This is a genomic window from Sphaerisporangium sp. NPDC049002 (genome assembly GCF_040649355.1).
Taxonomy (GTDB): domain Bacteria; phylum Actinomycetota; class Actinomycetes; order Streptosporangiales; family Streptosporangiaceae; genus Sphaerisporangium.
Genome location: NZ_JBEZFH010000003.1, coordinates 1 through 55,447, shown reverse-complemented (window position 1 = coordinate 55,447; position 55,447 = coordinate 1). Strand labels below are relative to the sequence as shown.

Annotated in this window: 55 protein-coding genes and 1 pseudogene; 28 read left to right on the top strand and 28 right to left on the bottom strand. The window is 70.1% G+C overall.

Annotation, left to right across the window (positions count from 1 at the left end; all coding sequences use genetic code 11):
* Window positions 1-309 precede the first annotated feature (309 nt).
* Entirely contained in the window at window positions 310-798 is a 489-nt protein-coding gene (locus AB0B89_RS01420) for a RidA family protein (RefSeq protein WP_358546415.1), read from the bottom strand.
* A 181-nt stretch (window positions 799-979) separates the two neighbouring features.
* Here AB0B89_RS01420 and AB0B89_RS01415 point away from each other — a divergent pair, with 181 nt between their 5' ends.
* A complete protein-coding gene (locus AB0B89_RS01415; RefSeq protein WP_358546412.1) occupies window positions 980-1,390 on the top strand; it encodes a VOC family protein in 411 nt (136 codons plus the stop codon).
* A gap of 119 nt (window positions 1,391-1,509) precedes the next feature.
* On the top strand, window positions 1,510-1,881 hold the full coding sequence (locus AB0B89_RS01410) for an MmcQ/YjbR family DNA-binding protein (RefSeq protein WP_358546410.1): 372 nt from the start codon (window positions 1,510-1,512) through the stop codon (window positions 1,879-1,881).
* A gap of 134 nt (window positions 1,882-2,015) precedes the next feature.
* Here the strand turns inward: AB0B89_RS01410 and AB0B89_RS01405 are convergent, their stop codons facing one another.
* Window positions 2,016-2,312 (bottom strand): hypothetical protein, encoded by a 297-nt coding sequence (locus tag AB0B89_RS01405; protein ID WP_358546407.1) that lies wholly within the window; start codon window positions 2,310-2,312, stop codon window positions 2,016-2,018.
* Window positions 2,313-2,634: 322 nt separating this feature from the next.
* Here AB0B89_RS01405 and AB0B89_RS01400 point away from each other — a divergent pair, with 322 nt between their 5' ends.
* A complete protein-coding gene (locus AB0B89_RS01400) occupies window positions 2,635-3,438 on the top strand; it encodes a DUF3152 domain-containing protein (RefSeq protein WP_358546404.1) in 804 nt (267 codons plus the stop codon).
* Between the two features lie 8 nt (window positions 3,439-3,446).
* On the opposite strand, the gene AB0B89_RS01395 is transcribed toward AB0B89_RS01400, so the two are convergent.
* Window positions 3,447-5,540, bottom strand: a complete 2,094-nt coding sequence (locus tag AB0B89_RS01395) for an AMP-binding protein (RefSeq protein ID WP_358546401.1) — start codon at window positions 5,538-5,540, stop codon at window positions 3,447-3,449.
* 131 nt (window positions 5,541-5,671) lie between these two features.
* Window positions 5,672-6,361 carry a sulfotransferase family protein gene (locus AB0B89_RS01390; RefSeq protein ID WP_358546522.1) on the bottom strand — a complete coding sequence of 230 codons (690 nt, stop codon included), beginning with the start codon at window positions 6,359-6,361 and terminating at the stop codon, window positions 5,672-5,674.
* A 263-nt stretch (window positions 6,362-6,624) separates the two neighbouring features.
* On the opposite strand from AB0B89_RS01390, the gene AB0B89_RS01385 reads away from it, so the two are divergent.
* Together AB0B89_RS01385 and AB0B89_RS01380 are read left to right on the top strand one after the other, a co-directional pair.
* Window positions 6,625-6,771, top strand: coding sequence for a hypothetical protein (locus AB0B89_RS01385; protein WP_358546398.1), 147 nt, complete (start codon window positions 6,625-6,627; stop codon window positions 6,769-6,771).
* Between the two features lie 17 nt (window positions 6,772-6,788).
* A complete protein-coding gene (locus tag AB0B89_RS01380) occupies window positions 6,789-8,732 on the top strand; it encodes an N-acetylmuramoyl-L-alanine amidase (protein WP_358546396.1) in 1,944 nt (647 codons plus the stop codon).
* Window positions 8,733-8,739: 7 nt separating this feature from the next.
* On the opposite strand, the gene AB0B89_RS01375 is transcribed toward AB0B89_RS01380, so the two are convergent.
* The 3 genes from AB0B89_RS01375 to AB0B89_RS01365 all read right to left on the bottom strand — a co-directional run bounded on the left by AB0B89_RS01375 (window position 8,740) and on the right by AB0B89_RS01365 (window position 11,360).
* The gene (locus AB0B89_RS01375; protein WP_358546393.1) at window positions 8,740-9,297 is read right to left on the bottom strand and encodes a DUF6461 domain-containing protein; all 558 of its coding nucleotides are present in this window, start codon (window positions 9,295-9,297) and stop codon (window positions 8,740-8,742) included.
* A 245-nt stretch (window positions 9,298-9,542) separates the two neighbouring features.
* Complete coding sequence (locus AB0B89_RS01370; protein WP_358546391.1) at window positions 9,543-10,931, bottom strand: glycine--tRNA ligase; 1,389 nt, start codon at window positions 10,929-10,931, stop codon at window positions 9,543-9,545.
* A gap of 147 nt (window positions 10,932-11,078) precedes the next feature.
* A complete protein-coding gene (locus tag AB0B89_RS01365; RefSeq protein WP_358546389.1) occupies window positions 11,079-11,360 on the bottom strand; it encodes an antibiotic biosynthesis monooxygenase family protein in 282 nt (93 codons plus the stop codon).
* 64 nt (window positions 11,361-11,424) lie between these two features.
* Here AB0B89_RS01365 and AB0B89_RS01360 point away from each other — a divergent pair, with 64 nt between their 5' ends.
* The 7 genes from AB0B89_RS01360 (at window position 11,425) to AB0B89_RS01330 (ending at window position 17,052) form a co-directional block, all read left to right on the top strand.
* Window positions 11,425-11,880 carry a DUF6703 family protein gene (locus AB0B89_RS01360; protein ID WP_358546387.1) on the top strand — a complete coding sequence of 152 codons (456 nt, stop codon included), beginning with the start codon at window positions 11,425-11,427 and terminating at the stop codon, window positions 11,878-11,880.
* A 61-nt stretch (window positions 11,881-11,941) separates the two neighbouring features.
* Window positions 11,942-12,913, top strand: a complete 972-nt coding sequence (locus tag AB0B89_RS01355; RefSeq protein ID WP_358546520.1) for a metal ABC transporter substrate-binding protein — start codon at window positions 11,942-11,944, stop codon at window positions 12,911-12,913.
* A 68-nt stretch (window positions 12,914-12,981) separates the two neighbouring features.
* Entirely contained in the window at window positions 12,982-13,782 is an 801-nt protein-coding gene (locus tag AB0B89_RS01350) for a metal ABC transporter ATP-binding protein (RefSeq protein WP_358546518.1), read from the top strand.
* Window positions 13,779-14,612, top strand: a complete 834-nt coding sequence (locus AB0B89_RS01345) for a metal ABC transporter permease (RefSeq protein ID WP_358546385.1) — start codon at window positions 13,779-13,781, stop codon at window positions 14,610-14,612. The genes AB0B89_RS01350 and AB0B89_RS01345 overlap by 4 nt, the downstream gene beginning before the upstream one ends.
* Window positions 14,613-14,682: 70 nt before the next feature.
* Window positions 14,683-15,072, top strand: a complete 390-nt coding sequence (locus tag AB0B89_RS01340; protein WP_358546383.1) for a Fur family transcriptional regulator — start codon at window positions 14,683-14,685, stop codon at window positions 15,070-15,072.
* A gap of 221 nt (window positions 15,073-15,293) precedes the next feature.
* Entirely contained in the window at window positions 15,294-15,842 is a 549-nt protein-coding gene (locus AB0B89_RS01335; RefSeq protein ID WP_358546380.1) for a CGNR zinc finger domain-containing protein, read from the top strand.
* A 103-nt stretch (window positions 15,843-15,945) separates the two neighbouring features.
* Complete coding sequence (locus AB0B89_RS01330) at window positions 15,946-17,052, top strand: DUF5685 family protein (RefSeq protein WP_358546377.1); 1,107 nt, start codon at window positions 15,946-15,948, stop codon at window positions 17,050-17,052.
* 17 nt (window positions 17,053-17,069) lie between these two features.
* Here AB0B89_RS01330 and AB0B89_RS01325 read toward each other — a convergent pair whose 3' ends face one another.
* Both AB0B89_RS01325 and recO read right to left on the bottom strand, forming a co-directional pair.
* On the bottom strand, window positions 17,070-17,843 hold the full coding sequence (locus AB0B89_RS01325; RefSeq protein ID WP_358546374.1) for an isoprenyl transferase: 774 nt from the start codon (window positions 17,841-17,843) through the stop codon (window positions 17,070-17,072).
* Window positions 17,844-17,923: 80 nt separating this feature from the next.
* Window positions 17,924-18,652 (bottom strand): DNA repair protein RecO, encoded by a 729-nt coding sequence (gene recO / locus AB0B89_RS01320; RefSeq protein WP_358546372.1) that lies wholly within the window; start codon window positions 18,650-18,652, stop codon window positions 17,924-17,926.
* 277 nt (window positions 18,653-18,929) lie between these two features.
* On the opposite strand from recO, the gene AB0B89_RS01315 reads away from it, so the two are divergent.
* The 5 genes from AB0B89_RS01315 to rocD all read left to right on the top strand — a co-directional run bounded on the left by AB0B89_RS01315 (window position 18,930) and on the right by rocD (window position 24,186).
* A complete protein-coding gene (locus AB0B89_RS01315) occupies window positions 18,930-20,507 on the top strand; it encodes a CDP-alcohol phosphatidyltransferase family protein (protein ID WP_358546369.1) in 1,578 nt (525 codons plus the stop codon).
* Entirely contained in the window at window positions 20,504-21,235 is a 732-nt protein-coding gene (locus tag AB0B89_RS01310; RefSeq protein ID WP_358546366.1) for a DUF5941 domain-containing protein, read from the top strand. The genes AB0B89_RS01315 and AB0B89_RS01310 overlap by 4 nt, the downstream gene beginning before the upstream one ends.
* 215 nt (window positions 21,236-21,450) lie before the next feature.
* A complete protein-coding gene (locus AB0B89_RS01305) occupies window positions 21,451-21,921 on the top strand; it encodes an Lrp/AsnC family transcriptional regulator (protein WP_358546364.1) in 471 nt (156 codons plus the stop codon).
* Window positions 21,922-22,156: 235 nt separating this feature from the next.
* Entirely contained in the window at window positions 22,157-22,957 is an 801-nt protein-coding gene (gene ddaH / locus AB0B89_RS01300; protein ID WP_358546362.1) for a dimethylargininase, read from the top strand.
* Complete coding sequence (gene rocD / locus AB0B89_RS01295) at window positions 22,954-24,186, top strand: ornithine--oxo-acid transaminase (protein ID WP_358546359.1); 1,233 nt, start codon at window positions 22,954-22,956, stop codon at window positions 24,184-24,186. Before ddaH ends, rocD begins: the two co-directional genes overlap by 4 nt.
* A gap of 33 nt (window positions 24,187-24,219) precedes the next feature.
* Here rocD and AB0B89_RS01290 read toward each other — a convergent pair whose 3' ends face one another.
* Together AB0B89_RS01290 and AB0B89_RS01285 are read right to left on the bottom strand one after the other, a co-directional pair.
* A complete protein-coding gene (locus AB0B89_RS01290) occupies window positions 24,220-25,800 on the bottom strand; it encodes an alkaline phosphatase D family protein (protein ID WP_358546356.1) in 1,581 nt (526 codons plus the stop codon).
* A gap of 59 nt (window positions 25,801-25,859) precedes the next feature.
* Complete coding sequence (locus AB0B89_RS01285) at window positions 25,860-26,300, bottom strand: MarR family transcriptional regulator (RefSeq protein WP_358546354.1); 441 nt, start codon at window positions 26,298-26,300, stop codon at window positions 25,860-25,862.
* Window positions 26,301-26,460: 160 nt separating this feature from the next.
* Here AB0B89_RS01285 and AB0B89_RS01280 point away from each other — a divergent pair, with 160 nt between their 5' ends.
* From AB0B89_RS01280 to AB0B89_RS01270, 3 genes are all read left to right on the top strand, one after another.
* Window positions 26,461-27,555: a substrate-binding domain-containing protein gene (locus AB0B89_RS01280; protein WP_358546351.1), complete on the top strand. Its 1,095-nt coding sequence runs from the start codon at window positions 26,461-26,463 to the stop codon at window positions 27,553-27,555.
* 247 nt (window positions 27,556-27,802) lie between these two features.
* The gene (locus AB0B89_RS01275; RefSeq protein WP_358546348.1) at window positions 27,803-29,233 is read left to right on the top strand and encodes an APC family permease; all 1,431 of its coding nucleotides are present in this window, start codon (window positions 27,803-27,805) and stop codon (window positions 29,231-29,233) included.
* Window positions 29,230-30,240 carry an acetamidase/formamidase family protein gene (locus tag AB0B89_RS01270; RefSeq protein WP_358546345.1) on the top strand — a complete coding sequence of 337 codons (1,011 nt, stop codon included), beginning with the start codon at window positions 29,230-29,232 and terminating at the stop codon, window positions 30,238-30,240. The genes AB0B89_RS01275 and AB0B89_RS01270 overlap by 4 nt, the downstream gene beginning before the upstream one ends.
* Window positions 30,241-30,461: 221 nt before the next feature.
* Here the strand turns inward: AB0B89_RS01270 and AB0B89_RS01265 are convergent, their stop codons facing one another.
* The 8 genes from AB0B89_RS01265 to AB0B89_RS01230 form a co-directional block, all read right to left on the bottom strand.
* Window positions 30,462-31,394, bottom strand: a complete 933-nt coding sequence (locus AB0B89_RS01265) for a Gfo/Idh/MocA family oxidoreductase (RefSeq protein WP_358546342.1) — start codon at window positions 31,392-31,394, stop codon at window positions 30,462-30,464.
* Window positions 31,395-31,488: 94 nt separating this feature from the next.
* Window positions 31,489-31,899, bottom strand: a complete 411-nt coding sequence (locus tag AB0B89_RS01260; RefSeq protein ID WP_358546339.1) for a hypothetical protein — start codon at window positions 31,897-31,899, stop codon at window positions 31,489-31,491.
* Between the two features lie 11 nt (window positions 31,900-31,910).
* Complete coding sequence (locus AB0B89_RS01255) at window positions 31,911-32,576, bottom strand: DUF433 domain-containing protein (RefSeq protein WP_358546336.1); 666 nt, start codon at window positions 32,574-32,576, stop codon at window positions 31,911-31,913.
* Window positions 32,577-32,887: 311 nt separating this feature from the next.
* The gene (locus AB0B89_RS01250; RefSeq protein ID WP_358546333.1) at window positions 32,888-33,520 is read right to left on the bottom strand and encodes an NAD-dependent epimerase/dehydratase family protein; all 633 of its coding nucleotides are present in this window, start codon (window positions 33,518-33,520) and stop codon (window positions 32,888-32,890) included.
* A 34-nt stretch (window positions 33,521-33,554) separates the two neighbouring features.
* A complete protein-coding gene (locus AB0B89_RS01245) occupies window positions 33,555-33,899 on the bottom strand; it encodes a YrdB family protein (RefSeq protein WP_358546330.1) in 345 nt (114 codons plus the stop codon).
* Window positions 33,900-34,023: 124 nt separating this feature from the next.
* Window positions 34,024-34,986 (bottom strand): alpha/beta hydrolase, encoded by a 963-nt coding sequence (locus AB0B89_RS01240; RefSeq protein WP_358546327.1) that lies wholly within the window; start codon window positions 34,984-34,986, stop codon window positions 34,024-34,026.
* A 116-nt stretch (window positions 34,987-35,102) separates the two neighbouring features.
* Window positions 35,103-35,783 carry an alpha/beta hydrolase gene (locus tag AB0B89_RS01235; protein ID WP_358546324.1) on the bottom strand — a complete coding sequence of 227 codons (681 nt, stop codon included), beginning with the start codon at window positions 35,781-35,783 and terminating at the stop codon, window positions 35,103-35,105.
* Between the two features lie 125 nt (window positions 35,784-35,908).
* Window positions 35,909-38,140: a helix-turn-helix domain-containing protein gene (locus tag AB0B89_RS01230; RefSeq protein ID WP_358546322.1), complete on the bottom strand. Its 2,232-nt coding sequence runs from the start codon at window positions 38,138-38,140 to the stop codon at window positions 35,909-35,911.
* A 316-nt stretch (window positions 38,141-38,456) separates the two neighbouring features.
* Here AB0B89_RS01230 and AB0B89_RS01225 point away from each other — a divergent pair, with 316 nt between their 5' ends.
* Window positions 38,457-39,179: a TetR/AcrR family transcriptional regulator gene (locus AB0B89_RS01225; protein WP_358546319.1), complete on the top strand. Its 723-nt coding sequence runs from the start codon at window positions 38,457-38,459 to the stop codon at window positions 39,177-39,179.
* Here the strand turns inward: AB0B89_RS01225 and AB0B89_RS01220 are convergent, their stop codons facing one another.
* The 3 genes from AB0B89_RS01220 to AB0B89_RS01210 all read right to left on the bottom strand — a co-directional run bounded on the left by AB0B89_RS01220 (window position 39,180) and on the right by AB0B89_RS01210 (window position 42,338).
* Window positions 39,180-39,929, bottom strand: coding sequence for a PDZ domain-containing protein (locus AB0B89_RS01220; RefSeq protein WP_358546316.1), 750 nt, complete (start codon window positions 39,927-39,929; stop codon window positions 39,180-39,182).
* Window positions 39,930-40,024: 95 nt separating this feature from the next.
* Window positions 40,025-41,236, bottom strand: a complete 1,212-nt coding sequence (locus tag AB0B89_RS01215; protein ID WP_358546313.1) for an ATP-binding protein — start codon at window positions 41,234-41,236, stop codon at window positions 40,025-40,027.
* 292 nt (window positions 41,237-41,528) lie between these two features.
* A complete protein-coding gene (locus AB0B89_RS01210) occupies window positions 41,529-42,338 on the bottom strand; it encodes a nuclear transport factor 2 family protein (RefSeq protein ID WP_358546310.1) in 810 nt (269 codons plus the stop codon).
* Between the two features lie 188 nt (window positions 42,339-42,526).
* Between AB0B89_RS01210 and AB0B89_RS01205 the strand changes: the two genes are divergently transcribed.
* On the top strand, window positions 42,527-43,069 hold the full coding sequence (locus AB0B89_RS01205) for a helix-turn-helix domain-containing protein (protein ID WP_358546308.1): 543 nt from the start codon (window positions 42,527-42,529) through the stop codon (window positions 43,067-43,069).
* A 109-nt stretch (window positions 43,070-43,178) separates the two neighbouring features.
* Here AB0B89_RS01205 and leuA read toward each other — a convergent pair whose 3' ends face one another.
* Window positions 43,179-44,894, bottom strand: a complete 1,716-nt coding sequence (gene leuA / locus AB0B89_RS01200) for a 2-isopropylmalate synthase (protein WP_358546306.1) — start codon at window positions 44,892-44,894, stop codon at window positions 43,179-43,181.
* A gap of 332 nt (window positions 44,895-45,226) precedes the next feature.
* Here leuA and AB0B89_RS01195 point away from each other — a divergent pair, with 332 nt between their 5' ends.
* Complete coding sequence (locus AB0B89_RS01195; RefSeq protein WP_358546304.1) at window positions 45,227-45,472, top strand: DUF2630 family protein; 246 nt, start codon at window positions 45,227-45,229, stop codon at window positions 45,470-45,472.
* A 197-nt stretch (window positions 45,473-45,669) separates the two neighbouring features.
* Window positions 45,670-47,340 carry a cytochrome c oxidase subunit I gene (ctaD, locus tag AB0B89_RS01190; RefSeq protein WP_358546302.1) on the top strand — a complete coding sequence of 557 codons (1,671 nt, stop codon included), beginning with the start codon at window positions 45,670-45,672 and terminating at the stop codon, window positions 47,338-47,340.
* A gap of 4 nt (window positions 47,341-47,344) precedes the next feature.
* Here ctaD and urtE read toward each other — a convergent pair whose 3' ends face one another.
* The 5 genes from urtE to urtA all read right to left on the bottom strand — a co-directional run bounded on the left by urtE (window position 47,345) and on the right by urtA (window position 52,404).
* A complete protein-coding gene (gene urtE / locus AB0B89_RS01185) occupies window positions 47,345-48,037 on the bottom strand; it encodes an urea ABC transporter ATP-binding subunit UrtE (RefSeq protein WP_358546299.1) in 693 nt (230 codons plus the stop codon).
* Window positions 48,037-48,870: an urea ABC transporter ATP-binding protein UrtD gene (urtD, locus tag AB0B89_RS01180; protein WP_358546297.1), complete on the bottom strand. Its 834-nt coding sequence runs from the start codon at window positions 48,868-48,870 to the stop codon at window positions 48,037-48,039. The genes urtE and urtD overlap by 1 nt, the downstream gene beginning before the upstream one ends.
* Window positions 48,867-49,967 (bottom strand): urea ABC transporter permease subunit UrtC, encoded by a 1,101-nt coding sequence (urtC, locus tag AB0B89_RS01175; protein WP_358546295.1) that lies wholly within the window; start codon window positions 49,965-49,967, stop codon window positions 48,867-48,869. The genes urtD and urtC overlap by 4 nt, the downstream gene beginning before the upstream one ends.
* Window positions 49,964-50,830 carry an urea ABC transporter permease subunit UrtB gene (gene urtB, locus AB0B89_RS01170; protein ID WP_358546292.1) on the bottom strand — a complete coding sequence of 289 codons (867 nt, stop codon included), beginning with the start codon at window positions 50,828-50,830 and terminating at the stop codon, window positions 49,964-49,966. Before urtB ends, urtC begins: the two co-directional genes overlap by 4 nt.
* Before the next feature lie 374 nt (window positions 50,831-51,204).
* The gene (gene urtA / locus AB0B89_RS01165; RefSeq protein ID WP_358546289.1) at window positions 51,205-52,404 is read right to left on the bottom strand and encodes an urea ABC transporter substrate-binding protein; all 1,200 of its coding nucleotides are present in this window, start codon (window positions 52,402-52,404) and stop codon (window positions 51,205-51,207) included.
* A 358-nt stretch (window positions 52,405-52,762) separates the two neighbouring features.
* Here urtA and AB0B89_RS01160 point away from each other — a divergent pair, with 358 nt between their 5' ends.
* From AB0B89_RS01160 to AB0B89_RS01145, 4 genes and pseudogenes are all read left to right on the top strand, one after another.
* Window positions 52,763-53,065, top strand: coding sequence for an urease subunit gamma (locus tag AB0B89_RS01160; protein WP_262842735.1), 303 nt, complete (start codon window positions 52,763-52,765; stop codon window positions 53,063-53,065).
* A gap of 11 nt (window positions 53,066-53,076) precedes the next feature.
* The gene (locus AB0B89_RS01155; protein WP_358546515.1) at window positions 53,077-53,415 is read left to right on the top strand and encodes an urease subunit beta; all 339 of its coding nucleotides are present in this window, start codon (window positions 53,077-53,079) and stop codon (window positions 53,413-53,415) included.
* Window positions 53,408-55,129 carry an urease subunit alpha gene (locus AB0B89_RS01150; RefSeq protein ID WP_358546285.1) on the top strand — a complete coding sequence of 574 codons (1,722 nt, stop codon included), beginning with the start codon at window positions 53,408-53,410 and terminating at the stop codon, window positions 55,127-55,129. The genes AB0B89_RS01155 and AB0B89_RS01150 overlap by 8 nt, the downstream gene beginning before the upstream one ends.
* 1 nt (window position 55,130) lies before the next feature.
* Window positions 55,131-55,447 (top strand): annotated as a pseudogene (locus AB0B89_RS01145) (hypothetical protein); the annotation flags it as partial.

The following is a 55,447-nucleotide window of genomic DNA, read 5'->3' as shown; positions in this document are numbered from 1 at the left end:
GGCCCGGGAAGCCGTGTATCCGATCTCGGAAGTCGCGTGCCCGGCCTGGGAAGCCATGTATCCGATCTCGGAAGTCGCGTGCCCGGCCTGGGAAGCCGCCCGCGGCGTGTCGGCCTGGGGCGGGCATGTCCGGAGCGGACCCGATCTCGGGAAGGGCGTCGGGGGTCGCGTCTTCGATCGGCATGAAGCCCAGCATCCTTGGACAATACGACGGCCCGCAATCCTTTCCTCCGCCCGGTGGGCAGGCGTCCGCCGCCGCACCAGGTCTCGGCGGAACCTACAGGCGACCGGCCCGGTGCGCGGCCGTCCTCACGTGATGGCCACTTCGGCTTCGATCTCGACGGGGATGGAGTACGGGAGCTCGGCCAGGCCGACGGCGGAGCGGGCGTGTCTTCCCTGGTCGGGACCCCAGAGTTGGAGGATCAGGTCGGAGAATCCGTTGATCACCGCCGGCGTGTGGGTGAACCCGGGCGCGGTGTTGACCATGCCGAACACCCTCAGCCAACCGGTGATCCGGTCGAGGTCGCCGAGTTCCCGCTTGAGGCTCGCGAGGATGGCCAGACCCGTCAGCCGCGCCGCCTGGTAGCCCTGCTCGCGGGTGAGCCGCTCCCCGACCTTGCCCAGCGGCTCGGCCAGCGAGCCGTCCGCCGCCAGCGGCCCGTGCCCGGATACGAAAGCACGGTCGCCATGCACCCTGACCCAGGGGAACGGCAGCTCGGCACCCGTCGGCAGCCGCATCGGCTCGGGCAGCACGAGCCCCAGTTCGTCCAGTCTCTTCTCGATATGCATGAAGGCCATCCGTAGTGGCACCCTCTCCCCCAGGTCAAGTACGCGCAGCCCTGGTGCGCCGCACCGGGCGGGGACGGCACAATGGTCTGGGTGCCGGGTTATTCGTGTTCCGGGACACCGGCCGGAGGGAGTCGGTCATGGAGATGGCATGCGGGGTGCCCGCCGCCGGGCCGCGTTTCATGGAGATGGCATGACTCAGATACCGCGACCCCAGGTCTGGCCGACCCTGCGCGCCCGCGACGCCCGCACGCTCATCGCCTTCCTCGTCGAGGCGTTCGGCTTCGAGGAGACCGTCGTGTACGGCGAGGGCGACCGCGTCGACCACGCCCAGCTCGACTGGCCGCTCGGCGGAGGGATCATGCTCGGCTCCGTTCGTGAGCCCGGTGAGGACGACCCGTGGTCCCTGTCCCCTGGCACCTTCGGCGCGTACGTCGTCACCGACGATCCCGACCGGCTGTTCGCCCACGCCACCAGGGCCGGCGCGGAGGTGGTCCACGGGCTGCGCGAGACCGACTACGGATCCCGCGAGTTCGCCGTCCGCGACCCCGAGGGCAACCTGTGGTCCTTCGGCACCTACCGCGGCGAACCCCGCAAGGGCTGACCCCTGGCGCGCTTCCGTCACGACCGACGCGACGAGAAGCGGCCTCCACCGGCGGGGTGCCGGCCTCCGCCTGTGGACGTGTGTCGATAAATGTCGGGGTCCTTTGATAGACGTAGGCCATGGGTGTGACTGTCGATGAGTTCCTGGTGATGCTCGACCAGCTTCCCGAGGTGAAGCAGAGCGACGGCGACGACTGGATCGCGCTGAAGGTGCGCGGCAAGGGCTTCGGCTACCTGTGGGAGAAGACCGAGACCGTGGGGCTCAAGGCGACCATCGACGAGCAGATCGCACTGGTGGCCGAGCGGCCGGAGGTGTTCGAGCCCCAGTTCACCGCGGGCCGGTTCGGCTGGGTCGTGGTCCATCTCGCGAAGATCGATCCAGATGAGCTTCTGGAGCTGGTCACCGAGGCCTGGTGCCTCACGGCTCCCAGGCAACTGGTCGACGCCCACGAGTCCGGTCCGCTGGGGCGAGCCATGCCACCCACGCGCTGAGGCGCCCGAACCACGGCGGGGTGCGCTCGGCCGGCCGTACGAGCATCGGGGGGCGGAGGCGCGTCGCCGCGCCCCCGCCCCGCCCGAAGCCGTTGCTCCGCGGGTGCGACCGTCCTGCTGGAGACTGGACGGTCTCAGCGGGTGATCGTCGGAGCGGGTGTGCCCTGGGGCTTGGGGACGCGGATCGTGCTGGTCGGCTTGGAGCCGGCCTTGCGTGAGTCCGCGGTGATGTAGCAGTCGTAGTAGCAGTAGTAGGCGTCGCAGTAACGCAGGAAGCAGATCACGCCACTCGCGTCGTCGGTGGCTCGCGTGCACGCCGCCGCCGGTGACATCTTGGGCGATGCGGCCTGAGCCGTTGTCGCGGGGAACGCGACGAACAGACCGGCTCCGGCCAGCACCACGGCGGCCAGGGTTGTGCCGACATTACGCATGATTCCTCCTCGCTCCCGCCGCTGCCTGGACATCTGCCACAAGCAGTCGGCGAAGATCCTTTGAAACTCCAGTTGCCGCCACCCTAAGCCACTGAATAGTTACTCACAGTCATCGGCACGACCGGCGCGTCACCCATGGCGCCGGCCGTGGACGCGGCGCGTGGGGGCAGGTGCCGTGACGTTGGGCTCAGGGGTGAGTAAGGGGTCGAGCGGTGATCGGTAATAGGCTTGGCCGTCGATGTCCCGCAACCTAACGCCTCAGATTCACGGCCCCAAAAGGCCCTCCACGCTTCTGCTCGCATGCGCCGCCGGAGTCGCGGTCATGATCGTTGGAGGCGTCCTCGTACTCGACGGAGCGAAGGGGTCGTCCGCCCAGAGCACCCCGTACGGTTCGTCGGATCCGGCCGGGCGCCCGCAGGCGACGCACCCGGCTCTCGCCGCGTCCAAGCCGTCGCCCACACCGGGGCCCGGAGACACGTCACACCCGGACTCCAAGGACGAATCCGGCACTCCGAGGAAACAGCTCCCGGGTGAGCGAGATCAGCCGCCCGTGGTACGGGTCCCGCAGGCCGCGAAAGGCCGTTACTCCGTGGTTCAGGGGACCGCCCGGCCGCCGAAGAAGAGCCACGGAAAGGTGATCCGGTACATGGTGGAGGTCGAGAAGGGCCTTCCCTTCGAGAAGGAGGCGTTCGCGGCCGCGGTACACCGGACCCTCAATGACCCGCGTAGCTGGGGGTCCGGGGGCCGCCTGCGGTTCAAGCGTGTCGATCACGGGCCCGTACGGTTCCGCGTGGCCCTGTCCAGCCCCGCGATGACGAACGCGCGCTGCCTGCCGATGAGCACGTACGGCGAGCTTTCCTGCTGGAACGGCAGGCAAGCGGTCATCAACGCGAAGCGGTGGGGTCAGGGCATCCCGGGCTACCGCGGCGACCTGGCGTCCTACCGGGAGTACGTGATCAACCACGAGGTGGGCCACGCGCTCGGGCACGGCCACGAGTTCTGCCCCGGTCCCGGCAGGCGGGCCCCGGTGATGGTCCAGCAGACGATCTCCCTCCAGCGGTGCCGCCCCAACGCGTGGCCGTTCCGAAACGCCCGCACTCCCGAGAGCGCGTCAGCCGATCGGTGAGGCCGGGGTCACGGGCGGGGCTCGCGGAGCAGGCGTTCGCGGAGTTCGTTCTTGAGGACCTTGCCCAGGGGGTTGCGTGGCAGGGTGTCGACGCAGGCGAGGTGGGTGGGCAGGTACCACTCGGTCATGCCGCGCCGCAGGAGGTGGTCGCGCAGGCCGTCGAGGGTGGGCGGGGTGCCTTCGGGAACCACGACGGCGCACACCATCTCCTCACCGACGGTGTTCTGACACCCGACGATGGCCACGTCGGCGACGGCCGGGTGCCCCAGCAGTTCGTCCTCGACCTCCAGGACCGGGATCGGGTGCGGGCTGCCGACGCGGTCGGCGACCCTGGACAGGTAGCGCAGGCCACCGCGTCCGTCCTCCGCGACGAGGTCCCCGGTGTCGTACCAGCCGCCCGCGGTGTCCGGAGCCCACACGAGCCTCCGGCTGCCGAGCTCGAAGGTCCCCACGCACACCGATGAACCGCGCACCCACAGCCGGAACACCGCGCCGCCGACCTCCCGATCGCCGGAGGGGCCGGGGCGGCCGGACGCGCAAAGGGCGTCCGAGCCGGGGAGATCAGGGGAGCCTGAGGGATCGAGGGCGTCGGGGGCGTCGGGGAGGAGGCGGACCTCGCGGCCCGGGGTGGGGCGGCCGATGCTCTGGCCCGGCCAGTCGGGCGGATCGTCGGCGGCCGTCAGGGTGATCCCGCCCGTCTCGGTCATCCCGAAGCCGTTGACGAGCCCTGGGCAGAGCAGTTCACGGATCGGTGCGACGAACGAGGCGGGCAGCGGAGCTCCGGTGCTGGTCACCAGGCGCAGGCCGGGCAGGGGACGTCGCCGCCGCCGCTGCGCCCGGACCAGGTTGCCCAGCATCTCCGGCGCCCCGAGGAAATGGGTGACGTGGTGCCGCGCGAGGAGGTCCAGCCAGATGTCCGGGTCGCGGGTGTCGGCGAACACGGATGTGCACCGCGCCACCAGGGGTGTCAGCACGTTGGTACGCATCCCCACCGAGTGGGTCAGATCGGCCGGGGTGCCGACCCTGGGATCGCGCACGTCGCGCAGCGCGCCCCGCCTCGCCCGGGTGGAGGCGTACTGCGTGTTGGGCGTGTGCAGCACGCCCTTGACCTCGCCCGTCGTCCCGGAGGTGAACAGCACGAGGGACACCTCGTCGCTCCGGGCGAAGGACGTGCCGTCGCCGGCCGCGGCTGAGGGCGTACGTGCTCCCGGCGAGCCGGACGGAGCCGGAGTCCCCGAGCCGTCCAATCCATCCGAGCCGTCCGAGGGATCGGCCCCTGTGCCGGAGGACCCGTCCGAGCCGTCCGAGGGATCGGCCCCCGTGCCGGAGGACCCGTCCGAGCCGGGGAGGAGGGGGCCGAGAAGGTCGGTGAAAGGGATCGCGCCGGTGGTACGGGCGTCGCCGATGACCACGCGGTGACGGAGCCATGGCAGGCGGTCGCCGAGGTCGGCCAGAACGCGGGCGGGACTACGGCCGTCCGGCCTGTCGAAGAGACCCTCCCCCCGGCCGGCGGAGCCGTCCCCCCGACAGGCAGCGTCCCCTCGACCGGCGGCGACGTCACCCCGGCAGGCCGCGTCCCCTCGACCGGCGGCGACGTCACCCCGGCAGGCCGCGTCCCCTTGACCGGCGGGGGCGTCCTTCCGGCCGGCGGAGCCGTTCCAGCGGTCGACGGTGACGCACACGCTCGCCTGCGTTCCGGCGAGGATGCGCTCCACCTCGCGCGGCCCCATGGTCATCATCATCGGCACGGCGACCGCCCCGGCGTCCAGGCACGCGAGGGTCAGCGCCGCGGTCTCCCACCAGTTGGGAAGCTGGAAGGCGACCGCGTCCCCAGGGCGGACCCCGAGCTTCCGGAGCCCCGCCGACAGGCGGCCGACGTACACCGCCAGCTCGCCGAAGGTCACGGTCACCTCGCGCCCCTCGTCCCCGCGCCAGTTGACGAACGCCGTGCGGCCGGGGACCGCGGACGCCGCGTCGCGGAGGTCGTCGACGAACGACTCCCGTCGCCACCACCCCTGCGCGTAGTACATGTCCGCCGTCGCCGGCGGAACGCGCCGCGCGCCGACCAGGGCGCCTATCCCCCGCTCACCGCACTCCCGCATGACCGCCCCCGCTCACCGCACCCGCTCACCGCACCCGCCGCAAGACCGCCCCCGCTCACCACACCCGCACATGACCGCCCACGCTCACCGCACCCGCCGCGCGACCGCCCCCGCTCACCGGACCGGGCGGTTCACCGGACCGCCGTTTGGCCGCCGCCGGGCTCGGGGGGACGCAGGGTCAGGACGCGCCTGCGACGCCGGGCCGCCATGCTCTGGAACGCCGCCGTGTCGTTCAGGTGGGGGAACGGCTCGTCCGGCACGGGAACCCGGAGGAAGTCGCACAGCGGCTCCCACCCCTGGCACACCTCGTACACCAGCAGCCGGTCGGCGGGAACCGCGGCCAGCACGTGGGCGGTATGCCACTCGAAGACGCCCATCGCGTACTCAGGGTCCCCGAACCGGGCCCCGAAGGTGCCTTCCCAGATGACCCTCTCGCACATCCGCCGGCGGCACCTGAGCCCCCGGCAGGCCCCGTCCTCCAGCCTCATCAGCATCCCGGGCCATCCCGGCTGCCGGTGGCTGGACCGGTAGATCGTGTCACGCACGCTCGCGTACCACCTGCCGGTGTCCCGCACGGTGAGGATCACCTTTGCGTCCTGGTAGGCGTCCAGCAGTTCCTGCCAGAAGTAGCACGAGGGCCAGTCGACCGTCGCCTGGTATCCCTCCAGCAGCTCGTCCCAGGCCACCCGTTCCCCCTGTGCGGCCGCCTCCCATCCCCTGATCCGGTCGACATCGCCGTCGAGTGAGGACATGTGATGACATGGCCCACGGCCGAGACGCTCCAGGGCCGCTTTGAGCGAGTACGTTCCCGTCCGGCCCATGCCGGCCCCGATGACTTCCACCATGCGTTTCCCCCTGTGCAGGACGGCGCTTCCGCACGCCTGGCGGGGACTTCGATCGCGAACCTGATCGCGAGCGCTGCGAGGGCGAATCCGCACCAGTCCCGCATGTCGTTCTTTCATCCTTACACGGCGGGAAGCGGTCCCCCGAGACCGGGGAGGCTCCCCCAAGGCCCGGCAATACTCCTTGACACGCCGTATTACAAGAGTGGGATCAGAGGTCAAGATCCCGTATGGTGACCGTCGTGATCCCGGGCTTTGTCTTCCGCGCGGACCCGCTGAAGTCGCGATGTGTCGACGGGCACTTCGCGCGGCAGGCCCGGACCTTACGGGACCTGGGCGGCGCCGTCGCGCTCGTGGACCACGACGCCCGCAAGGAGCGCGCGCTCTGACTGAGAAAGGGTCGCAGATGCGCAGAACGCTTGCGGTCACCGCCTCCATGGCGGCGACCTTGCTCGTCACCCTTCCCCCGGCCCACGCCGATCCGTCCGCCGCCCCGCCCTCCCGCCAGGAGGCCTACAGGTCGGCCGCCGCCGCGTACGGCGTGCCCGAGAACGTCCTGCTCGGCGTGTCCTACCTGGAGTCCCGCTGGGACACCAACCACGGCCTTCCCAGCGTCACGGCCGGGTACGGTCCGATGCACCTGACGGACGCGCGCACGGCCCTCGCCGGGGCCGTCCCCCATCACAGCGAGGGCGCGGAGGACCCGCGCGGCGACGACGCGCGCCCGTCCAAGCTCCCCAAGGCGTCCGAACCCGCGCAGCAGCCCGAAGCGGGGTCGCAGACGGCCGACGAGGCCGCCCGCCTCACCGGGCTCCCGGCGGAACAGCTGGTCAGGGAACCGAGTGCCAACCTGCTCGGCGGAGCGGCCCTGCTCGCCCAGTACCAGAAGGACCTGAAGATCCCGGCGAGCTCCGATCCGGCCGACTGGTACGGCGCGGTGGCCCGGTACTCGGGGGCGCAGGACGCCGAGACCGCCCGGCAGTTCGCCGACGAGGTGTTCACCACCCTCAAGGAGGGCGTGAGCAGGGTCACCGACGACGGTCAGAAGGTTTCGCTGCCCGCCTCACCGGAGATCGCTCCGCGCATGGAGCAAGTGGACCGCCTGGGGCTGCGCGAGGCCGAGGGCAAGACCGTCGAGTGCCCGAAGAGGCTCGCCTGCGAATGGTTCCCGGCGCCCTACCAGAAGCTGGGGGACGCCCCGGGCGACTACGGCAACCACGACCTGTCCGACCGGCCGCGCAACCAGCGGATCGACTACATCGTCCTGCACGACACCGAGGAGACCTACGACAAGACCCTCAGGCTCGTGGCCGATCCCACGTACGTGAGCTGGCACTACACGATCCGCTCGGCCGACGGTCACATCGCCCAGCACGTGAGGACCAAGGACGTCGCCTGGCACGCCGGCAACTGGTACGTCAACGCCAAGTCCATCGGCATCGAGCACGAGGGCTTCCTGGCCAAGGCCGGCTCCTGGTACACCGAGGCGATGTACCGCAGCTCGGCCCGGCTGGTGCGCTACCTCGCCAAGCGGTACGACATCCCGCTGGACCGCGCGCACATCCTCGGCCACGACAACGTCCCCGGCACGATCCCCGGCAACGTGGCCACCATGCACGTCGACCCGGGGCCGTACTGGGACTGGGGCCACTACTTCGAGCTGATGCGCCATCCGTTCACCTCCAGGGGCGGCGCGCACGGCGGCATGGTGACGATCAGGACGGACTACGCGAACCACCAGCCGCGCTACACCGGCTGCGACAGGCCCGGCGTGGACTGCCCGCCGCACGGTTCCGCGTCGGTCTGGCTGCACACCGAGCCGAGCGAGGACGCGCCCCTGGTGAAGGACATCGGGCGCAGGCCCGGCGGGGACTCGACGTACGACGTCTCCGACCACGGCGCCAGGGCCACCACGGGCCAGCAGTACGCGCTCGCCGGCAGGAAGGGCGACTGGACGGCCATCTGGTACCTCGGCCAGGTCGCGTGGTTCCGCAACCCCCATGACCACCCCACCGCGGTCAACGCCACCGGCCTGGTCGTCACGCCGAAGCCCGGCCGCGACTCCGTGCCGGTGTACGGCAGGGCCTATCCGGAGCCCGAGGCGTACCCGAAGGGCGTGCCCGTGCAGGCGATCGTCCCCCTGCAGTACTCGATCCCGCAGGGCCAGCGGTACGCCGTCGGCCTGGCGACGCGCGGCGAGTACTACTACGCGGTGACCTTCGACCAGGACACCCACACGGTGGTCAGGGGCCGCACGCTGTACTACCAGATCCAGCTCGGGCACCGGGTCGCGTTCGTCAAGGCCGACGACGTGTACATCGCCCCGTCGTCGCTCGGCGCACCGCGCTGACGCCGGCTCAGTAGTCGGGGAGGATGCCCCGCACTCCCCTGCCGGTCTGCGGGTTCTCGGGGGCCCGCACTCCGGTGAGGCTTTCCGCGAGGACGAGCGCCGTGGTGACGTCCGCCTTGGGGCCGTCCTCGCCGTCGGCGGTGACCAGGCCGAGCTCGCGCATCTCCACCAGGTGGCGGTCGGGCTCGCTGCCCGATCGGGAGTCGCCGGGGAACTGGGGGTCGAAGCTGAGGATCTCCTCGCCCCCCTCGTACAGCACGAAGGTCTGGTCGAAGTTCACGTTGCGGAACACGCTCACCACCACCGTGCCGGCCGAGAGGGGACGCAGGACCTGGTCCATGGTGGCGGCGTAGCCGTTCTCCTCGATCAGCAGCGCGCCGCCCTCGCAGGGCTCCGCCACCAGGAGGCCCTCCAGCAGGTCGTCCTCGTCGTCCTCGTCGGTGAGCGGTTCGACTCCGACGCGGCGCAGCGCCTCCTCCGGCGTGAGGTCGCGCACGAAGGTGAAGCAGTAGCCCGTGTCGCCGCGCGAGAACCAGTCGTATCCGGTGTGGCCGGTGCCGCTCACGTGAAACCCCCCACGTTCGAAGGATGGAGAGCGACCATTCTCGACCCGCGCGGTGACCATCCCGTGGCCCGGCGGTTGCCACGGCGTGCACATCGCCCGCCGAGAAACCGACGGCGATGAGCGCCTCCCGCCGAAGACGGCGACGCGCATCACCCGCCGGAACGAGACGCAGCGCGAACAGGCCGGACCGAAACGCCGACGGCGCCCGGCCCCGTCGTGGGACCGGGCGCCGCCCGGAGCGGAACTCAGTCGTTGAGGTGCTGGCGCAGGTAGGAGTCCACCTGGTCGAGGGCGATGCGCTTCTGGGCCATGGAGTCGCGCTCGCGGATCGTCACGGCCTGGTCCTCAAGGGTGTCGAAGTCGACCGTGATGCAGAACGGCGTGCCGATCTCGTCCTGGCGGCGGTAGCGGCGGCCGATCGCTCCCGCGTCGTCGAACTCGACGTTCCAGCGGCGGCGGAGCTGGGCGGCGAGGTCGCGGGCCTTGGGCGACAGGTCGGAGTTGCGCGACAGGGGCAGCACGGCGGCCTTGACCGGCGCGAGCCGGTGGTCGAGCCGCATGACCGTGCGCTGCTCCATGACGCCCTTGGCGTTGGGCGCCTCGTCGACGGTGTACGCGTCCATCATGAAGGTCAGCGTGCAGCGGTCGACGCCTGCCGCGGGCTCGATGACGTACGGGACGTAGCGCTCGCCGGAGTCCTGCTCGAAGAACGACAGGTCGGTGCCGGAGGCCGCCGCGTGGGTGGTGAGGTCGAAGTCGGTGCGGTTGGCCACCCCCTCCAGCTCACCCCACTCGGAGCCGGTGAAGTTGAAGCGGTACTCGACGTCGACGGTGCGCTTGGAGTAGTGCGACAGCTTGTCCTTCGGGTGCTCGTACAGCCGGAGGTTGTCGCGGTTGATGCCGAGGTCGACATACCACTGGAAGCGCTGGTCGATCCAGTACTGGTGCCATTCCTCGTCGCTGCCCGGCTTGACGAAGAACTCCATCTCCATCTGCTCGAACTCGCGGGTGCGGAAGATGAAGTTGCCCGGGGTGATCTCGTTGCGGAACGACTTGCCGATCTGGCCGATGCCGAACGGGATCTTCTTGCGGGACGACTGCTGCACGTTGAGGTAGTTGATGAAGATGCCCTGCGCGGTCTCGGGCCGGAGGTAGGCCAGGCCGGACTCGTCCTCGACGGCGCCGAGGTAGGTCTTGAGCAGGCCGTTGAACATGCGGGGAGCGGTGAAGGCGCCCTTGGTGCCGCAGCTCGGGCAGGTCAGGTCGGCCAGGCCGTTCTCGGGGGCCTTGCCGCCGTGCTTCTCGGCGTACGCCTCTTCGAGGTGGTCGGCGCGGTAGCGCTTGTGGCAGGACTGGCACTCGGTCAGCGGGTCGACGAACTCCCTGACGTGGCCGCTGGCCTCCCACACCTCGCGGGCGAGGATCACCGAGGAGTCGAGGCCGACGACGTCGTCGCGGCCCTGGACCATGGACTTCCACCACTCGCGCTTGACGTTGTTCTTGAGCTCGACACCGAGGGGACCGTAGTCCCAGGACGCGCGCAGACCTCCGTAGATCTCGCTCGACGGGTAGACGAGCCCGCGGCGTTTGGCGAGGCTGACGATCGTGTCCATGATGTCGGTACGGCGGGCCATCAAGAATCTCCATCCGGCTGGCGGTCGGGGTTGGGTTTATCGATCAGAGGGCGCGTCACCTGCCCGATCACCCCCAAGCTTAGGGGAACCGGTGACGCGACCCGCCCACAATCGGCGTCCAGGGCCAAGCCGCCCCTGGCGCGCGGTTCAAGGTTTGCTGACCAGAACCTCGAAGGCGCTTGGCTCATTGATCATCAGTGTCATGAGCGGATACATCTCCATGCGCGCGGCCGACAGGGCCCGGCGGTAGAACCCGGCGCCCTCCCACTCGCTGACGACCGCCCACAGGTCGGGCTCGTCCACGGATCTTCCGACGTGCCCGCCGAGATATCCGGTCTGGGCGGCGAGCGTGCCGAGGATCGACGTGGCCTTCTCGACGAACTCGTCGGCCCGCGCGTCCGGGACGGAGTACCTGATGAGGGCAAGCATGCCGTTCAGCATGCCAGTACGCATAGGGTGCCGTGACGAAGCCCTCCGACGTTAGGCTCGAAGCGTGGCCGACAAGCACGATCCCAGCGACTCCTCGCCGTCCTCGTCCTCCTCGCCGAAGCGTGGCGTGCCCGACCATCCGCTGGCGCAGCGCGGGCGGCCCACCGGCCGTACGGGCGCCGGTCGCACGGCGTCGCGGCCCCTTCCCCGGGGCGAGCACTTCCTCACGCCGGGGGCCACGGGCCTGCGCCGCACGGTGGAGCAGAAGAGCGCGGCCCCGCTGGTCTTCCTGTACGGGCTGCCGCGCTGGGTCCTCCCTGTCGTCCTGGTGATCCTGCTACTGGTGGGGTTCGCCGTGGCCGACTGGCGGGGTGGCGTCGCGGTCCTGCCGGTGATCGGCTTCGTGGGCTGGCTGGCGTACATGTCGTGGCCGTCGCTGGGCACGGGGGCCCGGATCCTGCGCGTCGCGCTCGCGACGTTCCTGATCGCCGTCGCCGCCGCCCGTTTCGGGCTGTTCTGAGGGACGCGCCCAGCAACGATTTTGACAACGGTTTTCATTCTGGCGCATACTTGTGCGCGTGATGCCCTTTTCGTCCGGATACAACCGGCGCAAGCCGTCCACATACCGGCGCCCTCGCGCCATCTCCCTCCTCCTCGGCGCCGGGGCTCTCCTCGCCGCGACCGCGTGCTCGGCGGGCACCAAGGCCTCCGCGGACGAGCGGGGCACGGGCAAGCCGAGGGTTCTGGCCGCCTTCTATCCCCTTGAGTGGATCTCCACCCGCGTCGGCGGATCGGACGTCACGGTCACCGGGCTGACCCAGCCCGGCGTCGAGCCGCACGACCTGGAGCTGACCCCGCGCCAGATCGCCGACATCGAGCGGGCCGACCTGATCGTCTACGTCAAGGGCGTCCAGCCGGCGGTCGACGACGCCGTCCAGGAGCACGCCAAGGACCGGGCCTTCGACGCCGCCTCCACGATCACCACGCTGCCGGCGGGCGCGGAGGAGCACCAGGAGGGCGAGGACGCCCACGGGGGGCCCGGCTACGACCCGCATGTGTGGCTCGACCCGAGCAGGCTGGCCACCGTGGTCACCGAGCTCGGCAAGAGGCTGGCACAGGCCGACGCCGCGCACGCCGCCGCCTACACCGGCCGGGCCGACTCGGCGGCCGGGGAGCTCGGCGCCCTGGACAAGGAGTTCCGGCAGGGGCTGACCACCTGCTCCAGCCGCACGATCGTGACCGGCCACGCCGCCTTCGGCTACCTGGCCGACCGCTACAAGCTCAAGCAGGTCGGCGTCAGCGGCGTCGACCCGGAGGCCGAGCCCTCCCCCGCCCGCCTGGCCGAGGTGGCCGGGGTCGCGAGGCGGGAGCGGGTGACTACCATTTTCACCGAGGAACTCGTCAGCCCCAAGGTCGCCGAAGTCCTCGCCAAGGAGGTCGGCGCCACGACGGCGGTTCTCAACCCGATCGAGAGCCGTCCCCCGGCAGGGGACTACCTGTCCGCCGCGCGCGCGAACCTCTCCGCTCTCCGCACCGCACTTGGATGCTCATGACGCGATCAGCACAGGCGACCGGCGTGGCCCCGGCGCAGTCGCCGGGAGCCGCGCCCGTCGCGTTCGCGATGGCGGCCGGCCATGTCAGCCTCGACGGGCGGCCCGTGCTGCGCGGCATCGACCTGCGGATCGAGGCGGGCGAGGTGGTGGCCGTCCTCGGCGCCAACGGATCGGGCAAGTCCACGCTCATCCGGGCCCTTCTCGGCCTGACGCCGCTGTCGGCCGGCTCCGCCGAGCTGTACGGCGTGCCGCCCGGCCGGTTCCGCGACTGGTGGCGCATCGGCTACGTGCCGCAGCGCCTGTCCGTCGGCGGAGGGGTGCCGGCCACCGTGCGCGAGGTGGTGGGCTCCGGCCGCGTGGCCCGGCAGCGCCGGCTGCGCCGTACGAGCGCGGGGGACCGGGCGGCCGTGGCCAGTGCGCTCGACGCCGTGGGTCTCACCGGACGGGCCGGCGACCCCGTGGGGTGGCTGTCGGGGGGCCAGCAGCAGCGGGTGCTCATCGCCCGCGCGCTGGCGGGCGAGCCGGACACGTTCGTCATGGACGAGCCGACGGCCGGCGTGGACGCCGAGAGCCAGCGGCACCTGGCCGCCACGCTCGCGACGCTGGTCGAGCAGGGCAAGACCGTGCTGCTGGTCGCCCACGAGCTGGGGCCGATGGCGCCGCTGATCACACGGTCGGTCGTCCTGCGCGACGGCCGCGTCCTGCACGACGGCGCGCCACCCGCCGGGCCGGGCCACCGTCATGACGGCCCCGTCCTCGACGGCGCGCCGGACGGGACGAGCTGCCACCCCCACCCCGGCCACGAGCAGGCGCGTCCCCATGCCTACGAGGTGTCCGGCGGGCCGATGAGCCCGGGGGCCACGCAGTGATCGAGATGTTCGAGTACGACTTCATGTGGCGCGCGCTGATCGCCGCGCTGCTCGTGGGCCTGGCGGCTCCCGCCGTCGGCACCTTCATCGTCCAGCGGCGGCTCGCCCTGCTCGGCGACGGCATCGGCCACGTGGCCCTGACCGGCGTGGCGCTCGGCTTCCTCACCGGGACCGCGCCCGTGCTCACCGCCGTCGCGGTGGCGGTGCTCGGGGCGGTGACCATCGAGCTGGTCCGCGCGCGCGGCCGTACGACCGGGGACGTCGCGCTCGCGCTGCTGTTCTACGGAGGCATCGCGGGCGGGGTGCTGCTCATCGGGCTGGCCCCCGGCGGCAGCAACTCCACGCTCACCTCCTACCTGTTCGGCTCGATCAGCAGCGTCACCGCCGAGGACGTGTGGGTCATCGCGGTGCTCGCGGCCTTCGTTCTGGGCGTGGTGGTGATCTTCGGCCGCGAGCTGTTCGTGCTCTGCCAGGACGAGGAGGTCGCCAGGGTCAACGGGCTGCCGGTGCGCTTCCTGAGCCTGCTCATCGCGGTGACGGCCGCGCTCACCGTCGTGATCGCGATGCGCGTGGTCGGATTGCTGCTGGTCAGCGCCCTGATGGTGGTCCCGGTGGCCACCAGTCAGCAGGTCACGCGCGGCTTCACCACGACCATGCTGCTGGCCATGGCGCTCGGTGTGATCGCGACGGTCGGGGGGCTCACGTCCGCGTTCTACGCGAGCGTCGCGCCGGGGGCCGCGATCGTGCTCCTGGCGCTCGCCGGCTTCGTCCTGGCCCTCGGCGTGGGTAGATTCGTACGGCGAGGTCGTTCACAGGAGCCCAGTACATGAGCGTACGGTCATGCCGTACACAGGCCCAGTACATGAACGTGTGGTCATGCCGTGCATGGGAGTGCAGCCGATGACGAACCGCCGAGACGCCGTGCGGGACATCCTCGTCCACAGTGAGGGTTTCCGGAGCGCGCAGGACATCTACGCCCAGATGCGTTCCGACGGCGCCAAGATCGGGCTCACCACCGTGTACCGCGCCCTGCAGGCGCTGGCCGACTCCGGCCAGATCGACGTGCTGCGCACCGACGACGGCGAGTCGGTCTACCGGGCCTGCGCCACCGGCACCCACCACCATCACCTGGTCTGCCGCCACTGCGGCCGTACGGTGGAGGTGGCCGGGCCCGCCGTCGAGCGGTGGGCGGAGGGCGTGGGCGCCGAGCACGGCTTCACGGCGATCACGCACACCGTGGAGGTCTTCGGCACCTGCCCCTCCTGCTCGGCCATCGCCTCGGCGGGCTGACCGCCGGTCCGGCGGCCCCCGGGTACGTCCCCGGCGGGCCGTTCGCCGTCCGTCCCGGACCGGCCGCCTCCTGGCCACGTCCCGGACGTCTCTCCCTGGAGCAATCTTGTACGGGCCCCCCGACCGGATACGCTTCCGGGACCGGGAGTCCGGAGCGCGAGCGGCTTCCGCGCCCCCCGGCGACCGTGCCGCCGCCCGCACCACGTCCAACAGGAGAGACCATGCCATTCAGCCATGACATGGTGTGCTCGCTCGCCGCCGTGGCCGACCTGGTCAACACCGCGCCCGAAACGGGCGGCCCGGACGGCCTGACCGGCACCGGCGATCTCGACGCGTTCGTCAAGCGCCACGAGATGAGCGGCATCGAGGTGGTCGGCGCGGCCGACCTGGAGCAGGTGCGCGCCCTGCGCACGACGTTCCACGAGGTCTTCACCGCTCCCGACTCGGCCACGGCGGTCACCCGGCTCAACGTCCTGCTCGACCGCACCCAGATCACGGCCCGCCTGACCGAGCACGACGGCTTCCCCCTGCACGTGCACTACTTCGCCCCCGGGGCCTCGGTGGCCGAGCACCTGGCCGCCGACTGCGGAGTGGCGCTGGCCCACCTGCTGGTCGAGGGCGAGTGGGAACGCCTGCGCACCTGCTCCGCGCCCGACTGCGACAAGGTCTTCGTGGACGAGTCCCGCAACCGTTCGCGGGTCTACTGCGACAGCCGCACCTGCGGCAACCGCATGCACGTCGCCGCCTATCGCGCCCGCCGCAGGGCGTGAGAAGTCCCCCGCGAGGCTGAGGCGGCGCGGGGTGCGGACCGGTAGATTCTGGCGCGACAGAAGCGGACCAGGTCCGCAGATCTCCCGAAGTATGTGAGGCAAGATGTTCGGGATCATTCGCCCCTGCGGGGAACACTCCTGCCCATCGCTGCACCGCGCCTGGCTGGCGCACCTGTGCGGGCTCTGCCTCACCCTCCGCGACGGACAGGGCCAGGGCGCCCGGCTGGCCACCAACTACGACGGGCTGATCATCTCGGTGCTCACCGAGGCTCAGGGGACGGCCGCCTCACCGCACCGGACGGCCGGGCCGTGCGCGCTGCGCGGCTTCAGGCAGGCCGACGTGGTCGACGCCCGCGCGGAGGGGGTACGGCTGGCGGCCGCGGTCTCGCTCGTCCTCGCGGCGGGCAAGCTCCGCGACCACGTGGCGGACGGCGACGCCGCCCCCGGCACCGGCCCGGCCCGCAGGCTCCTGGCGGCCCGGTGGGAGGCGGCCGGCGCCCGCATGGGCACTTCGGTCGGATTCGACGCCGGCGTGCTGACCGCGACGATCGACCGCCAGCTCGACCTGGAACGCCGCCTCGCCGCGCCCGGGGCCCCCGGTGTGCTCGCCCCGGAGGGAAGGGACGACTTCAGGGGTGGGGCCGTGGCCACGCTGATGGAGCTGACGAGGCCCACGGAGGACGCGGTGGCCGCCGCGTTCGCGCACACGGCCACCCTGTCGGGGAGGGCGGGCAACGCGGCCCCGCTGGCCGAGGCGGGCCGGTTCTTCGGTCGGATCGCCCACCTGCTGGACGCGGTGGAGGACCAGGCGGACGACGACGCGCGCGGGGCGTTCAACCCGCTCACCGCGACCGGCGCCACCCGGCAGGAGGCCTGGCGGCTCTGCGACGACGCCGCGCACGGCCTGGACCTCGCCCTGCGCGAGGTGGAACTGGAGGACCGGCACCTGGTGCAGGTGCTGCTCGGCACCGAGGTGAGCCGGGCGGTGGAGCGGACCTTCGCCCTCACGGCGCCCGGAGCCTCCTACGAACGCCCCGGGTTCGTCCGCAAGTCCGCCGCCGGGGTGGCGACCTTCTTCACCTGCGGGATGTGGCGCCCGAGGTGGAGCAAGAGGAACGGCCGCCCCTGCGACGACCGCTGCTACCTGCGGTCCTGCGACGGCTGCGGCACGTGCGCCTGCGACGGCGCGTGCTGCGACTGCTCCCTCTGAGCGCCCTGCCCGAGTGCTCAGACCTGGTTGGGGAGGGCACCGCCGTACCTGCGGTCACGCTTGGCGAACGCCTCGCAGGCCTGCCACAGGTCACGGCGGTCGAAGTCGGGCCAGAGCTGGTTGAGGAAGACCATCTCGGCGTACGCCGACTGCCAGAGCAGGAAGTTGGACGTGCGCTGCTCGCCGGAGGACCGTACGAACAGGTCGACGTCGGGGATGTCGGGCTCGTCGAGGTAGCGGGCGAAGGTGCGCTCGGAGACCTTGTCGGCCCTGACCCTGCCGGCGGCGATGTCCTGCGCCAGCTTCACCGCGGCGTCGACGATCTCGGCCCTGCCCCCGTAGTTCACGCAGAACTGCAGGGTCAGCGTGCGGTTGTCGCGCGTCATCTCCTCGGCGTCCTGGAGCTCCTTGATGACGCTCTTCCAGAGCCGGCCGGGCCGCCCGGCCCAGCGCACCCGGACGCCCATGGCGTGCAGCTCGTCGCGGCGGCGGCGGATCACGTCGCGGTTGAACCCCATCAGGAAGCGGACCTCGTCGGGGGAACGGCGCCAGTTCTCGGTGGAGAAGGCATAGGCCGACAGGTTGGGGACGCCGAGCTCGATGGCCCCCTCGATCACGTCGAACAGCGAGGCCTCACCCGCCTTGTGACCCTCGGTCCTCGGGAGCCCGCGCGCCTTCGCCCAGCGCCCGTTGCCGTCCATGACGATCGCCACGTGCCGGGGGACCAGCTCGCGCGGGATCGGGGGCGGGACCGCCCCGGACGGGTGAGGGGTGGGCGGGCGGACGTTCACGGTCGGTTTCTCCTGTGCGTGTCTGTCGGGAGGTGGGTGGGTGTGTCTGTCTGGGTGTCCGTGGGAGGGCCGGGCGCGGCTCAGACGCGCTCGACATGTCGTAGCGAGCGTATTCCGTGTTCGAGGTGCCATTGCAGGTATGCCGCGACCAGGCCGCTGCACTCGGTGCGGTGCCGCTGCTCGGAGGCGTCGGCGGAGTCCCAGTCGCCGCGGATGAGCGCGATCATGAGGCCGATCGTCTCGGCGGCGGGCACGGCGGCCCCCGGCGGGCGGCACCCGCCGCAGACCACGCCGCCCGCGGCGATGGCGAAGGCCCTGATCGCGGGGGTCGAGCAGCGGGCGCAGGAGTCGAGCGCGGGCGCGTAGCCCGCGACCGCGAGGGACCGCAGGAAGTAGGCGTCCAGGACGAGCCTGGCCTCGTGGCCTCCCTCGACGAGCGTGCGCAGCCCGCCGAGCAGCAGCAGGAACTGCCGGAGCGCGGGCTCCTTCTCGCCCACCGTGAGCCGGTCGGCGGTCTCCAGCATGGCGGTGCCCGCGGTGTAGCGGGGGTAGTCGGAGACCAGCGACTCCCCGTACGGCCGGAGCGTCTCGACCTGCGTGATCACGTCGAGCGAGCGCCCAGTGTGGAGTTGCAGGTCGACGTGGGTGAACGGCTCCAGTCGCGCGCCGAACCTGGAGGTGGTGCGCCGGACCCCCTTGGCGACCCCCCGCACCTTGCCGGTGCGCTTGGTCAGGATCGTGACGATGCGGTCGGCCTCGCCCAGCTTCTGGGTGCGCAGCACGACGCCCTCGTCACGGTAGAGGTTCACCCGCCCAGTCTAGGGACGTGCCGCAGCCCGAGGACGAATCGGATGCCGGCCCGATGCGGCCGCCGGGCGAGCCCGGCACCGGCTTCCCCCAGGTGAGACCACGAATCGAAAGGGAACCCAGGGACACACGAAACAGGATGTGACACCCGCAAGCGACGAATCGATCTCGGGTCAACCATGGATGCCATCCTTTGGAAGAACAGTCACTAAACTTTGCTCCCTGGCGACACCCCCTGTTAATCGCCTCCGCCCCCCGCACGCTGCCTGAAAGGGTGACATGACCCGCGTGGTCCTGCTGGGCGCATCGCCCGGCCCGATCGGTTCTCCCGAAAAGCACGTCCCGCCCGGTCGCCTGGTGCTGACGTCGCTACCCGGCTCGCCCACGGTCCTATCCCGGCTGCACGGCCAAGTGGCCTCGATGGACCCCGAGCCCGTCGCCCTCGTCCGTCAGGGCGACGCCGGCGACTACCGGTCGTTCCCCGGCACGGTCGTGGAGTCCGGCGACCTGGCCGGGGATCTGCGCGCACTGGCCGACGCCGTCGAGCACACGACGGACAACCTCTTCCTCATCCCCGCCGGCGTCGTGATCCACGACGAGCTGATCTACCAGATCACCAAGTCCAAGCGGGGCGCGCTGGCGCTGATCGTCAAGGAGCCGCGCCAGGAGGACGAGCACGGCGAGCCGATCCAGCCGGACATCCCGATCGAGGAGGCCGAGCCCGAGATCGGCGACCGCGTCCTCGAAGGCCTGCCCGTACGGCTGCGCGCGGGCCGCTCGCGCGTCATCTCCGCCGGTTCTGCCTATCACCAGGTCACCCGGCCGAACGCGGTGGCGCTCGGCCCGCTCCACCTGCACCAGCGCCACGCGGCCACCCTGGCCGAGACGGCCCGCGAGCTCGCCGACCTGGCCCACCTGTTCGGCCCCGAGGACGACCTGGTCCAGCTGATCGTGCTCGGCCTCGTCCGCAGGGGCGTCTCCGTCGGCACCCGCGGCCGCAGGGACCTGTTCTTCTCCCGGGTCGGCTCCCAGACCGAGGCCGACGCGGCCGTGGCCGCGATGTCGGAGTTCGACGAGGACCGCGCCCGCCTGAACAACGCGGTCAAGGGCGCCGACGGCTTCTTCACCACGTACTTCGTCAGCACCTACTCCCGCTTCATCGCCCGGTGGGCGGCCCGGCGGGGCCTCACGCCCAACCAGGTCACGCTGATCTCGATCGCGCTCGGGGTGCTCTCGGCGCTGGCCTTCGCCACGGGCACGCGCCCGGGCTGGGTGGCGGGCGGCCTGCTGATCTACTTCGCCTTCGTGTTCGACTGCGTCGACGGCCAGGTGGCCCGGTACGCCCGCAAGTTCGGCGTGCTGGGTGCGTGGCTGGACGCCACGTTCGACCGCGCCAAGGAGTACATCGTGTTCGCCGGCCTCGCCGTCGGCTCCATCGTCGCCGGTCAGGGCGACGTGTGGACGCTGGCGCTGGTCGCGCTGTCGGTGCAGTCGGTGCGGCACCTGCTCGACTTCTCCTTCGGCGCGGCCAACCGGCGCAAGCCGCCCGTGCCGCTGCCGACGCTGGCGCTCACCGCCACCGACGACCGGCCGCTCCGTGAGGCGCTGGAGCAGCGCCGGGCCTCGCGCAGCACCGGCGTGCGCGGGCTGCTCAAGCTGTGGACCCAGGCCGGGCGGTTCCGCGCCGTCCACTGGGCCCGCAAGATGATCGTCTTCCCCATCGGCGAGCGCTTCGCCGCCATCGCGATCACCGCGGCCATCTTCGAGCCCCGGGTCACGTTCCTCACGCTCGTGATCTGGGGCGGCGTCGCGGCCACCTACACCCTCACCGGACGTCTCATGAGGTCGCTCGCATGATCACCCATCCGCAGGCCGCAGCCGCCCCCGTTCCCGATCCCGACGAGGAGCGCCGCCGGATCCAGACGGCCCGCCTGCTCGCCTACCGCGACGACGGGCCCCTGGTGGCGCTGCTGCGCGACAAGATGGGCCCGGGGCTGCCTCCGGTGCCCGCCGGGCTGGCCTCGCTGCTCGCCGTGATCGCCATCGGCGTGACCGGCGTGCTTGGCGACGGCGCCGCGCCCGCCAAGGGGGCGGTCATGCTGCTCCCGGTGCTGGTGATGGTGGCGCTGATGGTGCCGACCGCGCCGCGCGACCACCTCGGCAGGTTCGACTGGCTGGTGCCGCCGCTGATCAGGGGCACCGAGTTCCTGACGGTCATCGTGCTCGGGCTGGCCGCCGGCACGCCCAAGTGGCTGCTGTTCGTGCTCATCTACGTCGTCGGCTACCACACCTACGACACGGTGTACCGCACGCGGCAGAGCATCTGGCCGGCTCCGTGGGTGTTCCAGGCCGGGCTCGGCTGGGAGGTCCGGCTGCTGCTCCTCGGCGCCGGCGCGGCCCTCGGCCTGCTGACCTGGGTCGTCGCCGTGATGTCGGTGTACCTCGGCGTGCTGTTCGCCATCGAGAGCGTCAAGAGCTGGGTCGGCCTCGACAAGCAGAGCGCCCTCGCCCAGGCCTCCGACGACCTGGAGGCATCCCCCGAGGACGCCCTGGAGCAGGCGACCGGCGAGGCCGACAGGGGGTAGGACCCGCACGAGTACAGGACGCGGCAAAGGCCGGGTGCAGAAGGGGGCTCCCCTTCTCCACCCGGCCTTTCGCATGTGTCAGGCGTTCTCGCGCTGGAAGCGCCGGGTGCCGGCGGCCACGCCGGCGAGGACGAACAGACCAAACTTGGAGTTACTTGAACTTTGGAGTGACTACTAACTGTGTACCGGAGGCGAAGCGGCTGTATACAGGCACCGTGGAGTTGGATGCGCTTGATCGTGCGATTGTCGGAGCCTTGGTCGAGGACGCTCGCTCGACATACGCCGAAATTGGGCATCAAATCGGGCTTTCGGCCCCTGCGGTCAAGCGGCGGGTCGACCGACTGCTGAGCACCGGAGCCATCACCGGCTTCACCGCGCGCGTGGAGCCCTCGGCACTCGGCTGGACCACCGAGGCGTACGTCGAGCTCTTCTGCCGGGGCAAGACCTCCCCCGCCGAGATCGGCATGGCCGTCGCGCGCCATCCCGAGGTGATCTCCGCCTGCACGATCACCGGCGAGGCCGACGCCCTGCTGCACATCCGCGCCAAGGACGTCCGGCACGTCGAGCAGGTGATCGAGCGCGTGGCCTCCGAGCCGTTCGTCGTACGCACCAAGAGCGCGATCGTGCTCTCCCGCCTCATCGACGACCCCCCTCACTCACGTAACGGAGCGCCCCATGAGGTCTGAGGCCGGTGGGGCGCCACGGCACGCGCCGACACACCGATGAAACATCCCGTAACCCGCACGACCATCTGGTTGTGACCACTTAAACGGCTTTCCGCCCATACGCAACAAATCACCGCTTGCACGGCTGACAACGCAACCGATCCACGCGAGCGCGCAAGGTCCGCGCCTGGCCCGGACCTGCCGCCGTTCCTAGGCTGAAGCCATCCTTGACCAGCCGTTTCCGACGGAGTGATAGATGGCCCACAGCCGGCATTACCTCATGTGTCGTCCCGAATACTTTGCGGTCGAGTACGCGATCAACCCCTGGATGGACCCGAGCGCGGGGGCGGACGCCGCCACCGCCGTCCGCCAGTGGGAGCGTCTCAAGGACGTCTACGAGGAACTGGGCCACACGGTCAGCCTGATCGACCCGATCGACGGCCTGCCGGACATGGTCTTCGCCGCCAACGGGGCCCTGGTGGTCGGCGGCCGGGTCTACGGCGCGAAGTTCGCCACCGCCGAGCGCACCGCCGAGGGACCCGCCTACCTCAACTGGTTCACCGCCAACGGGTACGGCCCGGCCATGGAGCCGACGCAGACCAACGAGGGCGAGGGCGACTTCCTGACCCTCGACGACGTGATCCTCGCCGGCACCGGCTTCCGTACGGCGATCACAGCGCACAAGGAGGCCCAGGAGTTCCTCGGCCGCCCCGTGGTGACGCTCGACCTGGTCGACCCCCGCTTCTACCACCTCGACACCGCGCTGTTCCCGATCGACGGGCGCAACGTGGCGTACTACCCGGGCGCGTTCTCGCCGGGCAGCCAGGAGGTGCTGCGGCACATGTTCCCCGATGCCGTCCTCGCCTCCGCCGACGACGCCGCCGTGCTCGGGCTCAACGCCGTCAGCGACGGCCACAACGTGATCGTCAACGTCGAGGCGGGCGAGCTGTCCCAGGAGCTGAAGCGCCGGGGTCTCAACGTCATCCCCGTCGACCTGAGCGAACTGCGCAAGGCCGGCGGCGGTCCGAAGTGCTGCACTCTGGAGATCCGCACATGAGCAGAACCCAGGAACTGATCGAGCTCAGCGAGCGGCGCAGCGCGCACAACTACCACCCCCTGCCGGTCGTCGTGCGGGAGGCGCGTGGCGCCTGGGTCACCGACGTCGAGGGCAGGCGCTACCTCGACTGCCTGGCGGGGTACTCCTCGCTGAACTTCGGGCACGGCAACCCCAAGATCCTCCAGGCGGCCCAGGAGCAGCTCCAGCGGGTCACGCTGACCAGCCGGGCGTTCTTCCACGACCAGTTCGCGGACTTCTGCCAGGGGCTGGCCGACCTGTGCGGCAAGGACATGGTCCTGCCGATGAACACCGGCGCCGAGGCCGTCGAGACCGCGATCAAGGTGGCCCGCAAGTGGGGCTACGAGGTCAAGGGCGTCGCCCCCGGCCAGGCGAACATCGTGGTCATGGAGGACAACTTCCACGGCCGTACCACCACGATCGCGAGCTTCTCCACCGACCCGGACGCCCGTGACGGCTTCGGCCCCGCGATGCCGGGGTTCACGATCGTGAAGTACGGCTCCGCCGAGGCGATCCACGACGCGATCGACGAGAACACGGTCGCGGTGCTGATCGAGCCCATCCAGGGCGAGGCGGGCGTGCTGGTGCCGCCGACCGGCTACCTGAGCCAGGTCAGGGAGATCTGCACCGAGAACAACGTGCTGCTGATCGCCGACGAGATCCAGTCGGGCCTCGGCCGCACCGGCGACACCTTCGCGTGTGACCACGACGGCGTGGTCCCGGACATGTACGTGCTGGGCAAGGCGCTCGGCGGGGGCGTGGTCCCGGTGTCCGCCGTGGTCGCGAACGCCGACGTCCTCGGGGTCATCAAGCCCGGACAGCACGGCTCCACGTTCGGAGGCAACCCGCTGGCCTGCGCCGTCGGCAACGCCGTCATCGAGCTGCTGGGGACCGGCGAGTACCAGGCCAGGGCCAAGGAGCTCGGCGCGCTCCTGCACGAGAGGCTGAGCGCCCTGATCGGGCCGGCCGGCCAGGGCGGCCACGGCGTCGTCGCGGTACGCGGGCGGGGCCTGTGGGCGGGCGTGGACATCGATCCCTCGATCGGCACCGGCCGCCAGGTCTGCGAAGGCCTGATGCGGCGCGGGGTCCTCGCCAAGGACACCCACGGTTCAACGATCCGCCTCGCGCCCCCGCTGGTGGTCTCGGAAGAGGACCTCAACTGGGCCGTCGACCAGCTCGCCGCCGTCCTTTCCGAGCTGGCGGCCAAGTAGGGCGTCGTTCGCCTGCCGGGTTCGGCTCGCGCCTCAGGGCGCGAGCCGTACCTTGGTCAGCTCCTCGAAGGTGGGGCGGGCGGTGTGCCAGCGCAGCTCCGCCGAGCGGCCGTCGAGGTCCAGGGCGGCGAGCGCGTTGGGGAACCACGGGCCGTTGGTGATCTTCCAGCGCAGGCGCCGCCGGGGCAACCGGACCGTACGGGTGAGGACGCCGCCGATGACGCTGGCCACCCCGAACGACCCGATCACGTTGGCGAGGCGCAGCGTGCGGCTCAGCGGGTTGCGGATCGGCGAGCAGACCGCCTGGTAGATTCGGGCGGATTCCAGGTCGGCGGACGCCGGGCCCGCCGCCGCCAGGTACGAGTAGTGCACGTCCCCCGAGAGCAGCACGATGGTGGCGGGCGCCCTTCCCCTGCGCCCCGCGGCCACGTCGGCGAGCACGCCGCCCAGTTCCTCGAACGACCGGCGGAACGCTCCCCAGTGTTCGAGGTCGAGCGCCTGGCGGATCTTCTCGCCCCAGGCCGTCGCCCTGCGGCCCCACGCCCCGCCCGCGACGGCCTCGTTCCAGCTCTCCACGTCGAAGATGCCGCTCGGGAGGAAGACCGGGACCGAGGATCCGATGAGCAGGTGGTCGAGGTCGCCGGTGGCGTGCTCGGTGAACCAGTTCCACTCCTCGTCGTCGAGCATGCGGCGACGACGGGGGTCGAGCTGCCGGGCGCACCGGGTGTCGAGCATGATCAGGCGGGTCCTGCCGATGTCGCGCGTGTAGCTCCACCGCGTCGAGGAGGGATCCTCGTCGGCCCTCTTCGCGAACGCGTCGAGGGCGGCGGCCCCGTCGCCCTCGCTCCGGTGGAGCTCCGCGTACATGGGGTCGGCCTTGCGCTCGGACGGCGAGAGGTTGCCGAGGTGCTGGTAGACCCAGTACGCGCCGAGCGCGGAGGTGATCCGGGCGGACCACCACGGCACCTCGGCCATCTTCTCCCGCCAGGCCACCGAGGTGTTCCAGTCGTCGCGAACGTCGTGGTCGTCGAAGATCATCGCGCTGGGCACGGTGGACAGGACCCAGCGGACCACCGGGTCGGTCCAGGCCTGCCGGTACAGCTCGGCGTACTCCTCGAAGTCGACGATCTCGTCAGGCCCGTCCTGCCTGCGGGCGTGGATGAAGTCGAGCATCTCCTGCGAAGGCTCGTCCGCGTACACCTGGTCGCCGAGGAAGAGCACCAGGCTGGGCAGGTCCTCCCCCTGCAGCAGGCGCTGACCGTACTCGCGGAGCACGTCGACGCCGTGGGTGGCCACGTGCGCCTCGTCGTGGGGGACGGTGGTCCGGCAGGAGCCGAAGACCACGCGGCTGAGCTCCTCCAGCGGGCAGATCCGGCTGTCGGGGAAGCCCTCGACCGGCCACACGCGCTCCCCGTCGAGCTCGACGGTGTACGCCCCGGTGGCCTCGATGTCGACGATCGCGTAGTGATGACCGTGCACGGTGAAGGTGCGGTCGGCCGCGTGCGTGCCGTCGACCGCGACCGTGACCTCGCACGGCTCGCTCGTCTCGACCCATATGGACGCGCTCGTCTCGTCGACGTACCGCAGCATCGGCCCTACCAGCAAGTCGGGCACTTGACCTCCCCTTTGGAGCAGCGTTATGAACCATATGCGCAAACTCGCCCTGGTGGAGGTCAGCCTTCGAGGGACCTGACCAGCAGTTCGAGCTCGTGCATGAGCCGCTCGGTGCGCTCGGCGCCGTACGTCGCGAGGATCGCGCGGTGGTGCTCGGCGATGCCCGCCTCCAGGCGGCTCAGAAGGTCATTGCCCCGATTTGCGAGGAAAACCGCCACTCTGCGGCGATCTGCCGGATCATGGCCCCTGTAGACCACCGCCCGCTCCACGAGCCGGTCGACCGCCTTGGTCAGCGTGGGGTGCGGCATGAGCGCGGCCTCCGCGAGGTCGCCCATGGTGTGACCCCGGCCGTCGGCGAGCGCCTGGAGGATCCGCCACTGGTCGACGGTCACCTCCTCGGCGGCGAGCACCGAGGCCAGGTCCCGGTTGACGCTCCGCTCGGCGCGGCTCAGAAGGTACGCCAGCGAGGACCCGAGCCCCGTCGTCGTCGCCGATCGCACGGAGGTCTCCCGCCCTCCGCCGTCCCCGGCCGATTCCCGCCCCCCGCCGCTCCCGGCCGATCTCACGGACGATCGCCGCGCCCATCCGTCCTCATCGGACTCCGCCGTCACCATCGAGGCTCCCTTCGTCCGTGAGTGCGCAAGGAGGATACTCTTGCACGTGGCCGATCCCGTCACGGTGGTCATCGACCCCCTTGAAGCTCACCTGCTCAGGGCCGAAACGCTCCGCGTCGGCCTGGTGGTGCCCGTCTCCGGCGTGCTCGGCCTTCTCGGCCCGTGCGCGATCAACTGCGCCATGCTGGCCGCCTCCGAGGTCAACGCCACAGGAGGCGTGCTCGGCAGGCCGGTCGAGCTGGTCCTCGTCGACGGTGGCCGGAGCCCGGCCCAGGTCGCCCGCGAGGTCCACGGGCTGGTGCGCGCGGGAGCCGTGCAGGCGCTCGTCGGCACCCACGCCAGTGACGTGCGCGTCGCCATCGAACGCTCGCTGGGCGGCGCGGTCCCCTTCGTCTACACGCCGCCCTACGAGGGCCGCGCGCGCGACCCCGGGGTCTACTTCCTCGGCGAGCCGGCGTCCCGGCAGGTCGGCCCGGGTCTCGACTGGCTGATCGACCACCGGAGTGCCAAGCGCTGGTTCCTGCTGGGCAACGACTACGTCTGGCCGCGCCTGGTCCACGCCTCGGCGCGCCGGCACATCCGGGCGCGGTCCGCGACCGTCGTCGGCGAGCGGTTCGTCCCGTCCGGCACCGCCGCGATGGCCCCGCTGATCGAGGAGCTGGCCGCCGTACGGCCCGACGCGGTGCTGCTCAACCTCATCGGCAGCGACCTGGTCACGTTCAACCGGGCCTTCACGGCGAGCGGGCTCGGATGCGCGCGGCTGTGCGGGGCGCTGGAGGAGCACGGCCTGCTGGCCATCGGTGGCGACTCCACCGGCGAGCTGTACGCCGCCATGGGCTACTTCGGGAGCATCGCCACCGACGCCAACCTCAGCCTGGCCGAGCGCTACGCCAGGCGGTTCGGCCCGTCCGCCCCGCTGCTGAACGGGCACGGCCACGGCTGCTACGAGGGCGTGCTCATGCTCGCGGCGCTGGCGGGCCGCGCCGGCAGCCTCGCCGTCCCCGCGATCGAGGCGGTCGCCGACGGCACCACGATCACCAGCGGCCGGGGCCGCCTCACCCTCACCGACCGCCACGTGCGGCAGCGGGTCTACGTGGGACGGGCCGACGGGCTCGACTTCCAGATGGTGACCTCCGCCTAGGCCGGGCCGTACGGCGTGACCATCACCGGCCCGTACGGTCTGACCGGCTTGGGCGGTGTGACCGTGCCCGGCCCGCGCGGTGTGCCCGGCAGGTGCGGTGTGACCGGCAGGTGCGGTGTGACCGGCGGGTGCGGTGTGACCGGCGGGTGCGGTGTGACCGGCGCGTAAAACTTTCAATGGAAATCTTTTCGTTTTCAAGGAATACCCCTATCGTACGGCTCTGCCCCCGCGTTTGAAGGAGCCGTCCATGTCTTCTCCCTCCGATATCTCGCCATCGTCCGCGTCCCCGCCGGGCGCCGGTCCCGGCGTGGAGCGCTTCGGCTACAAGCAGGAGTTGCAGCGGTCGTTGAGCTTCACCGACCTGCTGATCTACGGCCTGATCTTCATGGTGCCGATCGCGCCTTTCGGCATCTTCGGCGGCGTCTTCCAGGCCTCGGGCGGCATGGTGGCGCTGGCCTACGTCATCGGCATGGTCGCGATGGCGTTCACGGCGCTGTCGTACTCCCAGATGGCGCGGGCCTTCCCGATGGCCGGCTCGGTCTACACCTACGCGGGACGCGGGATCTCCGCCCCCGTGGGCTTCCTCGCGGGCTGGGTGATCCTGCTCGACTACGTGCTCGTGCCCGCCCTGCTGTACCTCGTGGCGAGCGCGGCCATGGCGTCGTTCGTCCCGGCCGTGCCGATCTGGGGCTGGCTGATCGGCTTCATCGTGCTCAACACCGTGGTCAACTACCTCGGCATCGAGATGACCGCGCGCATGAACAAGATCATGCTGGTGGCCGAGCTGATCGTGCTGGCCGTCTTCCTGGTCATCGGGCTCGTCGCCCTCGCGCAGGGCAAGGGGCACGGCAACGCGCTCAGCCCGCTGTTCGACTCCTCGACGTTCTCCTGGCCGCTGGTGTTCGGGGCCGTGTCGGTGGCGGTGCTGTCGTTCCTCGGCTTCGACGGCATCTCGATGCTGGCCGAGGAGAGCCGCGAGGACACCCGGAAGCTCGGCCGGTCGATGATCTACGCGCTCGCGCTGGCGGGCGTGCTGTTCGTCGTGCAGACCTGGGTCGCCGCGCTGCTCGCGCCCAACCGCGAGGAGCTCCTCACCAAGGGCGACCCGGCGGGCACGGCCTTCTACGACACGGCCGCGTACGCGGGCGGCCACTGGCTGAGCGTGCTCACCGCCGTCGCCACCGCCGTGGCCTGGGGCTTCGCCAACTCCCTCGTCGCCCAGGCTGCTACCTCGCGCCTGCTGTTCGCGATGGCCCGCGACCGCCAGCTCCCGAGCTTCCTCGGCAAGGTCCACCCGAAGCACAAGGTGCCGGTCAACGCCACCTTCCTGGTCGCCGTGGTGTCCCTGGCCCTCGGGCTGTACATGAGCTCGCGCGACGACGGCATCACGCTGCTGGGCACGCTGGTGAACTTCGGCGCGATGACGGCGTTCCTCGCCCTGCACGTGTCCGTGGTCGTGCACTACGTCGTGCGCAAGGGCAGCCGCGACTGGTGGCGGCACCTCGTCGCCCCGGCCATCGGCTTCCTGATCCTGCTCTACGTCGTCATCAACGCCAAGGTCGCCGCCCAGGTGCTCGGCTTCGTCTGGCTGGCGATCGGCGTCCTCGTCCTCGCCGGCAGCTACATGATGGGCCGGCGTCCCACCCTGTCCGCGATCAACACGGAGGTCTCCGAGTGAACGTCGTCTCCTACCAGCCCAGCGCCGAGGAACTGTCCTACACGTTCGGCGGCCGTCCCGCCGTGGGCAGGATCAAGCCGGGCACGGTCGTGGAGCTCTTCACCGAAGACTGCTTCGGCGGACGGGTGCGCGGCTTCGAAGACCTCCCCTCGAAGGTGTGCGAGTTCCCGTACCTGAACCCGGTCACCGGGCCCTTCCACGTCGAGGGGGCCGAGCCGGGCGACACGCTCGCGCTGCACTTCGTCTCCATCGAACCGGCACGCGACTGGGCGGTCTCCACGACGTTCCCGCACTTCGGTGCGCTGACCGCCACCCACACCACGGCGATGCTGCACCCGCCCCTCGAAGAGGTCGTGTGGCTGTACGAGGTCGACGTGGACAAGCGGGTCGTGCGTTACCGGGCCAGGCGCGGCGACTTCAGCGTCGAGATGCCGCTCGACCCGATGCACGGCACCGTGGGCGTCGCCCCTGCCGCTTCCGAGGCGAGGATGACGATCACGCCGGACGCCCACGGCGGCAACATGGACACCCCCGAGCTGCGGGCCGGGGTCACGGTCTATCTGGGCGTCAACGTCGAGGGCGGGCTGTTCTCCATCGGTGACGGGCACTGCCGCCAGGGGCACGGCGAGGTCTGCGGCACGGCGGTGGAGGCGGCGATGAACACCGTCGTCGCCGTCGAGCTGATCAAGGGCGTCGCCACTCCGTGGCCGCGCCTGGAGGACGACGGGCACCTGATGTCGACGGGTTCGGCGCGCCCGCTGGAGGACGCCTACCGGATCAGCCAGCACGACCTCGTCACCTGGACGGCGTCGCTGACCGGGCTCGACGAGCTGGACGCCTACCAGTTGATCAGCCAGGGCGCCGAGGCTCCCGTGGGCAACGTGTGCGACACCAACTACACGATGGTCGCCAAGCTCCCGAAGGCGTACCTCGGCGGCCCGGAGGTCTACGAGTCCGCCCACACCCGCCTCCGCGCCCTCGGCGCCCAGTACCTCTCCTCCCGTTGATCTCGCGCGACCGATCATGAGACGAGTGGCCTCTCCTCCCGCCTGTGGCCGGGCCCGTAATCCTGAACGGGCCGACGGCCGCGGCAGCGCACTGAACCGGTAACCGGCCGGCGCGCGACATGCCCCTCCCCGTCCCATGGCACACCCCTCCCCCGCGTGCCGGACGGGTGAGGGGTGTGTCTTTCACCGCCGAAAGCCCCTGCGCCCTCCGAGAGGATCGCCTAGCAGGAGCCCTTCGCGCCGAGGGCCTGGGCGACGATGTCCTCGCACACGGCGTGGGTGGCGAGGGCGTCCTCGGCCGAGATGACGCGGCCGTCCCGCACCGAGGAGAGGAACTCGTGGCAGAGCCGCTCGATGCCGCGCTGCCGGGCGACCGGGGTCCAGTCACCGCGCCGGGTCACCGTCTCCCCGCCGGAGTGGTCGGCCACGTCGCCGAGGTTGACGACCCTGCGCTTGCCGCCACCGCCGATCACCTCGCAGGTCTCCTCGCTCGCCCCGCTGACCCTGCTCATGATCCCGATCGCCGTGAACGAGGAACCCCCACCAGAGGGCGGTCCGGAGAGGTGAAGGACCACGTGTTCCAGAAGCCCGTCACGGAGCCGCAGGTCTACCGACATTTCCGAAATATCGCCCGGCGCGAGAAATCGCAGCGTATCCACCACGTGGATGAAGTCGTCGAAGACCACCCGGCGTGGGTCGTCCGGCTGCCCTGCCCGGTTCTTCTGCATGATGATCAGATCACGCGGAAGCTCCCGCAGCCCCGCGTACCCAGGGGCGTACCTCCTGTTGAACCCCACCATGAGCGACCGCCCGCGCTCGCTCGCCAGCCGTACGAGCTTCTCGGCGTCGGCCAGGTCATAGGCGATCGGCTTGTCGACGTACACGTGCGCACCGGCCAGCAGGAGCGACTCCACGATCTCCACATGCGCCCGGGTCGCCGCGTGCACGAACGCCGCGTCGATCCCGGCGTCGATCACCTGCTCGACCGAGGTGTGCCTGGCCGGGACGCGATAGGCCTCCCCCAGGCGGTCGAGCGTCGCCCTGTTCCGCGTGCAGAGCAGCAGATCGATCCCTGGAGTCGCCCCCAGAACCGGCAGATAGGCCTTCTCAGCGATGTCCCCGAGCCCGATCATCGCCACGCGCGTGGTCTCCATCCCGAGAGACTACGGCCGCCACCGCCACCACCGTGCCCGGCGGTCACGAAACCCTGGGTCGACCGGCTGAGCAAGCCACCAGAGGATTCGCATGTCACGTCTTGGAGCGCCGGACGCCCTTCTCCTTGGCTGCCGGCGCGACGTACGGCTCGGTCCCGCGCGACGTCAGCCGCCATACGCCCGAGCGGAACTGACTGGCTTCACTGCACATCGCGGACAGATTGTGCGCGATCAATGTCGTGCGCTCCTCGACCTTCGACTCCCCCGGCAGAAGGAACACCACGACTTTGGCCTTGAGGTAGGCCTGATGCTCATGCGGGCGTTGGAAGATGTGGATGTCCGACGCGATCACTACCCAGCCGTGCTGCCCGACCATCGGGAGCCATTGATCATCAGGCGCACCGAGTGCCTTGTCTCGCGATCCGAACAACTCGGCCGGCGTATGGACCTGATAACCCCAGGCCTGACAGCAGTTTGCGCACGCTGCGGCTGACGCTGTTCTCATCGAGATAGAACTCAGGCGGCGTGGCCCAGGAGGATGCGGGTGGCGGTTCTGACGTCGTCGAGCGTGACTCCGAGCTCATCGACGATCACCTCGGGCGCCTCGCCTGCCTTCATCATGGCGGCGACCTCTGCTACCCGCGTGCGTGTACCGGCGAAGATAGGTTGCCCGAACGCCCGAAGCGGGTCGACCACCACATTCGAGGGAAGGCAGCTTCGCAGGCGCAGACTCCCGGGAAAGCCGTCCTCGGCACGCATGACGTAGTCGAGGTAGTCGGTCACTATCTCGCGGATCACATGCTGACCGGTTCTGGCCTCGATGAGCCCCGCACCGGCTTTGGTGCGTGAGAAGTCCCAGAGAACGTCGATGCCGTCCGTCGCCAACTCGGGAGCAAGGAGGGCGTACTCGTGCCCGAATTCCTTCTGCAGCCGTTGAAGCGCCGGCCGAATCTTGTGCGGCTTCACTCCCGCCCGCTTCAGTGCGTCCAGGACGTACGCCTCGGCCATGGCCACGAACGGCACGGTCGCCTCCCGCGACCCGGCAAAGGGAAGGACATGCAGAAGCGGACTTCCCCGTTCGTAACCCCGCGCCCAGCGGTTGAAGGTCTGCTGCCGGATATCGAGGAAGCGTGCGGCATCGCTCTGATTCAGCAGACCAGCCTGGGTCCTGATGTCGTCCATGTCGCGTTCCTCCTCCCCTTGCCGTGCCCGTCATCATCATCGCCGATCGACCATTCACCGGATAGGGCGCCCCGCCGCAGATGCACCGGCGTGCGCCCTTTCATCGATCACGTTCCGAGTCTCCGTGCGCGACACTCTGATGTCACCGCAGAGGACCCGATCCACTTTCGCTTACACAGCGTAGGGTCCTGGCTACGAGATCGCACGGTGAACGAGGTCATCGGCGGTCGGGTTGATGAGCGGTGAGACGGCGCCAGCGGTGGCGAAATCGCGGGTGGGATGGGGCGTACGCCGGCTGGGAGGCGTGGTGATCATTTGGTGGGGGTGGCGGTGCGCAGCCAGGCGATGGTGTGCGGAAGATACGTCAGGCTGTGCGGCTGGTCGGGGTCCGCGGGAATCCACGCCGTCTTCCCGGCCAGGAGCGGCGCGACGAAGCGGTCACCGAACATCGACTGGTCGGACATCCCCGGCCCGAAGAAGTCGGATCCGCGTACCTCGGTGATCCGTACCCGCCCCGCCTGGTGGGCGGCGAGCGCGTCGGCCCACATCTTCGCCCTCACCCGCCCCTTCGTCCCGGGCGCGGCCAGGGGCAGATCCTCGGTCATCGGGCTGTCGACCGGCCCGTACACGTAGAGGTTGCCGAGGGTGACCAGCACGGCCCCGCTCCGCTCCGCCGCCGTCAGCAGCGCCGTCGCCATCGGGGGCCAGTCCTGCGCCCAGCGGTGGTACCGCGGGTTCGCGCAGTTGTAGAGGGCGTCGGCGCCCTTCGCGAGGTCGGTGAGCCGGCTCGCGTCCCCGGCGTCGGCCGCCACCCGGGTGACCCCCGCCACGGCCGGACCGGATCCGGACCTGGTGACGACGACGACCTCGTGACCGCCCGCCGCGAGCGACTCCGCGAGCTGCGAGCCGACCTGCCCGGCGCCGACGATGACGTGCTTGCCCATGATTCGACCTTCCTATCTGTTCGGGGGGTCGTGCTCAGACCTGGTTCCAGACGATCCGCAGGATCGCGTTCACGACGAAGAGGGCGGCGAACACCACTGACGTGGTGATGAGGCCGGCGCCAGCGGCGGCGGCGATGCCACCGCCGAACCAGACGATCTCCAGGGCGGCGCGGGCCAGACCGTGCACCGGGAGGCTCGCCTTCGGCGACCCGAAGACGCCCCATACGACCGCGAACACGACAGGACCGCCGACTCCCAAGAGGATCTTCAGCCACCACTCGGAGCCGAACGTGAAACCCCAGTAGCAGACGGCCCCGTAGACGCTCAGCTCCAGGAAGAACATCAGGGCGGCGTTGGCGCCCTTGGACATGGCCGACATCTTCGCGCTCCCGCTTGTGAGGTTTACATCGCTCCGCTTCGAGAGCAATGCTCTCTCAAGAGAGCACGTGTAGTCAAGAGCACTGCTCTCGAATTAACCCAACGCTCTCCTCACGAGCGATGGATCATCGAGTCCGCTGGATCCAGGGCCGAGCAGCCGAACGACCAGAAGTCGCCGCAGATGGAGCCGGCGTGCGGGAATCCACCGGCCGGCCGGCACCGAGGACGAAATCGACGATCGCCGAGGTGAAAGCCCCGGGTTCTTCGAGATGCCCCAGATGGCCACTGTCCTTCAGCAGGACGAACCGAGAGCGCGCGATGCCCTCGTGCAGCAGCCGTCCCCAAACGGGTCCGCAGACGAAGTCGTGGCCCCCGCTGATGACCAAGGTGGGCGCGGTGATGTCGCGGAGCCGGTCGCGGCTGTCGAAGGGGTCCTCCCCGGCGCGCATCGGGTCGACCCACGCGCGCACGGTGGCCCGGATGGGGGCCAGGTCGGACTCGTGGGCCCAGTAGTCGGCGAAGTAGGCAGGCAGGACGGCACGCAGACCCTGGGTGCAGGATTCGTTGTCGGTGGCGGCCAAGGTCTTCCGGAAAGCCTCCGGGATACCGGCCGCCTCAGGCTGGCCGGGGTGACGCTCCGGGAGGAGGTCGAGGTTGCTGAGCGCCTGGTTCCAGAACTCCTCCCCCGTGCGTGGCGAGGTGTCGTACAAGATCAGGCCCGCCAGGACGGTGGGGTGGGTGAACGCGTAGCGCTGCGCCACGAGTCCGCCGTGGGAGTGGCCGAGCAGGAACGGTCTCGGCGCGCCCAGATGCTCCACGACGCCGTGCAGGAAATGGGCGTAGGTGTCGATGCGGTAGTCCTGCGGCCGGGACAGGTGTCCCGATCCGCCGGTTCCGATCGGCTCCAGGTAGACCAGCGTCAGATGCTGCTCCAGTTCCGGCATCCGCAGGTACTCCCAGCCGATCCCGGGCCCGCCGGAATGGACGAGGCAGAGCGGGCCGGAGCCCGCCACGTGGAAGCGCTGAAGGACGCCCTGAACGCTCATGGTGTGTGTACCGGGCAGCAACGGGTCGGAGGCGGGGCTCACATGGGCTCCTGACATGGACAGTGCTGCCCCGGGATTCCCGGGGCAGCACTCAGGGGGTCGCGCCTGGGCTGAAGCGGCGGCGCGGGTTGTCGACGAGCGTCACGTCGATTCGGCGGTCAGGCGGCGGCCTGGCGGATGAGGTCGGCGACCACGGCGGGCTGGGAGACGTAGACGGCATGGCTGCCGACGGCTTCGACGACCGACGCTCCGGCGCGCTCGGCCATGGCGCGCTGAGCCGGCGGCGGGATCATGCGGTCGTCGATGGCCACGAGGTACCAGCTCGGCTTGTGCCGCCAGGCCGGCTCGGTGACCGCTCCGCCGAGGGCGTCCACACCCCAGGGAACCTGAGCGTCGGCCATGAACGCGGCCGTCCGCGCGGGCAGGTCGGCGGCGAACGCGCCGTGGAACTTGTCACGGTCGAGGTAGAGGAAGCCGTCGCGCGGGGGCAGGATCGGCGGAACCGGCGCCCCGGGCGGCGGGTCGGCGATGAGCGTGGAGACCGATTCGCCCTTGTCGGGCGCGAACGCCGCGATGTACGCCAGCGCCGCCACGTTGGGGTGGGTGCCGGCTTCGCTGATGACGACCCCGCCGTAGGAGTGGCCGACGAGCACGGCCGGGCCGTCCAGCGCGTCCAGGACCTGGCGGGTCGCGGCGACGTCACCGTCGAGCGACAGGGTCGGGTTCTGGACGATCCGGATCTGGAAGCCGTCGGTGGCGAGGTCGTCGTAGACGCCCTGCCACCCGGACCCGTCCACGAAGCCGCCGTGCACGAGCACGATGTTCGTGATGGTTGTCATGGTCGCTCCTGCGCTGGCCGAACAGGCCCGATGCCTGTTCAATGTGCTTCATTCAAGTCGCGTGGACGATCGCGGACCACGCAGAACAGCACGCAGAAATCCCGAGACGACCGGCTCTGGGCGGCTCAGCGAAGAGCGTCCGCCAGGTCGCGGCAGCGCCCGGCCGGCCCCGCGTCACCGATCGCCTCGAACGCCTCGGCCGCACGCGCGTAGGCTTGGCTGCTCTCCTCGGTCCGGCCGTCCTCAGCGAGGACGGCCGCGAGTGTCTCCAGGGCGCGCGCCTGTGAACCGAACATCTGGAACGGCTCCATGAGAGCGATCGCCTCGGTCAGCGTGGTGATCGCTTCGGCCCTGCGGCCGAGCCGCCCGAGACATTGGCCGACGCGGGCCAGCACCTGAGGCCGGGTGAGCGACACGATGTCCGGTGACATCCCCGAGTCCTCGTCGTCCAGCAGGGCGCGCACCATGAGGAGATGCTCCAGCGCCGCCTCATGGCGTCCGTCGCTGACCAGGCAGTCGCCGAGATTGCTCAGGCTCTGGCAGTAGGCGTCGATGTCGGCGTCGGCCTTGAACATCTCCGAGGCCTTCGTCAGGGAGTCGAAGGCCTCGCCGGTCCGTCCAAGGTGCAGCAGCGCCGTTCCCGCGTACTGGTGCGCCCAGGCGATCTGTGCTGTGGCACCGCTGCGGATGGCGAGGTCCAGCGCCTCGGCCGCGTATCGCATCGTGGCTTCCAGGTCGACGGGCGGCACCAGGTGCACCCAGGCCAGATAGTTGAGCTGCGTGGCGTGCTGCGGCGTGTCGCCGAGTGCGGCGGCGGCCTCGGCGCCGAGCGTGAAGACCTCCCGCCAATGCGGCCCGTGAATCCATCGGTCGGAGAACCAGTGCATCGACTCGGCGCAGTCCAGGACGTCCAGGTGCCGGGCCGCCCCTGACGCGTACCGCAGCGCGCCCAGCCAGTTGTCCGCATTGACGCGCAGCCAGTGCTCGGCCTCCTCGGCGGAGGCGAAATCCTCCAGATCGGCATCTGACCGGCCGGGACGGTCAGGCTGGGGGCCGAACCACCGCCCCGCCATGGTGGCCATCCGCAGCAGCCACGACGTCATCGTCTCGGCGAGCGCGTCGCGCCCGGCCCCGGTCTCCTCCGCGTGCAGCCGATCGCGGGCGAACAGCCGGACCAGGTCGTGGAAGCGGTAACGGCCCGACGCGCCGTCCTCCAGCAGGCCGAGGTCGACGAGCTCGTCGAGGGCGTCCCAGGCATCCTCGACCGAGACGCCGCCGAGCACCGCGGCGAGGGCGGCGTCGAAGTCCCGGCCGGGCACCAGGGCCAGCCGGCGGAAGACCCGCCGCGCGGGCACCGCGAGTTGCTCGTAGGACATCCCGAACGCGGTCGCGATCTTGAGGTCACCGGCTCTGAGCTGGTCGAGGCGCCGCTCCTCATCCGCCAGCCGGCCGACGAAGTCGGCGGCATGCCAGCCAGGCCGGCTGACCAACCGGTTCCCGACGATCCGCAGGGCCAGCGGCAGGCCGCCACACAGCTGAGCAAGCTCGCTGATCGCCGCTCCGCCGTCCGAGTAACCACGCTTGCCCAAGATCCCCGTCAGCAACTCGGCCGCTTCCACCGGCGGCAACGGGCCGAGACTCAGCCTGTGGACACCCTCCAGACCGGCCAGCAGCCGCCGGCTCGTCGCGAACGCTCTGCTTCGGCCGCTGCCTGGAAGGACCGGGCGTATCTGCTCCTCCGACCCGGCGTTGTCGAGCACGACCAGGGCGCGCCGCTCCCGCAGCAGCGACCGGTATAACGAGGCGCGCTCCAGGGGGTCGTGGGGCATGTGCCGATCGGCGGTGCCGAGCGCACGGAGTAGTTGCGTCAGGGCGTCGTACGCGGAGACAGGCCGGGGAGACATGCCGAACAGGTCGACGAAGAACACTCCGTCCGGAAAGTTCGGCCGCAGGACATGGGCGGCGCGGACGGCGAACGTGGTCTTGCCCAGACCGGCAGAGCCGGTGATGAGGGCGACGCCGGCGGCACCCGGCGTGTCGCCGGCGCGCACGAAGTCCTCCACCCAGGCGAGCTCCCCGGCACGGCCGGTGAAGTCGTCAACCGTCCGAGGCGGCTCACACAGGCCGGTCGGACGCGTCCAGTGATCCCTTAGCCGGCCCTCTCGGGCCAGATCGATGAGCTGCGTACGGTCGTCCTCCCCGAGCGAGAGCGCCTGCGCCAGAGCGGTGACGGTCCGGTGCTGGGGTCCTGTGCTGCGTCCGCGCTCCATGTCCGACAGGGTCCGGGCACTGACCCCCGATGCCTCGGCGAGCTGTTCCAGTGTGAGACGTGCCGCGTGCCGATGGTGGCGCAGCAAATCCGCGAAGCTGGGCGGGGTGGAAATGGGGCGCTCCTTCTCGTCACCTGCGGGAGACGGCTCCGAGCTTACGGGCCAGGGTCGCCGGGCCCAAGGGCCGAGAAGATCGTGCGCCGGAGCTGGTGATCGTCAGGGCAGATCCCGCACCGACCCGCCAGGACCCTCAACCATCCGCCGTGACTGAACCGTCGACAAGCCGGTCTCTCTGGCGGAAGGATCCGGACCGATCCTTCCGGTGGGTCCAGGTACGGCCGGACCGCTCCGTCTCGGGATCGTCGCTCTCGTTTCATGTCAGTGCTCTGGTAGCGTGGGGAGGATGAACGCCAGCCGTACCGCGCGCGAACGTGTCCGTGCCGAGCTGATCAGTGAGATCAAGGATGTGGCGCGGCGCCAGCTGGCCGTCGAGGGGGCGGCGGGGCTGTCCCTGCGGGCCGTCGCCCGGGAGCTGGGCATGGTGTCGTCGGCCATCTACCGCTACTTCCCGAGCCGCGACGAGTTGCTCACCGCGCTCATCATCGAGGCGTTCGACGCGGTCGGCACCGCCGTCGAGCAGGCCGACGCGGCGTGCCCCCGCGACCGTCACCTCGACCGCTGGATGGCCGCCTGCCGGGCCGTACGCACCTGGGCGCTCGCCCATCCGCACGAGTACGCGCTGATCCACGGCTCGCCGGTGCCCGGCTACGTCGCGCCCCAGGACACCGCCGCGCCGGCCGCCCGGGACGGGATCGTCATGGGGGCCATCCTGCGCGACGCCCACGTGGCGGGCGAGTTGTCGCCGATGGCCGGGCTCCCGCCCGCCCCCGCCTCCTTCGCGCCCGACGCCGCGCGGTTGCGCGAGGCCCTGTTCGTCGACCTCCCCGACGACCTCATCCTGCGTGCGCTGGAGTCCTGGACCTACATCTACGGCGTGGTCAGCTTCGAGCTGTTCGGCATGTACAAGGGCGTCATCGAGGAGGACCGCGACGCGACGTTCGACCACACGGCCCTGGTCCAGGCCCGGCTGCTGGGCCTGGACCGCGGCGCCTCCTCCGGCGGGTGACTAGCCCTCCTGGTCCAGCGTGACCTGGAGGTTCACCACGGCACCCCTCCGGATGACGGTGACGGGAAACGTCGCCCGGGCGCGCTTGCCCCTCAGCGCGTGGTCCAGCTCGGTGATCGTCGGCGTCCGCACCCCGTCGAAGGACGTGATGACGTCCTCCGCCTGGAGGCCTGAGGCCTCCGTCGCGCTGCCGTGGTCGAGGAAGACCACCCTGACCCCGGTGCCGCCGCTGTTCCTGAGATACGCCGACAAGGCGCCCTGCGTGCCGGGCTTGATGATGACCGTCAGCGGCTGGACGGCCCCGTCCAGGGTGAAGGTGCCGCTGAACCGGCCACCGGCCAGCGGGGCGTCACCGTCCGCCGCGATCTGCACGTCCAGGGGACGGACGAAGGTCCAGGTGCCGGCGCGAAGCTGGGCGGTGGCCGATCTGCGGTCGGGCGCGATCGTGTCCGGGCAGACCGCCCCCGGGCAACGCAGGTTCAGGCCGACGATACGGGTGTGCGCGGGGGCCTGGATGGTGAGGTAGCCGGGCCGTCGCCGGGTCTGGCCGTCCGGCGGATAGGAGACGGGCTTGGCCGGGCCCGGCGCGTCCAGGTCGGGGACGTTCCGCTGGGGCGGCAGCGACCGGACCGGGCCCGCGAGGCTCCGCCGGGAGGCGGGAGCCGCCGCGTCGGCGGAGGTGGCGCCTGCCACGAGCAGACCCGCGCCCAGGACGACCGCGGCGCACGACTTCACACTCTTATGGATCATGCCTTCTCCTCCTGATAAAAACGATCAAGAAGGAGTGTGACACCACGAACACGGAGAGTCACGAATCGGGGCCGGGTCCGACCGGATGGGCATGCTCAGAGCCCTTCCCAGAGGGCGCTCACCGGCATGGCGCGCATCCGATCGCCAATGGGGTGGGTCTGCGTGCCCGTGTAAAGAACGACTCCGACGATGAAGTCATCACCAAGGCGATCGGCCAGGTGTCGCAGCCCCCTGAAGTCGTCGGACCGAACGGTCGATGATGCTTTGATCTCGATGCCGATCACTTGGCCCTGGCGGTTCTCCAGGACGGCATCCACCTCGACCTGGTCCTTGGTGCGATAGTGGAACAACTCGGCGCGCTGCTCGGACCAGGTCAGCTGGCGGGCCAGTTCCATGAGGACGAACCCTTCAAGGAGGGGGCCGAACAGACCCTCTGGTCGCACCAAGCTCCTGGAGTCGGCGCCAAGAAGGTTCGCGGCCACCCCCGAATCCACGAACGCGACCTTCGGTGTACTGATCGCACGGCTGCTGATGTTGCGTGACCACGCGGGGATGCGCTTGGTCAGGAACACCTCGTCGAGCAGCGCCAGATAACGATGGACAGTCGTCGCGGACAGCCCGGCGGCGGTGCTCATCGCGTTGGCGACCAGAAGCTGACCCGACCGCGCGGCCAGCAGCCGCACGAGGGCACGCATCTGCGGTCCTCGTTCGATCTCCGCCAACTGGCTCACGTCTCGTGCGATGAGGTCGGACACGTACGAGTCGAAGAACCGCTCTCGCCGCCGAGGATTCGATCGAGCGACAGCCTCGGGAAAACCCCCTCTGACTATCCGCTCCGCGTACTCGTTGCGCGTGACCGCCGACGTGTGGCTGAGACGCTCACCCTCGGCGAAGAGGGCGTCCACGAAGCCGTCGGCGGTGCCCTCGATCTCGCCCTGAGAGAAGGGCCAGAGCTCGATGGTCTCCATCCGGCCGGGCAGTAGATCCGGAAGCGCCCTTAGGCCCAGCACTCGCGCTGATCCGGTCAGCAGATAACGACCTGGCCGCGGGTGGGTGTCCACCTGCTCTTTGATGGCCAGTAACAGATCGGGCACCCGCTGGATCTCGTCGATCACCATGAGTTCCGGGAAGGCGACGAAACCGGCCGGATCAGTGAGGGCGGCCTGCCGAACCACAGGCGTGTCGAGATTGCGCCACTCGGCCGCACGGTCCTTGGCCAGAAGCCGGACCAATGTGCTCTTGCCACACTGGCGCACACCATTGACGAGCACGACGCGGGTATCGGCCAGGGCCTCCCCGACAGCCACACTCGCGTGCCGAGGAACAACCCTGCCGAGAGGGGTCTGCGAAGGGATGACCACCAGGTCAGCATGACACAGTGGACCCTCCAACGACATGTTGGCCGCCGGTTTCCTGGCACGCTGGTCGCAAGGTTACTGCCACTTTGGCCGGAGGTCTGCTGGCACGTTGGACGCTACTCTGCCGACATGCTAGACGCATGTGTCGATCCACCTAGCAGGACAGGTGTGGCCCGCGCAGGGCTGACCAACTGGACGCGCTCACCCGTCTCACGTTCGGTTCCGTGTACGGTTTCAGCCTTTACATATCGCGCCCCATGGCGGCTGCGGCTGCCAGGATGTTGACGTAGTCGCGCAGATGGGCGATCTGCCCGTTGCGCACGGTGAGCACAACGATGTTGGGAAGCGCGAACTCGCCGGTGGACGCGCTGGTCCCGAGGGCTTCCTGCTCGACGATGATCGTGTCTGGATCGTTGGTGTCGTAGATGGCAAGGGTGCGGTAACGCTCGTACTTGAACGTGTTGGTCTTCCACACTGCGGCTGTCCAACGCACGATCTCGTCCCGGCCCACAAGCCGGGACGGCACGCCCGGGCGTGTGAACGGGAACTCATGGACCGCGTCGACCGCGTACATACGGCCCATGTCATGGGCGGACTGGCGGATAGAGGCTTTTCGCCAACGCTCCAGAACCTCACGCGGACCGGCTTCTTGCTCGCCGAGCGCCGCTCGCCTGGCGGTTATCCTGCGATAGCTGATCTTCCAGCCGCCGGGTTGGCGCGTGACGATGTCGTCGTAGACGACACTGCCGGCCGTTCCGTCGGCCTTGATGCCGATTCCTTTGGATCGGACCCGCGCCGAGCGATCGTCGATTTCGGTGATCACGATGTTGGTGACGTGGTGGCCGACCGGGTTGGCGTCGCCCAATGCGAGCGCGGCCTCACGTATGGCCGCGGTCCCGTGCAACGAGCCGAGGCCGAAGTCGTCCAGGTCATAGGTGACATCTGGGGTGAACAGCTCACCCGCTCGGTCCAGCTCGCCCGCGTCCGTGAGGTGGCCATGGAGATTGATCAGGTCGTTGATGTCGATCCGGTCGTGTTCCGTCAGCGCCATTGGGGTGGCCCCTCCATGCTCGGGGTGAGCCGTGCCAGTAAAGTGAGGCATGGTCCGGTTAGATGGGGGCACGGTAGCGGACTGTGTCCCCGGTTAGCAAGGGTGTGGTGATTGCGCTGGCAGGCCACGAATCGCGGTCGCGTGCCGGGCGTCCGAGGCGAGCAGACGCCCGACGTAACTACGAGCAGTTGGTCGAGCAGGCGCGAATTGCGTTCGCCGAGTTCGGCGTGGACGCCTCCTTGGACGAGATCGCTCGGCGGGCAGGAGTGGCCAGCGGGACGCTGTATCGGCATTTTCCCGCTCGGCTGGATCTCATCGAGGCTGTCCTCGCCGAGCAGATAGCCGGGTTGGTCGACCTTGGTCGCGGGCTGCTGTCAGCCGAGGACGAGTTCGACGCGTTGTCCACGTGGTTGCGTGCTGCGCTCACGCATGCCTTGACCTATCGGGGCCTGGCGGCCGCGGTGATGAACTCGGCGCTCGACCACGGGAATGGCCTGGTATCGACCTGGCATGCGGAAATGTTCGAGGTAGGGGCCGCGTTGCTGGCACGGGCGCGGCAATCAGGCATGGTCGTCGCCGTTGCGGACGAAGCGGATGTGCTGAAGATGGTCGGCGCCATCGCCTGGGCCGCCCAGGACACCCCCGACCGCTCCGCCCAAGCCGACCGCCTGCTCGCCCTCCTCATGAACGGACTACGTCACGGCGGCCTTCCGCATCAAACTGGCAATTAACAACCATCCCATTCGTCTAATAGATGGGACGGTTTGGGTCCTCGTCGCGTACGCGAAGGCGGTGAGCCGGCGCCCATGACGGAGAGGGCGCCGGCTCAGGGGTCGGGGATCAGGGGCGGGAGGCGCGGTTCACGGCGGAGAGGATGGCCTTGAGGGAGGCGGTGATGGTGTTGGCGTCGACGCCGATGCCCCACAGGACCTGGGTGCCGACCTGGCACTCGACGTAGGCGGCGGCCCTGGCGTCACTGCCGGCGCTCATGGCGTGCTCGGTGTAGTCGAGCACCCTCACCTCGACCCCGACGCTGCTCAGCGCGTCGACGAACGCCGAGATGGGCCCGTTGCCCACGCCCTCGATCTCGCGGATCTGGCCGTCGACGCGGATGTCGGCGCTGATGGCGTCCTTCTCGTCGACCTGCGAGACGTTGCGGTGGGCGAGCAGGCCGAAGCGGCCCCAGGGCTTCGCCGGGTTCGGCAGGAACTCGTCTCTGAAGACGTCCCACATCTGGGCGGGGGTGACCTCGCCGCCCTCGGCGTCGGTGTGGGACTGGATGACGCCGGAGAACTCGATCTGCAGGCGCCGCGGCATGTCGAAGCCGTGCTCGGCCTTCATGATGTAGGCCACGCCGCCCTTGCCGGACTGGCTGTTGACCCGGATGACGGCCTCGTAGGTGCGGCCGACGTCCTTGGGGTCGATCGGCAGGTACGGCACGGCCCACGCGAAGTCGTCGACCGGCACCCCGGCCGCCGTCGCGTCGCGCTCCAGCGCCTCCAGGCCCTTCTTGATGGCGTCCTGGTGGGAGCCGGAGAAGGCGGTGTAGACCAGCTCGCCGCCGTACGGGTGGCGAGGGTGGACGGGGAGCTGGTTGCAGTACTCCACGACGCGGCGGATCTCGTCGATGTCGCCGAAGTCGATCATCGGGTCGACGCCCTGGCTGAAGAGGTTCATGCCCAGCGTGACCAGGCAGACGTTGCCGGTGCGCTCGCCGTTGCCGAACAGGCAGCCCTCGATGCGGTCGGCCCCGGCCTGGAAGCCCAGCTCGGCGGCGGCGACGGCCGTACCCCGGTCGTTGTGGGGGTGCAGCGACAGCACGATCGAGTCGCGGTAGGCCAGGTTGCGGTGCATCCACTCGATCTGGTCGGCGTAGACGTTCGGCGTGGCCATCTCGACGGTGGCCGGCAGGTTGATGATGACCTTGCGGTCGGGGGTGGGCTGCCAGACGTCGTTGACGGCGTCGCAGACCTCGACGGCGTACTCCAGCTCGGTGCCGGTGAACGACTCCGGCGAATACTGGAAGTAGATCTCGGTGTCGCCCATCTGGGCGGCGAGCTTCTTGCACAGCTTCGCGCCCTCGACGGCGATCGCCGTGATGCCGTCCTTGTCCTGGCCGAACACCACACGGCGCTGCAGGGTCGAGGTGGAGTTGTAGAGGTGGACGATGGCCTGCTTGGCGCCCCGCACCGCCTCGAAGGTGCGCTCGATCAGCTCGGGCCTCGCCTGGGTCAGCACCTGGATCACCACGTCATCGGGGACGCGGCCCTCCTCGATGATCTGCCGTACGAAGTCGAAGTCGGTCTGCGAGGCGGCGGGGAAACCGACCTCGATCTCCTTGTAGCCCATGCGGACCAGCAGCTCGAACATCTGGAGCTTGCGGTGGGGGTCCATGGGGTCGATCAGCGCCTGGTTGCCGTCGCGCAGGTCGACCGCGCACCACTGGGGGGCCCGTTCGATGACCTTGTCGGGCCAGGTGCGGTCGGCCAGGCGTACGGGGGCGAACGCCTCGTAGCGCTGGAAGGGCATGGGGCTGGGCTGCTGCTGGGGATACATATCGCGTGCTCCTGATCGGTTTCGGAACCGGGGCGGCACACGTCAGGACTTCACACCTGAACTGGTCTGACGAATCAGAGAGAGGTCGCCACCGGGATTAACCCTCAAGCGGCCGACGCGCATGGCTCGCTCCGCGGCGAGGGAGCCGGCCTCTTACAGGCCCTCGCCGCGGCAGCTAAGAAGCAGCCCGCGCAGCATACCCAGACCGTAGCAGACCCCGGGGAGTCACCGGAACGCGACGGCCGATCACGGGGGTCGGACCCCTACCGGCCCTCGCCGGGTGCCGGCCGCCCTTCACCCCGTAGGCTCCGAATGGAGACAGGAGGCACGAGATGCAGGATGGCGAGATCCTCACCAAGATAAGGGAACTCATCGCGGAGGAGCACCTTCTGCGTGAGCGGGTCGGCACGGGAGAGGTGTCCGCCGACGACGAGAAGGCCCGCGTGAGCGAGCTGGAGCAGGCGCTGGACCAGTGCTGGGACCTCCTGCGGCAGCGCAAGGCGCGCCGGGAGTTCGGCGAGGACCCCGACTTCTCCACCCCGCGCCCCGTCGACGAGGTCGAGGGCTACGACCAGTGAGCCCGGCCCCAAGCGCGTACGACGGCCAGGGTTTCGTCAAGAAAGCGTGGCCGCCGCGGTCGGGTCTTTGCCCCTCGTTTCGCCAATAGGCGGCTTTAGCAGGCTGTAATCGAACTACAACCACATGTAGCACGATTGTCAGTCCGTGGCGGGGGGTGTGTCGTGCGAGCGCTACGCGACCATGAGGGGGTGGTCCCGTGACGTCCACCCAGGCACCCCGGACGGAGGAGCCCCGCAAGCCCGTCCGCAAGGGCCAGATCATCATCGGCTGGGCGACCACCACCGACCACAAGGTCATCGGCAACCTCTACCTCGTCACGTCCTTCCTGTTCTTCCTGCTCGCGGGCGTGATGGCGATGATCATCCGTGCCGAGCTGGCCCAGCCGGGACTCCAGTTCGTCACCCAGAAGCACTACAACGAGCTGTTCACCATGCACGGCGCGCTCATGCTGCTGCTGTTCGCCACCCCGCTGTTCGCCGGGTTCGCGAACGCGATCATGCCGCTGCAGATCGGCGCCCCCGACGTGGCGTTCCCCCGGCTCAACATGCTCAGCTACTGGTTGTTCCTGTTCGGCGGCCTGATCGTCATCGCCGGGTTCTTCAACGCCGACGGCCCGGCGGACTTCGGCTGGACCGCCTACGCGCCCCTGTCCACCGACACCTACTCACCCGGGATCGGCAAGGAACTGTGGATCGTCGGGCTGGTCATGTCGGGACTCGGGACGATCCTCGGCGCGGTGAACTTCATCACCACGATCATCTGCATGCGCGCCCCGGGCATGACGATGTTCCGCATGCCGATCTTCACCTGGAACATCCTGCTCACCAGCGTGCTCGTGCTGCTGGCCTTCCCGGTGCTGGCCGCCGCGCTGCTGGTGCTGGAGATCGACAGGAAGCTCGGCGCGCACGTCTTCCGGCCCGAGAACGGCGGCGCCCTGCTGTGGCAGCACCTGTTCTGGTTCTTCGGGCACCCCGAGGTGTACATCATCGCGCTGCCGTTCTTCGGCATCATCACCGAGGTGCTCCCGGTCTTCAGCCGCAAGCCGATCTTCGGCTACATAGGCCTGGTCGGGGCGACGATCGCCATCGCGGGACTGTCAGCCGCGGTGTGGGCCCATCACATGTTCGTCACCGGTCACGTGCTGCTGCCGTTCTTCTCGTTCATGTCGTTCCTCATCGCCGTGCCGACCGGGGTGAAGTTCTTCAACTGGGTGGGCACGATGTGGCGGGGTCACCTGTCGTTCGAGTCACCGATGCTCTTCGCCGTCGGCTTCCTGGTCACCTTCCTCCTGGGCGGGCTCACCGGCGTCATCCTCGCCTCGCCGCCGCTGGACTTCCACGTGAGCGACACCTACTTCGTGGTCGCGCACTTCCACTACGTCGTCTTCGGCACCGTCGTCTTCGCCATGTTCGCCGGGTTCTACTTCTGGTGGCCGAAGCTCACCGGCAGGATGCTCAACGACACACTGGGCAAGTGGCACTTCTGGACGCTGTTCATCGGCTTCCACACCACCTTCCTGGTGCAGCACTGGCTCGGCACCGAAGGCTTTCCGCGCCGCTACGCCGACTACTCCCCGAGCGACGGTTTCACGACCCTCAACCTGGTCTCCTCGATAGGCGCGTTCATCCTCGGGGCCTCGACGCTGCCGTTCCTGTACAACATCTGGCTCACCTGGAAACACGCCCCGAAGGTGACCGTGGACGACCCGTGGGGCTTCGGCAACTCGCTGGAATGGGTGACGTCGTGCCCGCCGCCCCGGCACAACTTCCTGTTCCTGCCGCCGATCCGCTCCGAGCGCCCGGCGTTCGACTACCACTACTCCCACCTCGCCATCGAGACCGAGCGGGCGGGGCGGTCGCCGGCCTGACGGGTCAGACGGCCAGCAGGCGGTGGACCTCCTCCTCGTGGAGTTCCTCGGCGCCGCCAGCGCGTACCACGTGGCCCGCGTCGAGGATGATGAAGCGGTCGGCGAGCCGGAGCGCGAGGTCGAGGTACTGCTCGACGAGGAGCACGGCGAGCCCGGAGGCGTGCAAATGCTCGATGGCCTCCTCGATCTCCAGGATGATCGACGGCTGGATGCCCTCGGTGGGCTCGTCGAGTATCAGCAGCTTGGGGCGGGTGACCAGGGCCCGCGCCATGGCCAGTTGCTGCTGCTGGCCCCCGGACAGGAAGCCCGCCCGCCGTTTCAGCAGCGGCTTGAGCCGGGGGAAGACCGTGAGGGCCTCCTCGATCGCGGTGGGATCCTTGTGCGGGGAGGCCTCCACCGTCACCAGGAGGTTCCCCATCACACTGAGCTGCGGGAACGTCTCGTGCCCCTGGGGGACGTATCCCAGGCCGAGCCGCACCCGCTCGTGGGGCCGCAGCCGCGTCACGTCCTTGCCCTCGAACGTGACGGTGCCCGCCGTGGCGGGCAGCACCCCCATGACGGTGTTGAGCAGCGTGGTCTTGCCCACGCCGTTGCGTCCCATGACGCAGACCAGGCTGCCGGGCCGCACGTCGAACGACACGCCGAACAGCACGCGCGCCCTGCCGTACCCCGACTCCAGTCCCTGTACCGACAGCATCACTCCACCTCTCCGGTGCCCGAACCGGCACCGGCACCGGCGCCCGTTCGCGCACCCTCACTCGCACCTGAACCCACGGCCGGGCCCCCGCCCCTTTCCTTGGCACGGCCGAGATACACCTCCTGGACGCGAGGGTCCGCCCTGACCTGGTCGACGGAGCCCTCCACGAGCACCTTCCCCTCGTGCAGCACCGTCACCTGGGACGCGTACCGCCGCAGGAAGTCCATGTCGTGCTCGACCACGATGACCGTGTGATCCTTGGCGATCTCGGTGAGCAGCTCGCCCGTACGCGCCCGCTCGTCCCCCGACATCCCGGCGACCGGCTCGTCCAGGAGCAGCAGCCTCGGGCGCTGGGCGATGAGCATGCCGATCTCTAGCCACTGCCGCTGGCCGTGGGACAGCACCCCGGCCGGCCGGGCGGCGAGCGCGTCGAGCCCGGTGGTCGCCATCGCCGCGGCGACGGTGTCGGACACGCCGCGCCGCCGCCGAGTCAGCGACCACAGCGGCCGGCGGAACGAGGCGGCCAGGTCGAGGTTCTCCACGACGGTCAGCTGCTCGAACACCACCGAGGTCTGGAACGTGCGCCCGACCCCCATGCGGACGATCTCGTGTTCCCTGCGCCCGACGAGGTCCCAGCCCTCGAACCGCACCGAGCCTCCGGCCGGCCTGGTCAGACCAGTGATCACGTCGATCAGCGTGGTCTTGCCCGCGCCGTTCGGGCCGATGAGGAAGCGCAGCTCCCCCTGCTCGACCGTGAAGTCGACCCCGTCGATCGCCCGGAACCCGTCGAACACCACCGACAGGTCCCTCACCTCCAGCAGCGCGCCGCTCATGCGCGTGCCCTCCTCGGCGGCAGCAGGTCGCGTACGGTCGCGGCCAGGCCGAGGACGCCCTTGGGCGCCAGCGTCATGACCAGGATGAACAGCGCTCCTTGAAGATAGAGCCAGCCGTCGGCGAACTCCTCGCTGAAGGAGGTCTTGGCGTACCCCATGACCACCGCGCCGAGCACGGCCCCCGCCAGCGAGAACCGCCCGCCGACCGCCACCGCCACGACGAGCTCCAGGGACGGCACGACGCCGAGCAGCGCGGGCGAGATGATGCCGACGACGGGTACGAACAGCGCCCCCGCGAGGCCGGCCATGCCCGCCGAGACGGCGAAGGTGATGGTCTTGACGGTCGCCGGGTTGTACCCGAGGAAGCGCACCCGGTCCTCGCCGTCCCTGATCGCGACCAGCAGCCTGCCGAACCTGCTCCGCACGAGCTGCCAGGCCACCAGGTACAGCGCACCGAGGACGGCCGCCACGACGACGTACAGCCCGCGCTGCGTGCCGTCGACGGCCAGGTCCTGCCCGAACAGGTCGAAGAAGTTGGTGAGGCCGTTCGTCCCGCCGGTCAGGCCCTGCTGCCCGACCAGGAGGATGACCATCGCGGCGGCCAGCGCCTGCGTGAGGATCGCGAAATAGGCGCCCCGCACGCGCTGCCGGAACACCAGCGACCCGAGCAGCACCGCGAGCAGGACGGGCCCGATGACGGCGAAGGCGACGGCGAAGATCGGGTTCTCGAACGGGATCCACAGCGCGGGCAGCCTCTCGACGCCGCTCCACACCATGAAGTCAGGCAGGTCGCCCCCGGCGTCGTGGAGCTTGAGGTACATGCCCATGGCGTAGCCGCCGAGCCCGAAGAAAACGCCCTGGCCGAGGGTGAGCATGCCGCCCTGGCCCCACGCCAGCCCGATGCCGAGCGCCACGATGCCGAAGCAGAGGTACTTGGCCAGGAGCCCGAGCCGGAAGGGCTCCAGCACCAGCGGCACCACCACAAGCGCCACCACGGCTATCAGGACGAACACGGCCGGCCCGCGAAGCCGGGCGAGCCAGGGCCGGCCGGGCTCCGGCGGCGCGAGCCGGACGACGTCGCGCACGGTCGTGGTCATGTCAGCGCCCGCGATCTGAGCACGAACAGGCCCTGCGGCCGTACCTGGAGGAACGCGATGATCGCCACGAAGACGATGACCTTGGCCAGGCTGGCGTCGGTCCAGAACTCCGCGTACGAGTTGAGCAGCCCCAGCGCGGCCGCCGCGATCACCGCGCCGCGCAGTTGCCCGAGGCCGCCGGCGACCACGACGAGGAACGCGTCCACGATGTAGTACGTGCCGAGGGCGGGGCCGACGGGACCGATCAGCGTGAGCGCGACCCCGGCGACGCCGGCGAGGCCCGAGCCGATGAAGAACGTGAGTTGGTCCACCCGTCCGGTGTCGATGCCCATGACGGCGGCGAGCCGGCGGTTCTGCATGACCGCCTGCATGCGGCGCCCCTGGGACGTACGGCTCATGTAGCCCCAGATCGCCACGACACTGGCGACGGCCAGCGCGAAGATGAAGAGCCGGTTGTACGGCAGGATGCCGAAGCCGCCCTGCAGCCAGGCCGGCGCCCGCACCTGCACGTTGGGGGCGCCGAACAGGTCCCTCGCGAGTTGCTGCAACACCAGGCTGACGCCCCAGGTGAGCAGCAGGGTGTCGAGGGGGCGGCCGTAGAAGTGCCGGATCGCGGTGCGCTCCAGGATCAGGCCCATGAGCCCGGCCACGCCGAACGCCACCGGCAGCGCCACCAGCACCGCCTGGCGTCCCGCCCAGCCCTGGAGCAGGTACGCGGTGTAGGCGCCGGCCATGATGAACTCGCCGTGCGCCATGTTGATCACGCCCATCTGGCCGAACGTGAAGGTCAGGCCGAGCGCGATGAGCAGCAGCACCGCCCCGATCGAGAGCCCGATGGGAAGCTGGTTGACTATGGCCTCCATCGCGGCCTCACCTCCCCCGCCCTTCCCCGCGTGTCCCCCCGCCGCGTCGTCTCCGCCCGCCGCGTCATCTCCGCTCGCCGCGTCGCTTTCGCCCGCCGCGTCATCTCCGCTCGCCGCGTCGCTTTCGCCGGCCGCCGGGCGGCCGTGTCGCTGTCGCTGTCGCTGATGGGGCTCTCCTCGTGCTCGTGCCTGTCCTCGCCCCTGGTCCCCTGGTCCCCTGGTCCCTTCGATCGGTTCCGGAACGCGGGCCGCGCCGCGTCTCCGCGCCGCGGTCATGTCCGCGGTCGGGTCGCGCCCGCGTTCCGGACCCGTCGTGGGTGGCCGGGTGGAGACTCCCCCTCGACCCGGCCACGTTCATGTGGGCCGCCTCGCCGCTAGGCGAGACCACCGGCCCAGGGGTAGGTCTTGAGGTAGGGGTCGGGCTTGATCGGCTTGCCGGAGTTCCAGACCTCCTTGATCTGGCCGTCCGGTTCGACGACGCCGATCCTGGCGGTCTTGTACATGTGCTGGTTCTCGCCGTCGATGGTGACGGAGCCCTCGGGCCGTTCCAGGGTGATGCCGCCCGCGGCCTTCTTCACGGCCTCGACGTCGGTCGAGCCGGCCTTCTTGACCGCCTCGGCCCACAGGTAGACGGCGTTGTAGCCGGCCTCCATCGGGTCGGAGGTCACCCGGTCGGCGCCGTACTTCGCCTTGAATGCCTCGACGAACTTCTTGTTCGCCGGGTTGCCGGTGGTCTGGTAGTAGTTCCAGGCCACCAGGTGGCCGGCGACGTTGTCGACGCCGATGCCCTTGACCTCCTCCTCGGCGACGCTCACCGACATGACGGGCATCCGCTCGGCGGTGATCCCGGCGCTCTTCAACTGCTTGAAGAAGGCCACGTTGCTGTCGCCGTTGAGGGTGTTGAACACCGCGTCGGGTCTGGCCTGGACCACCTTGTTCACGAGCGTGCTGTATTCGGTGTGGCCGAGCGGGGTGTATTCCTCGCCGAGAACCTGCATTCCGTTCGCCGCCGCGTACGCCTTGATGATTTTGTTGGCCGTACGCGGGAAGACGTAGTCGCTGCCGACCAGGAAGATTTTCTTCTTGCCCTTTTCCCTGAGATAGTCGAGGCCGGGCACGATCTGCTGGTTGGTCGTGGCGCCCGTGTAGAAGATGTACGGCGAGCTCTCCAGACCCTCGTACTGCACGGGGTACCACAGCAGGGCCTTGCGCTTCTCGAAGACCGGGAGCATGGCCTTGCGGCTCGCCGACGTCCAGCCGCCGAAGACCGTGGCGACCTTGTCCTGCGCGATCAGCTTGGTGGCCTTCTCGGCGAAGGTGGGCCAGTCGGACGCGCCGTCCTCCACCACGGGCACGAGCTTCTTGCCGAGCACGCCTCCGGCGGCGTTGATCTCCTCGATCGCGAGCAGTTCCGCGTCACGGACGGTGACCTCGCTGATCGCCATGGTGCCGCTCAGGGAGTGCAGGATGCCGACCTTGGTGGTGGAGGAGTCCCCTCCCGCCGCCGTCGTGCCGCCCGTGGTCGTCGAGGACTGACCACCACAGGCCGCGAGCCCGGTTGCCAGGACCGCCATCGCGGTCCCGATACGCCAAGCTGAATTCCGCAATTAATCCTCCTTGCCGATACGGCCCCCGCACCGACCCATCTGCCGCCAAGGTGATCGAGTGAGGTTTCCCGCCGAGGTCGCGGTTGTTAATTGCCGTTTACCGGGTCATCACCGAAACAACATGATGGGTCCGGCCGGCATGGCCGTATAAGGCGCCCGGCGGGCACCGCGATGAACTCCGGGAAGCCCCGTCACCGCCGGAGAGCCTTTGCCGTGAATTCACCCGCCGGGCCGGCGGACGAGATCTCCCGCCCCGCGAACGGCCGACACACAGCGGAAATGCCGATGTCACGTCACGGAAACGGTCGTTGCCTAGTGTCCGGCCATGCGGCTCACCCCACACGAACAGGAACGCCTGCTCATCCACGTCGCGGCGGGCGTCGCCAGAGACCGCCAGGCCAGGGGGCTGCGCCTCAACCATCCGGAGGCGACCGCGATCATCGCGTCCTTCCTCCTGGAGGGCGCCAGGGACGGCCGTACCGTCGCCGACCTGATGGAGGCGGGACGCAAGGTCCTCCGCCGCGAAGACGTGATGGAGGGGATCCCCGAGATGCTGGAATCGGTGCAGATCGAGGCGACGTTCCCTGACGGCACCAAGCTCGTCACCGTCCACCGGCCCATCCAGTGAGCGCCGAGCCCATGGTGCCCGGCGAGGTCGTCTTCGGCGAGGATCCCATCCCGCTGAACCCGGGCCGCGAGCGCGTGACCCTCCGCGTGGTCAACACCGCCGACCGGCCGATCCAGGTCGGATCGCACTACCACTTCGCCGCCGCCAACCCGGGGTTGTCCTTCGACAGGGACGCCGCGTGGGGCAGGCGGCTCGACGTGCCCGCCGGCACCGCCATCAGGTTCGAGCCCGGCATCGAGCGCGACGTGGCGCTCGTGCCGATCGCCGGACGCCGGATCGTCCCCGGCCTGCGCCTCGAATGGGCCGGGCCCCTCGACACACGCGCACCTGACGGGGGTTCGCATGACTGAGCCGACGATCGGCCGTTCCCGGTACGCCATGCTGTACGGCCCGACGACCGGCGACCGCGTCCGGCTCGCGGACACCGACCTGTTCATCGAGGTCACCGACGATCTGAGCAGGGGGCCGGGCGCGGGCGACGAGGTCGTCTTCGGCGGCGGCAAGGTGATCCGCGAGTCCATGGGGCAGGCCAGGACCACCCGCGCCGAGGGCGCCCCCGACCTGGTGATCACCGGCGCGGTCGTCCTCGACCACTGGGGCGTGGTGAAGGCCGACATCGGGGTCAGGGACGGGCGGATCACCGCCATCGGCAAGGCCGGCAACCCCGACACGATGGACGGCGTCCACCCCGACCTGGTGATCGGCCCCTCCACCGAGATCCTGGCGGGCAACGGCAAGATCCTCACCGCAGGGGCGATCGACTCGCACGTCCACCTGATCTGCCCGCAGATCGTGGACGAGGCGCTGGCGGCGGGCGTCACCACGATCATCGGCGGCGGCACCGGACCGGCCGAGGGCACCAAGGCCACCACCGTCACGGGCACGTGGTATCTGGCGCGCATGCTGGAGTCGATGGACGGCATGCCCGTCAACGTCGCGCTGCTGGGCAAGGGCAACACCGTCAGCGCCGAGGGGCTGACCGAGCAGCTGCGCGCCGGGGCCTCGGGCTTCAAGCTCCACGAGGACTGGGGCACGACGCCCGCCGCCATCGACGCGTGCCTGCGCGTGGCCGACGCCACGGGCGTGCAGGTGGCCATCCACACCGACACCCTCAACGAGGCCGGGTTCGTCGAGTCGACACTCCAGGCCATCGGCGACCGGATGATCCACGCCTATCACACCGAGGGGGCGGGGGGCGGGCACGCGCCGGACATCATCCGCGTCGCGGCCTACGCAAACGTGCTGCCGTCCTCGACCAACCCGACGCGCCCGCACACGATCAACACGCTCGACGAGCACCTCGACATGCTGATGGTCTGCCACCACCTCAACCCGGCGGTGCCGGAGGACCTGGCCTTCGCCGAGTCGCGTATCCGCCCCTCGACGATGGCCGCCGAGGACGTGCTGCACGACATCGGCGCGATCTCGATGATCGGATCCGACTCCCAGGCGATGGGCCGGGTGGGCGAGACCGTCATCAGGACCTGGCAGACCGCCCATGTGATGAAGAGGCGCAGGGGCGCCCTGCCCGGGGACGGCCGGGCCGACAATCTCCGCGCCCAGCGCTACGTCGCGAAATATACGATCTGCCCGGCCGTCGCCCACGGGCTGGACGAGCACGTCGGCTCGGTGCAGGTCGGCAAGCTGGCCGACCTCGTGCTGTGGGAGCCGGCGTTCTTCGGAGTGAAGCCGCAGCTCGTGGTGAAGGGCGGCGTCATCGCCTACGCGCAGATGGGCGACGCCAACGCCTCCATCCCGACGCCGCAGCCCGTGATGCCCCGGCCGATGTTCGGCGCGGCGCCGGTCACCGCGGCGGCCACGTCGCTGCACTTCGTCGCGCCGCTCGCCATCGAGGACGGCCTGGCCGACCGGCTGCGGGTGGCCCGCCGCCTGGTGCCGGTCTCCGACGTGCGGCGGCGCGGGAAGGAGTCCATGCCGCTCAACGACGCGCTCCCGGCGATCGAGGTGGACCCCGACACGTTCGCGGTCCGCGTGGAGGGCGAGCTGATAGAGCCCGCCCCGGCCGAGGAACTTCCCATGGCCCAGCGCTACTTCCTGTTCTGACATGAACGCGGCGCTGCTGTTACTCGCCGACTCCCGGCTCCCCGCCGGTGGCCACGGCCACTCGGGAGGAGCCGAGGAGGCGGTGCGGATCGGGGCGATCACCGGCCCGGAGGACCTGGCGCGGTTCCTCCGTGGCCGGCTCGCCACGACCGGCCTGGTCGCCGCCGCGCTCGCCGCCGCCGCCTGCGAGCTGTGCGCCTCGGGCGAGGACGGGACGCGCGCGCCGGGACCCCCGGAAGCCCCACCCCCACTCCCACCCGGACCCCCACCCCCACCCCCACGCCGACCCCGACTCCCACTCCGACGCCGACCGGCACG

What these genes read in the sequence shown, in the direction of transcription:
- AB0B89_RS01420 (WP_358546415.1), bottom strand. Translation starts at nt 798, where the DNA reads ATGGCCTTCATGCATATCGAGAAGAGACTGGACGAACTGGGGCTCGTG.
- AB0B89_RS01415 (WP_358546412.1), top strand. Translation starts at nt 980, where the DNA reads ATGACTCAGATACCGCGACCCCAGGTCTGGCCGACCCTGCGCGCCCGC.
- AB0B89_RS01410 (WP_358546410.1), top strand. Translation starts at nt 1,510, where the DNA reads ATGGGTGTGACTGTCGATGAGTTCCTGGTGATGCTCGACCAGCTTCCC.
- AB0B89_RS01405 (WP_358546407.1), bottom strand. Translation starts at nt 2,312, where the DNA reads ATGCGTAATGTCGGCACAACCCTGGCCGCCGTGGTGCTGGCCGGAGCC.
- AB0B89_RS01400 (WP_358546404.1), top strand. Translation starts at nt 2,635, where the DNA reads ATGATCGTTGGAGGCGTCCTCGTACTCGACGGAGCGAAGGGGTCGTCC.
- AB0B89_RS01395 (WP_358546401.1), bottom strand. Translation starts at nt 5,540, where the DNA reads ATGCGGGAGTGCGGTGAGCGGGGGATAGGCGCCCTGGTCGGCGCGCGG.
- AB0B89_RS01390 (WP_358546522.1), bottom strand. Translation starts at nt 6,361, where the DNA reads ATGGGCCGGACGGGAACGTACTCGCTCAAAGCGGCCCTGGAGCGTCTC.
- AB0B89_RS01380 (WP_358546396.1), top strand. Translation starts at nt 6,789, where the DNA reads ATGCGCAGAACGCTTGCGGTCACCGCCTCCATGGCGGCGACCTTGCTC.
- AB0B89_RS01370 (WP_358546391.1), bottom strand. Translation starts at nt 10,931, where the DNA reads ATGGCCCGCCGTACCGACATCATGGACACGATCGTCAGCCTCGCCAAA.
- AB0B89_RS01365 (WP_358546389.1), bottom strand. Translation starts at nt 11,360, where the DNA reads ATGCTTGCCCTCATCAGGTACTCCGTCCCGGACGCGCGGGCCGACGAG.
- AB0B89_RS01355 (WP_358546520.1), top strand. Translation starts at nt 11,942, where the DNA reads ATGCCCTTTTCGTCCGGATACAACCGGCGCAAGCCGTCCACATACCGG.
- AB0B89_RS01350 (WP_358546518.1), top strand. Translation starts at nt 12,982, where the DNA reads ATGGCGGCCGGCCATGTCAGCCTCGACGGGCGGCCCGTGCTGCGCGGC.
- AB0B89_RS01340 (WP_358546383.1), top strand. Translation starts at nt 14,683, where the DNA reads ATGACGAACCGCCGAGACGCCGTGCGGGACATCCTCGTCCACAGTGAG.
- AB0B89_RS01335 (WP_358546380.1), top strand. Translation starts at nt 15,294, where the DNA reads ATGCCATTCAGCCATGACATGGTGTGCTCGCTCGCCGCCGTGGCCGAC.
- AB0B89_RS01330 (WP_358546377.1), top strand. Translation starts at nt 15,946, where the DNA reads ATGTTCGGGATCATTCGCCCCTGCGGGGAACACTCCTGCCCATCGCTG.
- AB0B89_RS01315 (WP_358546369.1), top strand. Translation starts at nt 18,930, where the DNA reads ATGACCCGCGTGGTCCTGCTGGGCGCATCGCCCGGCCCGATCGGTTCT.
- AB0B89_RS01310 (WP_358546366.1), top strand. Translation starts at nt 20,504, where the DNA reads ATGATCACCCATCCGCAGGCCGCAGCCGCCCCCGTTCCCGATCCCGAC.
- ddaH (WP_358546362.1), top strand. Translation starts at nt 22,157, where the DNA reads ATGGCCCACAGCCGGCATTACCTCATGTGTCGTCCCGAATACTTTGCG.
- rocD (WP_358546359.1), top strand. Translation starts at nt 22,954, where the DNA reads ATGAGCAGAACCCAGGAACTGATCGAGCTCAGCGAGCGGCGCAGCGCG.
- AB0B89_RS01275 (WP_358546348.1), top strand. Translation starts at nt 27,803, where the DNA reads ATGTCTTCTCCCTCCGATATCTCGCCATCGTCCGCGTCCCCGCCGGGC.
- AB0B89_RS01265 (WP_358546342.1), bottom strand. Translation starts at nt 31,394, where the DNA reads ATGGAGACCACGCGCGTGGCGATGATCGGGCTCGGGGACATCGCTGAG.
- AB0B89_RS01260 (WP_358546339.1), bottom strand. Translation starts at nt 31,899, where the DNA reads ATGAGAACAGCGTCAGCCGCAGCGTGCGCAAACTGCTGTCAGGCCTGG.
- AB0B89_RS01255 (WP_358546336.1), bottom strand. Translation starts at nt 32,576, where the DNA reads ATGGACGACATCAGGACCCAGGCTGGTCTGCTGAATCAGAGCGATGCC.
- AB0B89_RS01250 (WP_358546333.1), bottom strand. Translation starts at nt 33,520, where the DNA reads ATGGGCAAGCACGTCATCGTCGGCGCCGGGCAGGTCGGCTCGCAGCTC.
- AB0B89_RS01245 (WP_358546330.1), bottom strand. Translation starts at nt 33,899, where the DNA reads ATGTCGGCCATGTCCAAGGGCGCCAACGCCGCCCTGATGTTCTTCCTG.
- AB0B89_RS01235 (WP_358546324.1), bottom strand. Translation starts at nt 35,783, where the DNA reads ATGACAACCATCACGAACATCGTGCTCGTGCACGGCGGCTTCGTGGAC.
- AB0B89_RS01225 (WP_358546319.1), top strand. Translation starts at nt 38,457, where the DNA reads ATGAACGCCAGCCGTACCGCGCGCGAACGTGTCCGTGCCGAGCTGATC.
- AB0B89_RS01220 (WP_358546316.1), bottom strand. Translation starts at nt 39,929, where the DNA reads ATGATCCATAAGAGTGTGAAGTCGTGCGCCGCGGTCGTCCTGGGCGCG.
- AB0B89_RS01210 (WP_358546310.1), bottom strand. Translation starts at nt 42,338, where the DNA reads ATGGCGCTGACGGAACACGACCGGATCGACATCAACGACCTGATCAAT.
- leuA (WP_358546306.1), bottom strand. Translation starts at nt 44,894, where the DNA reads ATGTATCCCCAGCAGCAGCCCAGCCCCATGCCCTTCCAGCGCTACGAG.
- AB0B89_RS01195 (WP_358546304.1), top strand. Translation starts at nt 45,227, where the DNA reads ATGCAGGATGGCGAGATCCTCACCAAGATAAGGGAACTCATCGCGGAG.
- urtE (WP_358546299.1), bottom strand. Translation starts at nt 48,037, where the DNA reads ATGCTGTCGGTACAGGGACTGGAGTCGGGGTACGGCAGGGCGCGCGTG.
- urtD (WP_358546297.1), bottom strand. Translation starts at nt 48,870, where the DNA reads ATGAGCGGCGCGCTGCTGGAGGTGAGGGACCTGTCGGTGGTGTTCGAC.
- urtC (WP_358546295.1), bottom strand. Translation starts at nt 49,967, where the DNA reads ATGACCACGACCGTGCGCGACGTCGTCCGGCTCGCGCCGCCGGAGCCC.
- urtB (WP_358546292.1), bottom strand. Translation starts at nt 50,830, where the DNA reads ATGGAGGCCATAGTCAACCAGCTTCCCATCGGGCTCTCGATCGGGGCG.
- urtA (WP_358546289.1), bottom strand. Translation starts at nt 52,404, where the DNA reads ATGGCGGTCCTGGCAACCGGGCTCGCGGCCTGTGGTGGTCAGTCCTCG.
- AB0B89_RS01160 (WP_262842735.1), top strand. Translation starts at nt 52,763, where the DNA reads ATGCGGCTCACCCCACACGAACAGGAACGCCTGCTCATCCACGTCGCG.
- AB0B89_RS01155 (WP_358546515.1), top strand. Translation starts at nt 53,077, where the DNA reads ATGGTGCCCGGCGAGGTCGTCTTCGGCGAGGATCCCATCCCGCTGAAC.
- AB0B89_RS01150 (WP_358546285.1), top strand. Translation starts at nt 53,408, where the DNA reads ATGACTGAGCCGACGATCGGCCGTTCCCGGTACGCCATGCTGTACGGC.